General features: G+C 61.1%; 54 protein-coding genes and 1 pseudogene (1 of these 55 only partly in view). 35 read left to right on the top strand and 20 right to left on the bottom strand.

Translation table 11 applies throughout. The annotated features are described in order from the left end of the window. The 6 genes from JQF37_RS29160 to JQF37_RS29135 form a co-directional block, all read left to right on the top strand. A protein-coding gene (locus tag JQF37_RS29160) for a sigma-54-dependent Fis family transcriptional regulator (protein ID WP_130210498.1) crosses the window boundary here: on the top strand, positions 1–509 show its end. The gene continues 1,195 nt to the left of window position 1, outside the view; the window shows 509 of its 1,704 coding nt (coding positions 1,196–1,704); its start codon lies beyond the left edge, outside the window; its stop codon occupies positions 507–509. Beyond that, positions 510–794 (top strand): hypothetical protein, encoded by a 285-nt coding sequence (locus tag JQF37_RS29155; protein WP_130210496.1) that lies wholly within the window; start codon positions 510–512, stop codon positions 792–794. It begins immediately after the preceding gene. 64 nt (positions 795–858) lie between these two features. After that, on the top strand, positions 859–1,521 hold the full coding sequence (locus JQF37_RS29150; protein ID WP_130210494.1) for a glutathione S-transferase family protein: 663 nt from the start codon (positions 859–861) through the stop codon (positions 1,519–1,521). A 74-nt stretch (positions 1,522–1,595) separates the two neighbouring features. Further along, positions 1,596–1,868, top strand: coding sequence for a hypothetical protein (locus JQF37_RS29145; protein WP_130210492.1), 273 nt, complete (start codon positions 1,596–1,598; stop codon positions 1,866–1,868). Between the two features lie 252 nt (positions 1,869–2,120). After that, positions 2,121–3,497, top strand: coding sequence for a pyridoxal-phosphate dependent enzyme (locus JQF37_RS29140; RefSeq protein ID WP_130210490.1), 1,377 nt, complete (start codon positions 2,121–2,123; stop codon positions 3,495–3,497). After that, on the top strand, positions 3,494–4,672 hold the full coding sequence (locus JQF37_RS29135; RefSeq protein WP_130210488.1) for a PLP-dependent aspartate aminotransferase family protein: 1,179 nt from the start codon (positions 3,494–3,496) through the stop codon (positions 4,670–4,672). The genes JQF37_RS29140 and JQF37_RS29135 overlap by 4 nt, the downstream gene beginning before the upstream one ends. Before the next feature lie 57 nt (positions 4,673–4,729). On the opposite strand, the gene JQF37_RS29130 is transcribed toward JQF37_RS29135, so the two are convergent. From JQF37_RS29130 to mqo, 3 genes are all read right to left on the bottom strand, one after another. Beyond that, positions 4,730–5,299 (bottom strand): nucleotidyltransferase family protein, encoded by a 570-nt coding sequence (locus JQF37_RS29130; protein ID WP_130210486.1) that lies wholly within the window; start codon positions 5,297–5,299, stop codon positions 4,730–4,732. Positions 5,300–5,379: 80 nt separating this feature from the next. Then, the gene (locus JQF37_RS29125) at positions 5,380–6,045 is read right to left on the bottom strand and encodes a M24 family metallopeptidase (RefSeq protein ID WP_130210484.1); all 666 of its coding nucleotides are present in this window, start codon (positions 6,043–6,045) and stop codon (positions 5,380–5,382) included. Between the two features lie 763 nt (positions 6,046–6,808). Continuing rightward, positions 6,809–8,452, bottom strand: a complete 1,644-nt coding sequence (mqo, locus tag JQF37_RS29120; protein ID WP_130210480.1) for a malate dehydrogenase (quinone) — start codon at positions 8,450–8,452, stop codon at positions 6,809–6,811. 374 nt (positions 8,453–8,826) lie between these two features. Between mqo and ilvD the strand changes: the two genes are divergently transcribed. Next, positions 8,827–10,509: a dihydroxy-acid dehydratase gene (gene ilvD / locus JQF37_RS29115; RefSeq protein WP_130210478.1), complete on the top strand. Its 1,683-nt coding sequence runs from the start codon at positions 8,827–8,829 to the stop codon at positions 10,507–10,509. A 163-nt stretch (positions 10,510–10,672) separates the two neighbouring features. On the opposite strand, the gene JQF37_RS29110 is transcribed toward ilvD, so the two are convergent. From JQF37_RS29110 to JQF37_RS29095, 4 genes are all read right to left on the bottom strand, one after another. Beyond that, positions 10,673–11,113, bottom strand: a complete 441-nt coding sequence (locus JQF37_RS29110) for a CBS domain-containing protein (protein ID WP_130210476.1) — start codon at positions 11,111–11,113, stop codon at positions 10,673–10,675. Between the two features lie 31 nt (positions 11,114–11,144). After that, positions 11,145–11,519 carry a nitrite reductase small subunit NirD gene (nirD, locus tag JQF37_RS29105; protein ID WP_103404881.1) on the bottom strand — a complete coding sequence of 125 codons (375 nt, stop codon included), beginning with the start codon at positions 11,517–11,519 and terminating at the stop codon, positions 11,145–11,147. Continuing rightward, on the bottom strand, positions 11,519–14,080 hold the full coding sequence (nirB, locus tag JQF37_RS29100; protein ID WP_130210474.1) for a nitrite reductase large subunit NirB: 2,562 nt from the start codon (positions 14,078–14,080) through the stop codon (positions 11,519–11,521). The genes nirD and nirB overlap by 1 nt, the downstream gene beginning before the upstream one ends. Before the next feature lie 522 nt (positions 14,081–14,602). Beyond that, positions 14,603–15,928, bottom strand: coding sequence for an OprD family porin (locus JQF37_RS29095; protein ID WP_130210472.1), 1,326 nt, complete (start codon positions 15,926–15,928; stop codon positions 14,603–14,605). A 627-nt stretch (positions 15,929–16,555) separates the two neighbouring features. On the opposite strand from JQF37_RS29095, the gene JQF37_RS29090 reads away from it, so the two are divergent. The 3 genes from JQF37_RS29090 (at position 16,556) to JQF37_RS29080 (ending at position 17,987) form a co-directional block, all read left to right on the top strand. Then, a complete protein-coding gene (locus tag JQF37_RS29090) occupies positions 16,556–17,161 on the top strand; it encodes an SCO family protein (protein WP_130210470.1) in 606 nt (201 codons plus the stop codon). Further along, positions 17,161–17,652, top strand: coding sequence for a copper chaperone PCu(A)C (locus tag JQF37_RS29085; RefSeq protein ID WP_130210469.1), 492 nt, complete (start codon positions 17,161–17,163; stop codon positions 17,650–17,652). The genes JQF37_RS29090 and JQF37_RS29085 overlap by 1 nt, the downstream gene beginning before the upstream one ends. Before the next feature lie 176 nt (positions 17,653–17,828). Continuing rightward, positions 17,829–17,987, top strand: coding sequence for a hypothetical protein (locus tag JQF37_RS29080; RefSeq protein WP_189340472.1), 159 nt, complete (start codon positions 17,829–17,831; stop codon positions 17,985–17,987). Between the two features lie 159 nt (positions 17,988–18,146). On the opposite strand, the pseudogene JQF37_RS29075 reads toward JQF37_RS29080, so the two are convergent. Further along, positions 18,147–18,662, bottom strand: a pseudogene (locus JQF37_RS29075) (methyltransferase); the annotation flags it as partial. A 466-nt stretch (positions 18,663–19,128) separates the two neighbouring features. Between JQF37_RS29075 and JQF37_RS29070 the strand changes: the two are divergent. The 9 genes from JQF37_RS29070 (at position 19,129) to JQF37_RS29030 (ending at position 26,772) form a co-directional block, all read left to right on the top strand. Then, positions 19,129–19,602 (top strand): hemerythrin domain-containing protein, encoded by a 474-nt coding sequence (locus JQF37_RS29070; RefSeq protein WP_103404886.1) that lies wholly within the window; start codon positions 19,129–19,131, stop codon positions 19,600–19,602. A gap of 305 nt (positions 19,603–19,907) precedes the next feature. Beyond that, positions 19,908–20,498: an amino acid synthesis family protein gene (locus JQF37_RS29065; RefSeq protein WP_130210467.1), complete on the top strand. Its 591-nt coding sequence runs from the start codon at positions 19,908–19,910 to the stop codon at positions 20,496–20,498. A gap of 42 nt (positions 20,499–20,540) precedes the next feature. Next, a complete protein-coding gene (locus tag JQF37_RS29060) occupies positions 20,541–21,374 on the top strand; it encodes an alpha/beta fold hydrolase (RefSeq protein WP_130210465.1) in 834 nt (277 codons plus the stop codon). Further along, positions 21,371–22,852, top strand: a complete 1,482-nt coding sequence (locus JQF37_RS29055) for an aldehyde dehydrogenase (RefSeq protein WP_130210463.1) — start codon at positions 21,371–21,373, stop codon at positions 22,850–22,852. Before JQF37_RS29060 ends, JQF37_RS29055 begins: the two co-directional genes overlap by 4 nt. Positions 22,853–22,864: 12 nt before the next feature. After that, positions 22,865–23,350 (top strand): flavin reductase family protein, encoded by a 486-nt coding sequence (locus JQF37_RS29050; RefSeq protein WP_130210461.1) that lies wholly within the window; start codon positions 22,865–22,867, stop codon positions 23,348–23,350. 136 nt (positions 23,351–23,486) lie between these two features. Beyond that, on the top strand, positions 23,487–24,938 hold the full coding sequence (locus tag JQF37_RS29045; RefSeq protein ID WP_130210459.1) for an NAD-dependent succinate-semialdehyde dehydrogenase: 1,452 nt from the start codon (positions 23,487–23,489) through the stop codon (positions 24,936–24,938). A 37-nt stretch (positions 24,939–24,975) separates the two neighbouring features. Further along, positions 24,976–25,365 carry a carboxymuconolactone decarboxylase family protein gene (locus tag JQF37_RS29040; protein WP_130210457.1) on the top strand — a complete coding sequence of 130 codons (390 nt, stop codon included), beginning with the start codon at positions 24,976–24,978 and terminating at the stop codon, positions 25,363–25,365. Positions 25,366–25,453: 88 nt separating this feature from the next. Then, positions 25,454–26,206 carry a GntR family transcriptional regulator gene (locus JQF37_RS29035; protein ID WP_020800935.1) on the top strand — a complete coding sequence of 251 codons (753 nt, stop codon included), beginning with the start codon at positions 25,454–25,456 and terminating at the stop codon, positions 26,204–26,206. Between the two features lie 2 nt (positions 26,207–26,208). Then, the gene (locus tag JQF37_RS29030; RefSeq protein WP_090319567.1) at positions 26,209–26,772 is read left to right on the top strand and encodes an NUDIX hydrolase; all 564 of its coding nucleotides are present in this window, start codon (positions 26,209–26,211) and stop codon (positions 26,770–26,772) included. 932 nt (positions 26,773–27,704) lie between these two features. On the opposite strand, the gene JQF37_RS29025 is transcribed toward JQF37_RS29030, so the two are convergent. Next, positions 27,705–28,001, bottom strand: coding sequence for a DUF1330 domain-containing protein (locus tag JQF37_RS29025; RefSeq protein ID WP_130210453.1), 297 nt, complete (start codon positions 27,999–28,001; stop codon positions 27,705–27,707). Positions 28,002–28,072: 71 nt separating this feature from the next. Between JQF37_RS29025 and ribBA the strand changes: the two genes are divergently transcribed. The 5 genes from ribBA (at position 28,073) to JQF37_RS29000 (ending at position 33,500) form a co-directional block, all read left to right on the top strand. Beyond that, positions 28,073–29,182: a bifunctional 3,4-dihydroxy-2-butanone-4-phosphate synthase/GTP cyclohydrolase II gene (gene ribBA / locus JQF37_RS29020; RefSeq protein WP_130210451.1), complete on the top strand. Its 1,110-nt coding sequence runs from the start codon at positions 28,073–28,075 to the stop codon at positions 29,180–29,182. Positions 29,183–29,557: 375 nt separating this feature from the next. After that, positions 29,558–30,583: an ABC transporter substrate-binding protein gene (locus JQF37_RS29015; protein WP_103404891.1), complete on the top strand. Its 1,026-nt coding sequence runs from the start codon at positions 29,558–29,560 to the stop codon at positions 30,581–30,583. Then, positions 30,580–31,512: an ABC transporter permease gene (locus JQF37_RS29010; protein ID WP_047527865.1), complete on the top strand. Its 933-nt coding sequence runs from the start codon at positions 30,580–30,582 to the stop codon at positions 31,510–31,512. Before JQF37_RS29015 ends, JQF37_RS29010 begins: the two co-directional genes overlap by 4 nt. Positions 31,513–31,518: 6 nt before the next feature. Beyond that, positions 31,519–32,328 carry an ABC transporter permease gene (locus tag JQF37_RS29005; RefSeq protein ID WP_047527863.1) on the top strand — a complete coding sequence of 270 codons (810 nt, stop codon included), beginning with the start codon at positions 31,519–31,521 and terminating at the stop codon, positions 32,326–32,328. Positions 32,329–32,345: 17 nt separating this feature from the next. After that, on the top strand, positions 32,346–33,500 hold the full coding sequence (locus JQF37_RS29000; RefSeq protein WP_130210449.1) for an ABC transporter ATP-binding protein: 1,155 nt from the start codon (positions 32,346–32,348) through the stop codon (positions 33,498–33,500). A 717-nt stretch (positions 33,501–34,217) separates the two neighbouring features. Here JQF37_RS29000 and JQF37_RS28995 read toward each other — a convergent pair. Next, positions 34,218–35,624 (bottom strand): cytosine permease, encoded by a 1,407-nt coding sequence (locus tag JQF37_RS28995; protein WP_130210443.1) that lies wholly within the window; start codon positions 35,622–35,624, stop codon positions 34,218–34,220. A 323-nt stretch (positions 35,625–35,947) separates the two neighbouring features. Here JQF37_RS28995 and JQF37_RS28990 point away from each other — a divergent pair, with 323 nt between their 5' ends. From JQF37_RS28990 to JQF37_RS28965, 6 genes are all read left to right on the top strand, one after another. Then, positions 35,948–36,433: a flavin reductase family protein gene (locus tag JQF37_RS28990; protein WP_047527859.1), complete on the top strand. Its 486-nt coding sequence runs from the start codon at positions 35,948–35,950 to the stop codon at positions 36,431–36,433. Positions 36,434–37,151: 718 nt separating this feature from the next. Next, positions 37,152–38,195 (top strand): LLM class flavin-dependent oxidoreductase, encoded by a 1,044-nt coding sequence (locus JQF37_RS28985; RefSeq protein ID WP_130211446.1) that lies wholly within the window; start codon positions 37,152–37,154, stop codon positions 38,193–38,195. A 130-nt stretch (positions 38,196–38,325) separates the two neighbouring features. Continuing rightward, positions 38,326–38,478, top strand: coding sequence for a hypothetical protein (locus JQF37_RS28980; RefSeq protein WP_167361809.1), 153 nt, complete (start codon positions 38,326–38,328; stop codon positions 38,476–38,478). Positions 38,479–38,611: 133 nt separating this feature from the next. Continuing rightward, positions 38,612–39,289, top strand: a complete 678-nt coding sequence (locus JQF37_RS28975) for an isochorismatase family cysteine hydrolase (protein ID WP_130211448.1) — start codon at positions 38,612–38,614, stop codon at positions 39,287–39,289. Between the two features lie 5 nt (positions 39,290–39,294). Further along, positions 39,295–40,656 carry a cytosine permease gene (locus JQF37_RS28970; protein WP_130211449.1) on the top strand — a complete coding sequence of 454 codons (1,362 nt, stop codon included), beginning with the start codon at positions 39,295–39,297 and terminating at the stop codon, positions 40,654–40,656. Between the two features lie 144 nt (positions 40,657–40,800). Then, positions 40,801–41,253: a hypothetical protein gene (locus JQF37_RS28965; protein ID WP_130211450.1), complete on the top strand. Its 453-nt coding sequence runs from the start codon at positions 40,801–40,803 to the stop codon at positions 41,251–41,253. 133 nt (positions 41,254–41,386) lie between these two features. Here JQF37_RS28965 and JQF37_RS28960 read toward each other — a convergent pair whose 3' ends face one another. From JQF37_RS28960 to JQF37_RS28940, 5 genes are all read right to left on the bottom strand, one after another. Then, on the bottom strand, positions 41,387–42,052 hold the full coding sequence (locus JQF37_RS28960; RefSeq protein ID WP_130211451.1) for an HAD-IA family hydrolase: 666 nt from the start codon (positions 42,050–42,052) through the stop codon (positions 41,387–41,389). Between the two features lie 53 nt (positions 42,053–42,105). Beyond that, complete coding sequence (locus tag JQF37_RS28955; protein WP_130211452.1) at positions 42,106–42,516, bottom strand: response regulator; 411 nt, start codon at positions 42,514–42,516, stop codon at positions 42,106–42,108. Between the two features lie 294 nt (positions 42,517–42,810). Beyond that, entirely contained in the window at positions 42,811–43,107 is a 297-nt protein-coding gene (locus JQF37_RS28950; RefSeq protein WP_130211453.1) for a pentapeptide MXKDX repeat protein, read from the bottom strand. A 53-nt stretch (positions 43,108–43,160) separates the two neighbouring features. Then, positions 43,161–43,946, bottom strand: a complete 786-nt coding sequence (locus JQF37_RS28945; RefSeq protein WP_130211454.1) for a molybdopterin-dependent oxidoreductase — start codon at positions 43,944–43,946, stop codon at positions 43,161–43,163. Next, on the bottom strand, positions 43,943–44,560 hold the full coding sequence (locus tag JQF37_RS28940; RefSeq protein WP_130211455.1) for a cytochrome b/b6 domain-containing protein: 618 nt from the start codon (positions 44,558–44,560) through the stop codon (positions 43,943–43,945). Before JQF37_RS28940 ends, JQF37_RS28945 begins: the two co-directional genes overlap by 4 nt. Positions 44,561–44,869: 309 nt before the next feature. Here JQF37_RS28940 and JQF37_RS28935 point away from each other — a divergent pair, with 309 nt between their 5' ends. Beyond that, positions 44,870–45,811: a class I SAM-dependent methyltransferase gene (locus JQF37_RS28935; RefSeq protein WP_130211456.1), complete on the top strand. Its 942-nt coding sequence runs from the start codon at positions 44,870–44,872 to the stop codon at positions 45,809–45,811. Positions 45,812–45,854: 43 nt separating this feature from the next. Here the strand turns inward: JQF37_RS28935 and JQF37_RS28930 are convergent, their stop codons facing one another. After that, positions 45,855–46,628, bottom strand: a complete 774-nt coding sequence (locus tag JQF37_RS28930) for a helix-turn-helix transcriptional regulator (RefSeq protein ID WP_130211457.1) — start codon at positions 46,626–46,628, stop codon at positions 45,855–45,857. A 111-nt stretch (positions 46,629–46,739) separates the two neighbouring features. Between JQF37_RS28930 and JQF37_RS28925 the strand changes: the two genes are divergently transcribed. Together JQF37_RS28925 and JQF37_RS28920 are read left to right on the top strand one after the other, a co-directional pair. Next, positions 46,740–47,843, top strand: coding sequence for a polyamine ABC transporter substrate-binding protein (locus JQF37_RS28925; RefSeq protein WP_130211458.1), 1,104 nt, complete (start codon positions 46,740–46,742; stop codon positions 47,841–47,843). Positions 47,844–48,006: 163 nt separating this feature from the next. Further along, entirely contained in the window at positions 48,007–49,137 is a 1,131-nt protein-coding gene (locus JQF37_RS28920) for a P1 family peptidase (RefSeq protein ID WP_130211459.1), read from the top strand. A gap of 1,018 nt (positions 49,138–50,155) precedes the next feature. Here the strand turns inward: JQF37_RS28920 and JQF37_RS28915 are convergent. The 4 genes from JQF37_RS28915 to JQF37_RS28900 form a co-directional block, all read right to left on the bottom strand. Next, a complete protein-coding gene (locus tag JQF37_RS28915; protein WP_130211461.1) occupies positions 50,156–50,878 on the bottom strand; it encodes a GNAT family N-acetyltransferase in 723 nt (240 codons plus the stop codon). 175 nt (positions 50,879–51,053) lie between these two features. Further along, positions 51,054–52,106 (bottom strand): DUF2235 domain-containing protein, encoded by a 1,053-nt coding sequence (locus tag JQF37_RS28910; RefSeq protein ID WP_130211462.1) that lies wholly within the window; start codon positions 52,104–52,106, stop codon positions 51,054–51,056. Positions 52,107–52,108: 2 nt separating this feature from the next. Beyond that, positions 52,109–52,711, bottom strand: a complete 603-nt coding sequence (locus JQF37_RS28905; RefSeq protein ID WP_130211463.1) for a YceI family protein — start codon at positions 52,709–52,711, stop codon at positions 52,109–52,111. A gap of 166 nt (positions 52,712–52,877) precedes the next feature. Further along, positions 52,878–54,239 (bottom strand): MATE family efflux transporter, encoded by a 1,362-nt coding sequence (locus JQF37_RS28900; protein WP_204149908.1) that lies wholly within the window; start codon positions 54,237–54,239, stop codon positions 52,878–52,880. Positions 54,240–54,718: 479 nt separating this feature from the next. On the opposite strand from JQF37_RS28900, the gene JQF37_RS28895 reads away from it, so the two are divergent. Continuing rightward, positions 54,719–55,531 carry a transporter substrate-binding domain-containing protein gene (locus JQF37_RS28895; protein ID WP_130211641.1) on the top strand — a complete coding sequence of 271 codons (813 nt, stop codon included), beginning with the start codon at positions 54,719–54,721 and terminating at the stop codon, positions 55,529–55,531. A gap of 590 nt (positions 55,532–56,121) precedes the next feature. Beyond that, positions 56,122–56,781, top strand: a complete 660-nt coding sequence (locus JQF37_RS28890) for a carbonic anhydrase (RefSeq protein ID WP_204149907.1) — start codon at positions 56,122–56,124, stop codon at positions 56,779–56,781. Positions 56,782–56,919 lie beyond the last annotated feature (138 nt).

The raw sequence follows: 56,919 nt of genomic DNA, 5'->3' as shown, positions 1-56,919 counted from the left end.
TCCCGGTGCGCATTCCGGCCTTGCGCGAACGCCGCGAAGACATCCCGCTGCTGATCGAACACTTCCTCGAAAAACTGCACGCCAGCTACAAGAAAAAAACCCTCGGCCTGTCGGACCGGGCGCTGCAGGTGTGCCTGCACTACGACTGGCCCGGCAATATCCGCGAGCTGGAAAACCTGATGGAGCGCGGCGTGATCATCACCGACGAAAACCAGAGCATCACCGTCGACGCCCTCTTCCCGCATTCACCGCAACTGGCCGAAAGCATTGGCCTGGCCAGCGATGGACGCCTGGTCAAATCGACGCTCGCCAGCGGCCAGGACTGGATCGACAGCATCATCGACAGCGGTATCGGCCTGGATGGCGTGGAAGATGCGTTGATTCAGGCAGCCATGGAACGCAGCCAGCACAACGTCTCGGAGGCGGCTCGCCTGCTGGGCCTGACCCGACCCGCGCTGGCGTACCGCCTGAAAAAATCCCCCTGGACACACAACAGCGACAGCGTCTAGATGACGATGAAGCGGCTCCGATCAACGTCGCGGCCGGCTTCGGTGTTCGACTGGCCATTGCGCAGCGAGAAGCCGACGTTCTTCAACGTGCCCGCCACCCCCTGCCCGATACCCCTGGGGGTGTTCCTGGTGATTTCTTATCGTTATTCGGTTTTTTCGCCGCCAACTTCCGCACGCACGAGTACGCGCCCGATGAATGGCCATGGGTATCAAGGCCGGAAAGTCACGGATTGCGGTGTTGGCGGCTGGCGCTCGGCGAAACGCTTAAAACAATTCGAGGCGTGACAGAAGCGTGTTGTCGGACCCTGGCCAATACTGCAAGGGTCGCCCTGCAAGCCGGAGTTGAAAGATGCCGCTGACTCTTTACTACCATCCGCTGTCGTCGTACTGCCACAAAGTGCTGGTCGCGCTCTATGAACAGGCCATCGAATTCGAGAAGAAGATCATCGACCTCACCAGCGAGGCGGACCGATCAGTGCTCCAGGCGCTCTGGCCGCCGTGCAAGTTCCCGGTCATCCGCGATCACGGGCGCCAGCGCAACCTGGCGGAGTCGAGTGTCATCATCGAGTACCTGGACCACTTCCATGCTGGCCAGCACCCGCTGATTCCCGCTGATTGGGACACCGCGCTGGAGGTGCGCCTGTGGGACCGCTTCTTCGACCTTCATGTGCAGACCCCGATGCAGCAGATCGTTGCCGATCGGATGCGTGCGGCCCATGGCGACCTGACCCGCGAACGCGCCGCGCTGATGACCGCCTATGGCATGCTCGAACGCCAGTTGGCCGGTCGTACCTGGGCGGCCAGCCCGGACTTCAGCCTGGCCGATTGCGCCGCCTGCCCGGCACTTTTCTATGCCAGCACCTTGCTGCCGTTTCCCGAGGACTGCCGGCACCTGCAGGGGTATTTCGAACGGTTGACCCAGCGGCCGTCGTTCCAGCGGGTCATCGACGAAGCCCGGCCTTACTTTTCGCTCTATCCGTTTGCCGAGGTCATCCCGCAGCGGTTTCGCTAGCCGCTGCCCGGCATTGGCCCGCCCCTTGCTTTGGCTGATGGTGCGCATCGGCACAATCGGCAGCGGAGGTAGACATGGGGGCGCAAGCATGGGTGGCAGTATTCATCCTTGCCGTGGCAGGGGTGATCGTCCTGGCGACGTTGTCGGCCACGTCATTGCTGAGCTCGACAACCTCCACGGCCATCGGCATTGCCGAGCAGGTCGCCACGGACATTCAGCTGCTGGCCGCTCTGGCGCTGAATCCGGCGCAGACGATAATCATGATCGCCCTACAGGCCACAGGCCTGGCGACGATCACGCCGTTCATGCAGGCGTTGAACCTGGTCATGATCGCAGCAACCCTGTAGGCGACGAATCCTGGGGTAAAACCAACGCCCGAGCGCTGTTCCCCTCTCCCCCCAAAAACCGCCCAAACACAGGAATCCCCCCCCACAGTCGGGGACCTTTGACACTCGCAGACGACATGACCGACTGGCCGCCTCAGGTTGCGGCTCCGGCATTCCCGGCCTATGGTCCAAACGAAGATTTGCCACAAATGGCGCGATGACGCGCCGCTGGTTTCTGTCTTTCCAGTGCGAATTTCCACAGGAGGTGACGACATGCCAAACGACTCCCGCCCCGCCGTACTCGAACTGATCGGCAACACGCCCCTGGTGCGTGTCAGCCGTTTCGATACCGGCCCGTGCACCCTGTTCCTCAAGCTTGAATCGCAGAACCCCGGTGGGTCGATCAAGGACCGTATCGGGCTGGCGATGATCGATACCGCCGAACGCGATGGCCGCCTGCGGCCCGGTGGCACCATCGTTGAAGCCACCGCCGGCAATACCGGTCTCGGCCTGGCCCTGGTCGGTCGCGCCAAGGGCTATCGGGTGGTGCTGGTGGTGCCGGACAAAATGTCCACGGAAAAAGTCCTGCACCTCAAGGCCATGGGCGCCGAAGTGCACATCACCCGCTCCGACGTCGGCAAGGGCCATCCCGAGTACTACCAAGACGTCGCCGCGCGGCTGGCAAAGGATATTCCCGACGCTTTCTTCGCCGACCAGTTCAACAACCCGGCCAACCCGCTGGCCCACGAGTGCAGCACCGCCCCGGAGATCTGGGCGCAGACCCAGCATGATCTGGACGCCATCGTGGTCGGCGTCGGCTCGGCCGGCACGCTGACCGGGCTGACGCGTTTTTTCAAACGGGTGCAGCCCGACCTGGAGATGGTACTGGCTGACCCGGTCGGCTCAGTGATGGCCCAATACAGCCGCGATGGCACCCTGCCGACGCCCGGGTCCTGGGCGGTGGAAGGCATCGGCGAAGACTTCATTCCCTCGATTGCCGACCTTTCCAGCGTGCGCCACGCCTACTCGATCAGCGACGAGGAAAGCTTCGATCACGCCCGGCAACTGCTGCGCGCCGAAGGCATCCTCGGCGGTTCATCGACCGGTACGTTGCTGGCTGCGGCGCTGCGTTACTGCCGCGAGCAGACCGAGCCGAAACGAGTAGTCAGCTTCGTCTGTGACACCGGCACCCGCTACCTGTCGAAGGTCTACAACGACCAGTGGATGTCCGATCAGGGCCTGCTGCAGAGCAAGCGCTACGGCGACCTGCGCGACGTGATCGCGCGGCGTTTCGAAGATGGCCGGGTGATCAGCGTCGGACCCGATGACACCCTGCTCACCGCCTTCCAGCGCATGCGCCTGGCGGATGTGTCGCAACTGCCGGTGCTGGTCGATGGCCAGCGGCTGATCGGGGTGATCGACGAGTCCGACATTCTGCTGCGGGTGCACCAGGACGCTTCGCAATTTCGCCTGACCGTGGCCGGCGCGATGACCGACAAACTGCAAACCCTGCCGCCCGGCGCCAGCCTGGCCGAGCTGCAGGCAGAGCTCGACCGCGGCCTGGTGGCCATCATCGCCGACGCGTCGGGCTTTCATGGCCTGATTACCCGGTTCGACATGCTCAATCACTTACGGAGATCCCTTGCATGAGCCAGCACGATAAAGACGCCGCGCCACAGGGCTTCGCCACCCGGGTGATCCACGCGGGACAGGCGCCAGACCCTTCCACCGGGGCGCTGATGCCGCCCATTTATGCCAACTCCACCTATTTGCAGCAAAGCCCCGGCGTTCACAAAGGCCTCGACTACGGACGCTCGCACAACCCGACGCGCTGGGCACTGGAGCGTTGCGTGGCCGATCTCGAAGGTGGCACCCAGGCCTTCGCTTTCGCATCCGGGCTGGCAACGATCTCCACCGTGCTGGAGCTGCTCGACGCCGGCTCGCACGTGGTCTCGGGCAATGACTTGTACGGCGGCACCTTCCGCCTGTTCGACAAGGTGCGCCAGCGCAGCGCCGGGCATCGCTTCAGCTTCGTCGACTTGACCGACCTGGCGGCGTTCGAGGCAGCACTGCAAGACGACACCCGGATGGTCATGGTCGAGACGCCGAGCAATCCCCTGCTGCGCCTGTCCGACCTCGCCGCCATCGCCCGCATCTGCCGTGCCCGGGGCATTATCTGCGTGGCCGACAACACCTTTGCCAGCCCGTATATCCAGCGCCCGCTGGAGCTGGGTTTCGACATCGTGCTGCACTCGACGACCAAGTACCTCAACGGCCACTCCGACGTGATCGGCGGCATCGCGGTGGTCGGGCAGAACGCCGAACTGGCCGAGCGCCTGGGCTTCCTGCAAAACGCGGTGGGCGCGATTGCCGGCCCGTTCGACGCCTTCCTCACCCTGCGCGGGGTCAAGACCCTGGCGCTGCGCATGGAGCGTCACTGCAGCAATGCGCTGGCGCTCGCGCAATGGCTGGAGCACCAGCCGCAGGTGGCGCGCGTCTACTATCCGGGCCTGGCATCGCATCCGCAGCACGAGCTGGCGCGGCGACAAATGCGCGGTTACGGCGGGATGATCTCCCTCGACCTCAACACCGACCTGGCCGGTTCCAGGCGTTTCCTCGAAAACGTCCGGATTTTTGCCCTGGCCGAAAGCCTGGGGGGTGTGGAAAGCCTGATCGAGCACCCGGCGATCATGACCCACGCCACCATCCCAGCCGACACCCGTGCGCAGTTGGGTATCGGCGATGCGCTGGTGCGCTTGTCCGTGGGGGTCGAGGATGTCGAGGACCTGCGTGGGGATCTGGCTCAGGCGCTGGCGCGGATCTGAAGTCGCCGGCAGAGGCTCGATGGTGGCTCTGCCAGCGCTTCGCGCCTGCGCAAAGGGTCATGGACTATCAGGTTCAACGATCCTGAGCCAGGGCCAGCGCGCCTGATAACTTTTCGCCTTTTGCGCGAACAGGTCTGGCTTGGGATTCTTGCGATTGATACGCAGCAGACCGTGCTCGGTGTCAGCCAGGCCGTTGGGTGCGTAGAGTTCGCCGGTTTCAACATCCAGACCGATGCAGGTGCCAGCGATCAGGTAGCGATCGATTCCGTCCCTGGCCGACTGAAGCTGAGGATAGGCCCCGCCAAACCGCTGGCCGTACCACAGGTGCACGCGAGCCTGGTTCCTGATTTCGACGTTGGCGTCCAGGTCCCGGAACAGGCGCTGCGCGCACTGAATGACCTCATTCTCGGCTTCCCAGGAGAGATCCTCGTCGAAGTAGAAGACGTCGTAGTCCTTCACGCCCCACGCGGCCGGGCGCTGCGCCTGATGGTTCCAGACAGCCTGGAACAGGCAACCGGCCGTGAGCATGCACTCGGACAAACCCAGTGCAGGCAAACGTGCGGTCAATTCAGCGTTGACTGGATTGATCATTGCGATGCTGACCAGGCTTTCGACAGTCAATGTCATGTGCTTCGTCCCTTGTAAATCGCTCCAGTGCTGGCCAGCGACAATAGCGCAATTTTCCGGGACGCCGCTTCACTCGACGGTCAAATCAGCAAATCCTCATAGAACGCGCCGAAGGGACGCTCGGGATGGGCGATCTGGATTTCCAGAATCCACAGGCCGGTATTCGGGCATTGATCCAGGTCCCCGAGGTCGCCACCCCGGTAGATCGCATGGGGAAAATCGCTGACCCGATGACCCTTGATGTCCAGATTGAGCCTCCAGCCCATGGCCGTTGCCTGAGCGGCGGCATAGTCATAAAGCACCACGCCGGACACCCGCTCGCTGCGCCAAAAGCTTTCGACCCGGTCAAACAGATCCTTGGCCGCCGCCGCACAGGCGATCATTTGCGGATCGGAACCGGTGGTGAATGTCGCGCCGGCATCCCCTTCGTGGCCCTGCCAGACCACGCCCATGTCGATGAAGAAAATGTCCTCTTCGCCCAACTGCGGGTCGCCATCGGAACGCTGCTTGAACGTCTTGAGCGTATTGGCACCGAAGCGCACCAGCAGTGGATGCCAGATTCGATCCATGCCCAGTTCGGACAACACCTGCTTGCCAAGCGACTGCGCCTCGGACTCGCGCATGCCCGGGGTGATGACGCGGGCAATCTGATCGATCGCCTTCCAGGTCATTTGCTGCGCATGGCGCATCGATTCCAGTTGGTAACGTTCGCCTACCGCCTCTTTACCGCTCAGGGCCATGGTCATGAGTCATTCCTTGTTTAAGACCGCGCATGTGATCGCTGTATATCTTTTTATATTGCGATATTCAAGATCAAGGCAGGGAGTCATGACACTGGCTGCGTTAAACCGGTGAAATAGTGGCCAGTACGCCGATCAGGATCGTCAGTATCAGAAAGCCACCGAGAAAAAATGCCATCTTGCCCATAAGTCTTCCTCCAGCTTGAAAGTACGGTGCAATCACGGTGGCGACTGCCGACCGTACCGTTATTGTGGAGCGCCAGCTGAGTACGTTACAGAGGCAGAAAGCGCAGAAAAATACGGATCAGATGAACATCCACCCAGGACAAGGCTTTGCACGCGAGCCCGGCAAACGCACAACCTGTAGGAGCGAGCTTACTCGCGATGAACTCCAGTGCGCCGCGTTTAACCGGGCCACACGCGTTATCGTTAACGACCATCGCTGGCAAGCCAGCTCCCACAGGGGATTTGGGTCGGGCGCAGAGGGTGTGGCACCGTCTTGTAGGAGCCAGCCTGCTGGCGATGGACTCCAGTGCGCCGCGTTTAACCAGGCCACACGCGTTATCGTTAACGACCATCGCTGGCAAGCCAGCTCCCACAATGGATCGGGCGCACCTGCGAGTGATTGGTCGGCTATGAGGCCGCCTTCGCTGGCAAGCCACCTACAGGCGTTAAAAAAATGCCCGCTGACCGTCACCGGTTCAGCGGGCTTTCTTTATCGCGGATCAGCTCATCCGGGCGTCCCGTTCACAACGACGGGACCTGCGGATCACAACGCCATATCCGTCGAGGCGTTCTCCTTTGGCGCCTTCGGCTTTTCAGCCTCGACAGCCGGAGCAGCAACCTGACCGATCACCGGTGGCGGAGTCAGTTCCAGCACCTTGGCGGTGTAGGCCCACTCTTGCGCCACTTTCTCGGGGCTGGCATTGAGCGCAGTGCCGTAGCTCGGCACGATCTGGTGCAGCTTCTCTTGCCAGGCCGGGGTCGCGACCTTGTCCTTGAAGACTTTCTGCAGTACCGACAGCATGATCGGTGCAGCGGTCGAAGCGCCTGGCGATGCGCCCAGCAGGCCGGCGATGGTGCCGTCCTGGGAAGCAACGATCTCGGTGCCCAGTTTCAGCACGCCACCGGCAGCCTCATCACGCTTGATGATCTGCACGCGCTGGCCCGCTTGCCACAGGCGCCAGTCTTCGGCCTTGGCGTTCGGGAAGTACTCCTTCAGGGCATTGAGGCGGTCTTCATCCGACAGCATCAGTTGACCGGCCAGGTACTCGACCAGCGGGTATTCCTTGATGCCGACCTTGGTCATTGGCCACACGTTGTGCGTGGTCGTGGTGGTCAGCAGGTCCAGGTACGAACCTTCCTTGAGGAACTTGGTCGAGAAGGTCGCGAACGGGCCAAACAGGATCACGCGCTTGCCGTCCAGCACGCGGGTGTCCAGGTGTGGGACCGACATCGGCGGTGCGCCCACGGAGGCTTTGCCGTAGGCCTTGGCCAGGTGTTGCTCGGCGATGGCCGGGTTTTCGGTCACCAGGAACGAGCCACCCACCGGGAAGCCTGCGTATTCCCTGGCTTCAGGAATGCCGGACTTCTGCAGCAGGTGCAGGGCACCGCCGCCAGCGCCGATGAACACGAACCTGGCGTCGGTTTCGGATTGGCTGCCGTCTTTGAGGTTCTTGTAGCTGACGCGCCAGCTGCCGTCTGCGTTCTTGGTGATGTCCTGCACTTCGCTGGACAGCTTCAAGTCGAATTTCGGCGTGGTTTGCAGGTGAGCCACGAATTGACGCGTGATTTCGCCGAAGTTCACGTCGGTGCCGATCGGAGACCAGGTGGCCGCGACTTTCTGGTTCGGGTCACGCCCTTCCATCATCAGCGGAACCCACTTCTTGATCACCGCCGGGTCTTCGGAGTACTGCATGCCGGCGAACAGCGGGCTCGCTTGCAGGGCTTCGTAGCGCTTTTTCAGGAACTTGATGTTGTCATCGCCCCACACAAAGCTCATGTGCGGCGTGGAGTTGATGAACGAACGCGGGTTTTTCAGCACGCCTTGCTGAACCTGCCAGGCCCAGAACTGACGGGAGATCTGGAAAGCTTCGTTGATTTCAACGGCTTTCGGGATCGAGACTTTGCCGTTCTCGTCTTCCGGGGTGTAGTTCAATTCGGCCAGGGCGGAGTGACCGGTACCGGCGTTGTTCCAGCCGTTGGAGCTCTCCAGGGCGACGCCATCGAGACGCTCGATCATTTCCATCGAGGTACCGGGTTCCAGCTCATTGAGCCAGACGCCGAGGGTCGCACTCATGATGCCGCCACCAATCAGCAGCACGTCGACTTTCCTGGCTTCTTCGGCCTGGGCCGTCGTCATCCCCAACGACAGGGCCAGCCCCAGCAGGGCCGTGTTCACTTTTTTAAACATCTGTAGCACCTATGATAAAACGCAATCCGCCCTTCCATCTTCACTCACGAGCCTTGATTCACGGCATTCAGGCAGGCTGCCGCAGGTTCTCGCGCATGACATCCGGAGGGTGGGCACACAAGGCCGACTGTATCGACCCCAGTTATATGTCCCTTCTGAACTGACTTTTTATCTTTTTTGGCTTCAGCTACTTGAGCGACAGTGATTCCGTTCGCCCGTCTCAAGGACAGGAAAACCGAATAGGTCAAACCAAGTTGGCGCGAAGAATATCACGACATGGCAAACCCGCGGTTGATGGATCTGCGGGAGCCCGGCTTGCGGTGCAGGGGCGACTATACTCACTGGTCATCCGTTGAGCCTGTGAGGAACCGCCCATGAGCGATAAAGACGATCTGCGCAAATACTCCTCTCAAGTCATCGACGGCGTGGAAGCCGCACCCGCCCGCGCCATGCTCCGTGCAGTGGGCTTCACCGACGAAGACTTCAAGAAACCGCAAATCGGCATTGCTTCCACCTGGGCGATGGTCACACCTTGCAACATGCACATCGACAAACTCGCGATCGAAGCCGAAAAAGGCGCGAATGCCGCCGGTGCCAAGGGCGTGATTTTCAACACCATCACCATTTCCGACGGCATCGCCAACGGCACCGAAGGCATGAAATATTCGCTGGTGTCCCGTGAGGTGATCGCCGACTCCATCGAGGTGGTGGCCGGTTGCGAAGGCTTCGACGGACTGGTGACCCTGGGCGGTTGCGACAAGAACATGCCGGGCTGCCTGATCGGCATGGCGCGGCTGAACCGGCCGTCGATCTTCGTCTATGGCGGCACCATCCGCCCCGGTGCCGGGCACACCGACATCATTTCCGTGTTCGAGGCCGTGGGCCAGCATGCGCGCGGCGATATCAGCGAGATCCAGGTCAAACAGATCGAGGAAGTGGCCATTCCCGGCCCCGGTTCCTGCGGCGGCATGTACACCGCCAACACCATGGCTTCGGCCATCGAGGCCCTGGGCATGAGCCTGCCCGGTTCCAGTTCCCAGGAGGCTATCGGCAGCGACAAGGCTTCGGACAGTTTCCAGGCCGGCCAGCAGGTCATGGAACTGCTCAGGCTTGACCTCAAACCGCGCGACATCATGACCCGCAAGGCCTTCGAAAATGCCATCCGCGTGGTGATCGCCCTCGCTGGCTCGACCAACGCCGTGTTGCACCTGTTGGCCATGGCCCACGCGGTCGATGTCGAACTGACCCTCGATGACTTCGTCGAACTGGGCAAGGTTTCTCCCGTGGTCGCCGACCTGCGCCCCAGCGGCAAATACATGATGAGCGAACTGGTGGCCATCGGCGGCATTCAACCCTTGATGAAACGCATGCTGGCAGCCGGGATGCTGCATGGCGATGTGCTGACCGTCACCGGCAAGACCCTGGCCGAAAACCTCGAGCACGTCCCCGACTACCCCGCCGACCAGGACGTGATCCTGCCCTTCGACCAACCGGTCAAGAAGGACTCGCACCTGGTGATCCTGCGCGGCAATCTCTCCCCCACCGGTGCCGTGGCCAAGATCACCGGCAAGGAAGGCCTGCGCTTTGAAGGCACGGCACGGGTCTACCACGGCGAAGAAGATGCGCTGGCGGGCATCCTCAACGGTGAAGTGCAACCTGGCGAAGTGATCGTGATCCGTTACGAAGGCCCCAAGGGCGGGCCGGGCATGCGCGAAATGCTCTCGCCGACCTCGGCGGTGATGGGCAAGGGATTGGGCAAGGAGGTGGCGCTGATCACCGACGGCCGCTTCTCCGGCGGCTCACACGGTTTTGTCGTGGGGCATATCACGCCCGAGGCGTATGACGGCGGGCCGATTGCGCTGGTCGAAAACGGTGACAACATCACCATCGACGCCGAAACCCGACAGATCACAGTCGATGTGTCCGATGCCGACCTGGCCGAACGCAAGAGCCGTTGGGTGCGGCCAGAGCCGAAGTACAAACGCGGGGTGCTGGCCAAGTACGCGAAGACCGTGTCCAGCGCCTCTGAAGGCGCCGTCACGGACAAAGACCTCTAAAGCCAGTTCCTACAACGGATTCGCTGTGCCCCGGATTTCCGGCTCGACCAATGACCATTGTGGGAACGAGCTTGCTCGCGATGGCGTCGGCTCTGCCAGCATTGATGGTGGATGTGCTGACGCCTTCGCTGCGATGCGGCGACCCGACAAGCCAGCTCCGGTATCAATGCCCGCGGATGTAGTGTTCGAACTGCCGGATCAAGTCGGCCTGCTCGACAATCGCTTCCTTGACCAGATCGCCAATCGACAGCAAACCAATCAGCTCGCCATTCTCGACCACGGGCAAGTGACGCAAATGGCTGTCAGTCATGACCGCCATGCAATGCTCGATGCTCTGTTGGCTATCGGCCGTAATCACCGGGGAACTCATGATCGCCCGGACCGGCGTGCCGACTGACGAACGCCCCAGCAAAACGACCTTGCGCGCATAGTCGCGCTCGCTGATCACCCCGACGACTTCGCCCCTTTCGATCACCGGCAGAGCACCGACGTTCTTTTCGGCCATTTTCTTCACGGCCTCGAGCACCATGGCGTCCGGCGCGATGCTGTGCACCTGCTGGTTTTCCACGACCTTGAGCTTGAGCAACTGTGCGGCTGTCTTCATATCCGACTCCTGGTGTGAATGGCCTGAACCGTCAGGCCACCCCAACCTCCACGACCCCATCGTTCAACCGCACCGGCCAGACCCGCAGACGCTGTTGCGGGTACTCCAGGCAGGTGCCGTCCTCCAGGCGAAAATGCTGCTTGTAGATCGGCGACGCCACCACCAGATCGCCCTTGAGGCTGCCGACCAGGCCGCGACCGATGACATTGGCCCCCGATTGCGGGTCGTGGTTGTCGATGGCGTAGAGGTTTTTGCCTTCAACGCCCGGCAGGTAGAACAGCGCCACTTGCGCGCCGTCCAGCCACACCACCACACCGGAGTCATTCACCAGATCCTGCTGACTGCACACCGATTGCCAGACGGCTGAGGCACCGGTTTCAACGCGTTGGGTATTGGACTGAGTCATCAGACAGTCTCCTCGGTAACAGGGATCAGGTTGAGTTCGGCCGCCATGATCGGCCGGCGTTGACCACGTTCCTGGACAAAGTGAATGTCCGGGTCCGGGCGTTTGTCATTGACGAAGGTGCGGAAGCGCTTGAGCTTTTCCGGGTCCTTGAGGGCGTTGGCCCACTCGCATTCATAGCGGTTGACCACCAGCTGCATCTGCGACTCCAGTTCGGCGCCCAGGCCCAGGCTGTCGTGGATGATCACGTCCTTGAGGTAATCCAGGCCGCCCTCCAGGCTTTCGCGCCAGACCGAGGTGCGTTGCAGTTTGTCGGCGGTGCGGATGTAGAACATCAGGAAGCGGTCGATGTAGCGGATCAGGGTCTCATCGTCGAGGTCGGTGGCGAACAGTTCGGCGTGACGCGGACGCATGCCACCGTTGCCGGCGACGTAGAGGTTCCAGCCTTTCTCGGTGGCGATCACGCCGACGTCCTTGCTTTGCGCCTCGGCGCACTCGCGGGTGCAACCGGACACGGCGAACTTGAGCTTGTGCGGCGAACGCAGGCCCTTGTAGCGATCCTCGATGGTCAGGGCCATTTGCACACTGTCCTGCACGCCGTAGCGGCACCAGGTGCTGCCGACGCAAGATTTCACCGTACGGGTCGATTTGCCGTAGGCGTGGCCGGTTTCGAAACCGGCTTCGATCAACTCGGCCCAGATGTCCGGCAACTCATGCAACTGGGCGCCGAACAGGTCGATGCGCTGGCCACCGGTGATCTTGGTGTAGAGGTCGTATTTCTTCGCGACCACGCCTATGGCAATCAGCTTGTCGGCAGTGATCTCGCCACCGGGAATGCGCGGCACCACCGAATAGGTGCCGTTCTTCTGCATGTTGGCCATGAAGGTGTCGTTGGTGTCCTGCAACGGCACCAGCGACGGGTCCATGATCGGTTGGTTCCAGCACGACGCGAGGATCGAGCCCACAGCCGGCTTGCACACGTCGCAACCGGTGTGACCCCGGCCATGTTTGGCCAGCAGTTCTTCGAAGGTGATCACCCCTTCAACCCGCACCAGCGCATACAGCTCCTGGCGGGTGTAGGCGAAGTGTTCGCACAGGCTCTTGTCGACACTGACGCCCCGGGCGATCAACTCATGCTCGAAGACTTGCTTGAGCAGACCGGCGCAACCGCCGCAGCCGGTACAGGCCTTGGTCTGTGACTTGAGCAGGCCGAGGTCGGTGCAACCGCCGTCGATGGCCGAGCAGATGGCGCCCTTGGTCACGTTGTGGCAGGAGCAGATCGTCGCCGCTTCCGGCAAGGCGCCCGGCCCCAGGGTTGGAGCGCCTTCGGACGACGGCAGAATCAGCGCGGCCGGTTCGGACGGCAAGGCAATCGCGTTCTGCATATATTGCAGCAGCGTGTCGTAGTAGCTGTTGTCACCGATCAGCACCGCACCGAGTACGCGTTTGCCGGTGGCGTCCACCACCAGGCGCCGGTAGCCGGCGCTCGTCTCGTCGATGAACTGGTAGCTGCGGGCGCCCGGCGTATGGGCGTGGGCATCGCCGATGGAGCCGACGTCGACGCCCAGCAGTTTGAGCTTGGTCGACATGTCCGCCCCCTGGAACGGCTCGGCCACGTCATCGCACAGCCGCGCGGCGACGCTGCGCGCCATCTGATAGCCGGGCGCGACCAGGCCGAACAGGCTGCCGTTCCAGGATGCGCACTCGCCGATGGCGTAGATGTTCGGGTCGCAACTCAAGCAGCTGTCGTCGATCACCACGCCACCGCGGGGGCCGATCTCCAGCGCACATTGGCGAGCCAGCGCATCCTGGGCGCGAATACCGGCGGAGAACACCACCAGGTCGGTTTCGAGGAATTCGTCGTTGGCAAAATTCATCCGATAGCGGTAGTCCTCACCGGCGCTGATCGATTGCGTGGCGCGGGACAGGTGCACGCCGACGCCCAGGCGTTCGATTTGTGCCTTGAGCGCCAGGCCACCCAGATCGTCCAGTTGCACCGGCATCAGGCGCGGGGCGAACTCCACGACGTGGGCTTCAAGGCCCAGGCTCTTGAGCGCATTGGCCGCTTCCAGGCCGAGCAGGCCACCGCCGACCACCACGCCGCGCCGGGCATTGGCCGCCGCCGCTCGAATGGCATCGAGGTCGTCGAGGGTGCGATAGACCAGGCGCGAATCGCCTTCAGCGCCTTCAATCGGCGGCACAAAGGGGTAGGAGCCGGTGGCCAGGACCAGTTTGTCGTAGCTGACACACCCTTGCGCGGTGATGACCTGACGACGCTCGCGGTCGATTTCCAGCACCGGCACCCCCAGGTGCAGGGTGACGCCGGGCGTCTGGTACAACGATGCATCGCTCAGCGCCAACGACTCGGCGTCGCGGCCGGAGAAGTATTCGGAAAGGTGCACACGGTCGTAAGCGCGCATCGGCTCTTCGCTGAAGACGTGCAAGCGATAGCGGTCAAGGGCTCCGCGCTCGATCAACTGTTCCACACAATGATGTCCGACCATGCCGTTGCCGATCACGACCAGCGTTTGCAGCTTGTTCAACGTGGCTACATTGGAATTCATAAACGACACCTGCCAAAGCCAATCACGGTAAAAAAAAGCAAAAAAAAACGCCTGAAACCTTGCGGTTCCAGGCGTCTTTGCCTGTTCTTTTGCGGTGTTGAAACCAGACGGCTATGCCTGATCCACCGATGTAGCCCACGACCTGTGCGGCCAGTCGATCGTCGTTGACCGAGAGGGCTGTCCCTCTTGTTCAGATGGACTTGAGGGGATCAATGCAGCCTTTGTGCCAGTTGGTGACGGACGCTTTGCGCGACAGGCGAAACTGGACCATCACGCGATGGAAATGGCCGTGCAAGGGTGGGTTAGAGGCGTTCCCTGCAGGATGAGAGGGTTCTGACGGCGAGTGATACGTGACGCTGGAGCACCCGACAAATCGCCTCGCACTGGTGCACGTCGTCAGCCACGGCGCTTTAAAAGTGCATCCAGGGAAGCGCTTCATCCAAACAAAACGGCCAGCTTCAGCAGGGCTGAAACTGGCCGTCAACGCGGTGCGCCCTTCGGGCCTGGCCGGCGGTCTTGCGCTTAGAAAATCGAGATCGGGTAATCCACGATCAGACGGGTTTCGTTGTAATCCCCTTCCGCCTGATCGGTGTTGCCGCGGTGCCAGGCTTGGCGCAGTCGCAGCGACAAGTCTTTGGCTGGACCGGTCTGCACTACGTATTTGGCTTCGAAGTTGGTTTCGTGGTGCTTGCCGTCAGATCCATAACCATAGGCCTGATAGGCGCTGCCAACCGGCATGTGGGTGCCGTCGATATTGTCGCCGTTCAGGTAGCGCGTCATGAAGCTCAGCCCCGGCACGCCATAGGCCGCCATGTTCAGGTCGTAACGGGCCTGCCAGGATCTTTCGCCAGGGCCGTTAAAGTCAGAGTACTGAACCGAGTTGGCCAGGAAGATGGAGTCGGCCAAATCACCCGACTTGTTATTACCCACGGCCACATAGTCAAACGGGGTGTCGCCGTGAACTTTCTGGAACGCCAGTGTGACGGTATGAGCACTCAGGAAAGAGTACGCCGCCGCCAACGACCAGGTGGTGTTGTCGATGGCACCGGCATTGGACTGACCGGAATCGAGGGTGCGGTAGATATTGAAGTCCAGGTTCAGTGACTGATCGGCAGTGAACGGGATCGTGTAGTTGGCATTGCCATAGTATTGATGCCAGACGTCCTTGAGGTCCGACGCAAACAAGCTCATCGAAAAATTATCGGTCAGCGTGTACTTGCCGCCGAGGTAGTCAATGCTCTTGGCCGCCACGTTTGCATAACCGGCATACAGTTCATGGCTATTGTTGGTTGTGGCCGGACCGTTACTGGCGGTGAAGTGCCCGGCGTCGAGGTTCAAGCCTTCGATTTCACTGCTCAACAGGTTGAAACCGGTCGCCGTTTGAGGCGTGGCGCGAGTACCCGCCGTGGCCAGGACCGGGTTGTTTGGCTGCAAGTTGCCATAGTGCAGTTCAGTCTTGGAGAACCGGGCCTTGATCGACGCGCCTGCGCTGCTGAAATCATCCTTCGGCCGGCCGCTGTTGTCGACCGGCAAGTTGCCCGAGTACGCATCGCCTTTGCCACCGTCCAGCTTCACCCCCCAGTATCCGTACGCATCCACACCAAAGCCGACGGTGCCTTGGGTGAAGCCGGAGCTGAAGTTGCCTTGTGTCACTTGCAGCCAGTCCTGTTTGCGGCCCGCCGAATTCTTACCGTCACGATCATAATAAAAGTTGCGAAGTAGGAGGTTCAAACTGCTGCCTTCAACAAACCCCTTGGCAGTCGCCTGGTCTTCCACACCAGCGGCTGACGCTAGTTGACTAATACCCAGTGAGACACCTAGCGCCACCAAATTCCACTTCAAAGACATTGTTCGTTCCCCTGTTTTTTAATAGAACTGCCTCGTCTCTCAATGCGCAGTCAACAGGGTGCCCCCTGAAGTCAGGCCGTCAAAAGCGAACAGTTGTAAGTCAATGGCAGATAAGAAAAAAAGAGCTCTAGTCGCAATCTTTTGACTGCGCAGAGTGATACACCGTTTTATAACGGTTTATTTTTTATTACATGGCAGGCCCTAAGGCGAAAAACTTATAACACTTTCGCGCCGAAACATTGATCCGGTTTCCCGTGAAAGTAATTATCAATTCCTGCAACAATTCAGGCTTATTACAAGCAGATGCCTTAGTCGCTTTGAGCGGGCTCGTTATATAGCCGAAAACACCCCGGCATTTGAGCTTGACTCAAATGTCCAATACTGTAGGCCCCGCGCCACAGAAGACGACGAACACGCCCAATCCAAGCGCACTCATGTATCCGCACGGTGTCCGCAAAGGCGCGATTAGCCGGGGTGTGAACGGCTGACCGCGACCATTTGGCGCATGACCGGCGGGCGACCGATTGAGCGCCACAGGGCAACAGTTTGTTAACATCCACGCGCTTTTTTTCGCCTGATGCGTCAGGCACTGTGATTTTTCAGTGGTGACACAGGAAGCTTTTTTCCATGAGTACGTTGTATACCCGTCGCACCGTCCTGCACGGCATGGGCCTGCTGAGCCTCGGCCTGCTCGCCGGCTGTGATGACAGCAGCAAGCTGTCGTTCAAGTACGGCAAGGATCTGAGCGACAAGATCATGGGGCGTAACTTCAAGCTCAAGGACGCCCAGGGCGAGACCCGGATGCTCGGCAGCTACCGTGGCCTGATGCCGATGATCTTCTTCGGTTTCACCCAATGCCCTGCGGTGTGCCCGACGACACTGGCCCGCGCCGCCCAGGCCAAGAAGCTGATGGGCCGCGACGGCGAACGTCTGCAAGTGATCTTCATCACCCTGGACCCCGAGCGCGATACCCCGCAAATGCTCGACAAATACGTCAAGGCCTTCGACCCGAGTTTCGAGGCGCTGTACGGCACCCTGGAAGAAACCGCCGCCACCGCCAAGGAGTTCGGCGTGTTTTATGAAAAGGTCCCGAGCGGCGACACCTACACCCTCTCCCACACCGCGACCAGCTACGTCTTCGACTCCAGGGGCAACTTGCGCCTCGGGCTGTCCGCGTCCCTTACCGCAAAAGAGTGCGCAGAAGACCTGCTCACCGTCATGGAGGTCTGCTGATGACTTCGTTGCACGCAAAGCGTTTTAAACAACTGGCCCTGGGCCTGTCCCTGATCGGCATGGCCTGGCAAGCGTCGGCGCAAACCCTGGTCAACGACGCCTGGGTTCGCGCGACGGTGGCTGGCCAGCCTTCGACCGGGGCCTTCATGACCCTGCAGGCGGACACCGACAGCAAACTGCTGAGCGTACAGTCGCCCGTCGCCAGGACCGTGCAAATCCACCAGATGAGCATGAAAGACGACGTGATGAAAATGGGTCAGGTCGAGTCCGTCGAGCTGCCGGCCGGCAAACCGGTGAGCCTCGATCCGGGCGGCTACCACGTCATGTTGATGGACCTGACGGCCCAGGTTCAGGAAGGCAGCAAAGTGCCGCTGACCCTGGTCGTGGAAAACGCCAGGGGCGAGAAAGAAACGATCAACGTCGAAGCTGAAGCCAGGGCGCTGGGCACCATGGATCACAGCAAGATGATGGACCACAGCAAGATGCAATGATGTGCCGGCCGCCTCATCCCCCGAGGCGGCTCATTGACCGGCAGGGGTTGCACTCAGCCAACCCCGATTCCCGCGCAATGCACCACGCCGTGCGACCGGCGCTCCGACCTTCGGAAAAAAACCGAACGCCTGCCATCACCCCTCCTCCAATGTGCAGACACTGGAGGAAAAGCATCATGAACGACGATGACCTGATCAACCCTGCCGAGTCAGATGACGCCAAGCGTCGGGATGAAGCCAATCCGCCGACTCAACCGCTGACCGAGGAGCAAAAGCTTGAGGAGCAGCGGCGCAAGGTGGCCGAAATCGAGCGCAAGGTGGCTGATGGCAATTGAGCGCCGGCGTCAGCCGTGGCTTTCTGGCAACTCCCTCGCCAATGGCCTCGCGACAGGCGCCCGGCAGCTCGGCGCCGGGTTCAGCGAGCATTTGGCGGGTCTTGAAATCGGTGAGGAAATATTCTTCCTCGATGCCAAACCGGGGCGCCAGGCTCATGGTCACGCCTCGCGTCTGCGGGTAACGGTCAGCGCCACGGCCGCAATGCGTTCGGCCCGTTCATAACCGGGCTTGAGCAATTCTTCGCCGAACACATCAGGGTCCAGCTCCCGATAGGTCCAGGCAAAGGTGTCACCGGACAGCATGGGCAGCACGGCCTCCAGAAACGGATCGCTCTCGGCCACCATCGCCACGCCGGTGTACAGCACCAGGCTGCCGCCCAAGTGCAGGCGCGGCAACGCTTCGCGAACGATGCGCAGTGACAGGGCTTCGCCGAGGGCGCCGCCGCCATCGCGATAGGCGCGGTGCTGGCTGTCATTCATATAAGGCGGGTTGGCGATGATCAGATCGAACGCACCTTCGACGCTGCCCAGCACATCGCTGTGATAGACCGTGATGTTGTTGGCGCCGGCCAACTCGGCGTTGACGGCCGACAGTCGCAGCGCCCGAGGGTTGATGTCCACGGCCAGCACCTGGGCGTCGCGTCGGGCACGGGCGACGATCAACGCGCCGACACCACAACACGCCATAGAGGTCGCGGTACTGTTCATGGCTTGAATCAGCCAGTGTCGAGGATGTGCCGGACAAAGCTTTGAACACGGTCATGAGGTCATTCTCCTGGGCATTGCATTTCGCCTGCCCCTGACATCAGGTGGCGATCAAACGAAACGCTGCTCGTTGAACAGGAGATTTGACCGGCCACGGAAAATTCCATCGGCTTTCCCGGCCCATGGACCGGTGGCAATGCCGGGTACTGCGCCAACACCTTCGCCCCTGTGCCCCTGTCCGCGATTTGCAATGCCGGCACGACAGCACTCGGGCAAGCTGCATGAGGCTTTTCGCCACTTCCTCCGCCAAATCATTGATCTCAATGGCGTTTTTCGCGCAACCAGATTGGCACAGCTCATGCTCCTGTCCTGGGGCAACCACAGAGATTGCCGGCAACGACCGGTCCTGACTTCCCGTGACAGCAGAGGCTGAACCATGAACGCCATCGACATTCTGAAAGCCGACCATGAACGAGTAAAAGCCATCCTGACCCAGCTGAACGACTCCACCGAGCGCGCGGTAAAAAAACGCGCCGAGCTGATTGGCAAACTGGAAATGGAGATCACCCTCCACACCAAGCTTGAAGAAGAAATTCTCTACCCGGCCTATAAAAAAGCCGGCGGTAAAGAACAGGAAAAAATGTACTACGAGGCGAAGGAAGAGCACCGCACGGTCGACTCCCTGGTGCTGCCTGACCTGAAGGCCACAGACCCGGCCAGCGTGGAGTTTTCCGGACGCGCCAAGGTGGTCAAGGAGTTGCTTGAGCATCACATCGAAGAAGAAGAAACGGAGATGTTTCCTCAGGCCAAAAAACTGTTGGGCAAAGCGCAACTGGATGAACTGGGGGCACAAATGGAATCGATGAAGGCTTCTTACAAGAAGTCGCTCGGCGACGGCATGGCGGCCTGATCACTGACCGGCCATACATTGAAGCCTGACGCGGGTCCTTCGACGCCGCGCTCAGGTTTCGCCGCATAACGTCACCGTTCACCTCAACGCATTGCCCAACGCAGCGCCGCAATCCCCTGCCACCGCTCGGCGTGTCAGGGATATGGCTGTTCCCCCTTTTTCAACTGTTCAAGACCGGCATCCGATCAATGGCTGGCGGGTTTGCGCACCTTCCGACCAGAAACTCCATTCAGGGTCTTGCGCTACCGGTATTATGGTATACCATCAGACGCACAGACACTTTTCACGCTGAAATGGAGCCGCTCATGAGTTTTGAAATCCGCAAGATCGTCAGCTACATCGAAGAAACCTTTATCGAAGGCGGCAAGGCCAGTGACAAGCCTGTGACCATGGTCGGGCTGGCCGTGGTGATGAAAAACCCTTGGGTGGGCAACGGCTTTGTCGAAGACCTGAAACCACAAATCCGCGCCAACTGCTCCGACCTTGGCACCATGATGGTTGAACGCCTGGTGGGCCTCATCGGCGGTGCCGAGAAGATCGAAGCCTACGGCAAGGCTGCCGTGGTCGGTGCCGATGGCGAAATCGAACACGCCTCGGCCGTGATCCACACCCTGCGCTTCGGCAACCATTACCGCGAAGCGGTGAAAGCCAAGAGCTACCTGAGCTTCACCAACAAACGCGGCGGCCCGGGCACCTCGATCCAGATCCCGATGATGCACAAGGACGATGAAGGCCTGCGTTCGCACTACATCACCCTGGAAATGCAGATCGAAGACGCACCGCGTGCCGACGAAATAGTCGTGGTCCTGGGTTGCGCCGATGGCGGCCGCCTGCACCCACGCATCGGCAATCGCTACATCGACCTGGAAGAACTGGCGGCCGAAAAAGCCCAGTAAGACGGTCGGTCACTACAACAAGAAGGTTTGCAGGAGCGCTCCATGATTCGGCTCACCGCTGAACTCACCCCGGCTGGCACCAGTTACCTGGCGACCGGCCAAGGCCAGCCCGTGGTCTTGATCCACGGCGTGGGCCTGAACAAAGAAATGTGGGGCGGCCAGATCGTTGGCCTGGCCACCCAGTACCGGGTCATCGCCTACGACATGCTCGGTCATGGCGCCAGCCCGCGCCCGGAAAGCGGCACGCCCCTGCTCGGCTATGCCGACCAGTTGCTGGAGCTGCTCGATCACCTGCAATTGCCCAAGGCGGCGGTGATCGGTTTTTCCATGGGCGGGCTGGTGGCGCGGGCCTTCGCCCTGCATTACCCGCAACGCTTGCAAAGCCTGGTGGTGCTCAACAGCGTGTTCAACCGCAGCGCCGAACAGCGCGCCGGTGTGATCGCCCGCACCAGCCAGGCGGCCGAGCATGGACCGGACGCCAACGCCGAGGCGGCGTTGTCGCGCTGGTTCAGCCGCGAATACCAGGCGGCCAATCCGGCGCAGATCGCCGCGATCCGCCAGACGCTGGCAGGCAATGACCCCCAGGGCTACCTGACCACCTATGAGCTGTTTGCAACCCAGGACATGTACCGCGCCGAGGACCTGCCCGGCATCCAGGTGCCGACCCTGATCGCCACCGGAGAACTGGACCCTGGCTCGACGCCGGAAATGGCCCGGCAACTGGCCGAGCGCATTCCCGGCGCGGCAGTTGCCGTACTCGCCGAACAGCGGCATATGATGCCCGTAGAATCGCCGCGCCTGGTCAACCAGCTGTTGCTGGAGTTTCTCGATAAAGCGCACTCCCGACCAAACCAAATCAAGGGGATCGTTGCATGACACTCGCACGCTTCCAGATGTGCATCGGCGGTGAATGGGTCGATGCCCTGTCCGGCAAGACCTTCGAAAGCCTGAACCCGGCCCTGGCCGAACCCTGGGCCGAACTGCCCGATGCCGACGAAGCCGACGTCGAGCGCGCCGTGCAGGCCGCGCAGAGCGCTTTCGACAGCCCGGCCTGGCGTGGCCTGACCGCCACCGCCCGCGGCAAACTGCTGCGGCGCCTGGGCGACTTGATCGCCGAAAACAAGGAACAACTGGCGCAGCTGGAAAGCCGCGACAACGGCAAGCTGATCCGCGAAACCCGCGGTCAGGTCGGCTATCTGCCGGAGTTCTTCCACTACACCGCAGGCCTGGCCGACAAGCTCGAAGGCGGCACCCTGCCGCTGGACAAGCCGGACCTGTTTGCCTACACCGTGCATGAAGCCATGGGCGTGGTCGCCGCGATCATTCCGTGGAACAGCCCGCTGTACCTGACCGCGATCAAACTCGCCCCGGCCCTGGCGGCGGGCAACACCATCGTGATCAAGCCGTCCGAACACGCCTCGGCGACCATTCTGGAGCTGGCGCGCCTGGCGCTGGAAGCCGGGATTCCGCCGGGCGTGGTCAACGTCGTCACCGGCTATGGCCCAAGCACCGGCGCCGCCCTCACCCGCCATCCGCTGATCCGCAAAATCGCCTTCACCGGCGGTGCGGCCACGGCCCGGCATGTGGTGCGCAGCAGCGCCGAAAACTTCGCCAAGCTGTCCCTGGAACTGGGCGGCAAATCACCGAACATCATTTTCGCCGACGCCGACCTCGACAGCGCGATCAACGGCGCCATCGCCGGGATCTATGCCGCCTCCGGGCAGAGCTGCGTATCGGGTTCGCGCCTGCTGGTGCAGGACGAAATCTACGCCGAATTCGTCGGTCGCCTGGTGGAGCGCGCCCAGCGCATCCGCATCGGCAACCCGCAGGAAGACAGCAGCGAAATGGGCCCGATGGCCACTGCGCAGCAACTGGCGGTGGTTGAAGGCCTGGTTGCCGATGCCATTGCCGAAGGTGCGCGCCTGCGCCTGGGCGGCAAGCGTCCGCAGCATCTCGGCGAGGGCTGGTTCTATGAGCCGACCTTGTTCGAATGCGACCGCAACTCGATGAAGATCATGCAGGAAGAAGTCTTTGGCCCGGTGGCTTCGGTCATCCGTTTCAAGGACGAAGCCGAAGCCCTGGCGATTGCCAACGACTCGCAGTTCGGCCTCGCCGCCGGCATCTGGACCCGCGATTTGGGCCGCGCCCATCGCCTGGCCCGCGACGTGCGTTCGGGGATCATCTGGGTCAACACCTACCGCGCGGTTTCGGCCATGGCGCCGATCGGCGGGTTCAAGAACAGTGGCTATGGACGCGAAAGCGGCATCGATTCGGTGCTGGCCTACACCGAGCTGAAAACGGTGTGGATCAACCTTTCCCAGGCACCAATGCCTGACCCGTTCGTGATGCGCTAGGAGTCCAGAGAAATGATCGAACCCGGCATTTACAAAGACGTCATGAGTTCGTTTCCGTCCGGCGTCACGGTGGTCACCACCCTGGACCCCGACGGTGGCATCGTCGGCATTACCGCCAGCGCCTTCAGTGCGCTGTCGATCGATCCGGCGCTGGTGCTGTTCTGCCCCAACTATGCCTCGGACACCTACCCGGTGCTGCGCGACAGCAAGCAATTCGCGATTCACCTGCTGTCCGCCGACCAGACCGCCGAAGCCTATGCCTTCGCCGGCAAGGGCAAGGACAAGGCCAAAGGCATCGACTGGCACCTGAGCGAACTCGGCAACCCGTTGCTGGCCAAAGCCACGGCGATCATCGAGTGCGAACTGTGGCGTGAATACGATGGCGGCGATCACGCCATCATCGTCGGTGCGGTGAAGAACCTGATTCTGCCCGAGCAACCGGTGACGCCGATGGTCTACCACAAAGGCAAGCTGGGTCCCCTGCCCGCGCTGGGCTGACGCATTCACACAATTCCATGTGGGAGCGAGCCTGCTCGCGATGCGGTCTGACATTCAACATCCATGTCGACTGATATGCCGCTTTCGCGAGCAGGCTCGCTCCCACAGGCATCCCACCTTTTACTCAGGAGCCGGCATGAGCCCAGCAGCCTCATCACTGTTCCGCCAGCAGGCGTACATCAACGGCCAATGGCTGGATGCACCCGACGGCGCGCAACAGGACATCTTCAACCCGGCCACCGGTGAACTCATCGGTCGGGTGCCGAACCTCGGTGCCGAGCATGCACGCCTGGCCATCGAAGCCGCCAACAACGCCTGGCCGGCCTGGCGTGCACTGACCGCCAAGGAGCGCAGCAACACGCTCAAGCGCTGGCACGCCCTGATGCTGGAAAACGCCGACGCCCTGGCCGAAATCCTCACCCTCGAACAAGGCAAGCCATTGGCCGAAGCCAAGGGTGAAATTCTCTACGCCGCCAGCTTTATCGAGTGGTTCGCCGAAGAGGCCAAGCGCATCTACGGCGACACCATTCCCAGCCACAAGGGCGATGCACGCATCGTCGTCAGCAAAGAGCCGATTGGCGTGGTCGCGGCCATTACGCCGTGGAACTTCCCGGCGGCAATGATCACCCGCAAGGCCGGCCCGGCACTGGCCGCTGGCTGCCCGTGCATCGTAAAGCCGGCACCGGAAACGCCGTTCTCGGCCCTGGCCATGGCCGCGCTGGCTGAACAGGCCGGCATTCCTGCTGGCATCTTCAACGTGATCACCGGCGACGCCATTGCCATCGGTGGCGAACTGACCGCCAGTCCCCTGGTGCGCAAACTGTCGTTCACCGGCTCCACGGCGATTGGCAAATTGCTCATGGCGCAGTGCGCGCCGACGCTGAAAAAGGTGTCGCTGGAACTGGGCGGCAACGCGCCGTTCATCGTCTTCGACGATGCCGACCTGGAGCGTGCCGTGGAAGGCGCGCTGATTGCCAAGTTCCGCAACGCCGGACAGACCTGCGTCTGCGTCAACCGCTTCCTGGTGCAGGACGGCATTCACGACGCCTTTGTCGCGCGGCTGGCCGAGCGCGTATCGCAGCTCAAGGTCGGCAGCGGTTTCGAGTCGGGCATCACTCAAGGTCCGTTGATCAACGAACGCGCCGTGGCCAAGGTTGAAGACCACGTACAGGACGCACTGGCCCAGGGCGCCCGCCTGCTGTGCGGCGGCGAACGCCATGCGCTGGGCAACGGCTTCTTCCAGCCGACCGTGCTGGCCGGCGTCACCACGCAGATGAAAGTCGCCCGGGAAGAAACCTTCGGCCCGCTGGCGGCGGTGTTCCGCTTCGACAGCGAAGCCGAGGCCGTGCACATGGCCAACGACACCGAATTCGGCCTGGCCGCCTACTGCTACACCCGCGATCTGGGTCGTGCCTGGCGCATGAGCGAAGCGCTGGAGTACGGCATGGTCGGGATCAACGAAGGGCTGATCTCCACCGAAGTCGCGCCGTTTGGCGGGATCAAATCCTCGGGTCTGGGCCGTGAAGGCTCCAGGTACGGCATCGAGGACTACCTTGAACTTAAATACACCCTGATGGGCGGGCTCTGATTCCATACAGGGCTATTGGTCCACGGAGATCATCGCTATGAACAACGAGAAGTACGAGAAAGGCTTGCAGATCCGCACCCAGGTGCTGGGCGAAGCCTATGTCAATCGCTCCATCGAGAACGCCGACGACTTTACCCGCCCCCTGCAGGAAATGGTCACCGAATACTGCTGGGGTCACGTCTGGGGGCGCGAGGGTCTGTCCCTCAAGGAGCGCAGCATGATCAACCTGGCGATGATCTCGGCGCTCAACCGGCCTCACGAACTCAAGCTGCATGTGCGCGGCGCCTTGCGTAACGGCTTGAGTCGTGAGCAAATACGCGAAATTCTGCTTCAGGTCGGCATATATTGTGGTGTTCCCGCCGCCGTCGACAGTTTCCGGCTCGCCCGAGAAGCCTTCGCCGAAGCCGATGCCGAGGCCTCCAGTTAACCCCTTGGCTGTTTGATCTGACGAGCACGGAGATTGCTGCAATCGAAGTGCTTTTTTTGCATGGACAGCCACAATCAGAGCGGACCCCATGAAACGCCTGCCACTCGACGACAGCTTCAAGGTCAATCGCAACCCCGTTACCCTGCGCGAAATCGTGCTGGATAAATTGCGAAGCGCCATCATGAACTTCCAGCTTCTGCCGGGAGACCGTCTGGTCGAACGCGATCTGTGCGATCGCCTGGGCGTCAGCCGTACCTCCGTGCGCGAAGCCCTGCGCCACCTGGAATCCGAAGGCCTGGTGGAATTCGCCGACGCCAAGGGCCCACGCGTGGCGATCATCACCCTGGCCGACGCGGTCGATATCTATGAGCTGCGTTGCGTGCTCGAAGGCCTGATCGTCCAGCTGTTCACCCTGCGTGCCAAGGCCAAGGACATCAAGGCCCTGGAAAAAGCCCTGGAAGAAAACCGCCAGGCCTTGAAGGAAGGTGAACTGCAACAGGTCATCGACTCCGTGCAAGGCTTCTACGACGTGTTGCTCGAAGGCTCCGGCAACCATGTCGCGGCCACCCAGTTGCGCCAGTTGCAGGCGCGCATCAGCTACTTGCGTGCGACCTCGGTGTCTCAGGAAAACCGTCGTGGCGCCAGTAACCAGGAAATGGAACGCATGGTCGAGGCGATCAAGAGCGGTGACCCGCTGGCCGCTCACCAGGCCTGCGTCGACCACGTCCGCGCCGCCGCCACCGTGGCCCTAGACTATCTCAAGCGCAAGCAGGAAGAGACCGGGGCGATCCCCGAGATCACCCAGCCCATCGCCCTCAAAGAACCCCGTATAGGTCGTTGATCATGTTCAGCCCGAGCTTTTGTCCGAAGTGTGGCAGCCCTGACCTGGGTCAACAGCTGCCGCCGGGCGATACGCACGAGCGCCTGATGTGCCGCGGCTGCGGCTACATCCACTACGTCAACCCGAAAATCATCGCCGGCTGCATCATCGAGCAGGACGGCAAGTATTTGCTGTGCCAACGCGCAATCCCGCCGCGTCCGGGCACCTGGACGCTACCGGCGGGCTTCATGGAAGCCGGCGAAACCACCGAACAGGCGGCATTGCGCGAGGTCTGGGAAGAAAGCGGCGTACGCGCGGAAATCCTCTCGCCGTACTCGATCTTCAGCGTGCCGAAGATCAGCGAGGTGTACATCATCTTCCGCGCCATCGCCCTGGAAATCACCGGCCAGTACGGGCCGGAAACCCTCGACTATAAATTCTTCGCGCCCGAGGACATTCCCTGGGACAGCATCTATTACCCGGCAATCCGGCAAATTCTCGAGCGCTATATCGAAGAGCGGCAGGCCGGGGTCTACGGCATCTACATCGGCAACGACGATACCGGCAAGATTCACTTCATCCGCTAGCGCCCTTGCAGGAGCGAGCCTGCTCCGGGCAGCGTTCCGACGATGGACGTCAACGATGACGCGGGGAGTCTGACACCCCGCGGTGTTCTCAAGTCCATCGCGAGCAGGCTCGCTCCCACAGAAAAGCACAGCGGCGTCCCCCCCCGCTCTTCACCACTCATCAGTCCATCACTACATCGGCAACGTCGATACCGGCAAGATTCACTTCATTCGCTAGCACCCCTGTAGGAGCGAGCCTGCTCCGGGCGGCGTTCCGACGATGGTCGTCAACGATAACGCGGGGGAGTCTGACACTCCGCAGTGTTCTCAAGTCCATCGCGAGCAGGCTCGCTCCTACAGAAAAGCAAAGCGGCGTACACCCGCCCCGCTCTTCACCACTCATCAGTCCAACGCCACATCGGCAACGACGATACCGGCAAGATTCACTTCATTCGCTAGCGCACCTGTAGGAGCAAGCTCGCTCCTACAGAAAAAGCAAGACGCACCACCCCGCTCCTCACCACTCATCAGGCCGAGCGTTAGCTCGCCTGCAGCGCTTGATCTTGATCCACCCGCCCCTTCGGGAGGCTGAGTGGAGGTGTGCATCCGGGGAGTGGCGCGTAGCGCCGTTCGACGCAGTCGAACACGCTGCATGTAGGTCGTCGCGAAGCAGACCGGAGGGCAGTGTCCCCGGATGGATACCGTAGCGAAGGAACGCCGAGCCTCAGCGAGGGGCCGGACGCCGGGGCGAGCCTTTTTGGGTACTTTTTTGGCGTTTGAAAAAAGTGCCTCGCCGTAAGGGCGAAACCGCCAGCCGCCATCACCGCAGCAACGGATATGTACTCAACCACCCCAAAGCCTGGCCCGCCCAGAGGCCGCCATCGCTGCGATGCGGCGCCCCGACAAGCCAGCTCCTACAGTAGATCTGGCGATCCCTGAAGGCTGTCCACCCCTCAAACCGGCACCACCCCCTCGACAATAATCACCTCGGCCCGAGCCGCACCCTCGCGGTGCCCCCTGGCCTCCTGATAAAGATCCGACCGGTAACAGGCCATCGCCTGGTCATAGGAATCAAACTCGATCACCACACTGCGTTGCGGTGTCGGCCGCCCTTCCATCGCCTCGCTACGCCCACCGCGCGCCAATATCCGTCCGCCGTACTCGGCAAACGCCTTGGGCGCCCGCTGGGTGTAGTGGCTGTATTGATCGGGGTCGGTGATATCCACGTGAGCAATCCAGTACGCCTTCATAGTGATCTCTCCGGTTGTTTTGTATTATGGTATACCACAATATATTCCCACCAAACACCGAGAATCCTTACATGGCCTTCAACAGCATCGAAGAAATCATCGAAGACTACCGCCAAGGCAAGATGGTGCTCCTGGTTGACGACGAAGACCGGGAAAACGAAGGCGACCTGTTGCTCGCCGCCGACCGTTGCAGCGCCGAGGCCATCAGCTTCATGGCCCGCGAAGCACGCGGGCTGATCTGCCTGACCCTGACCGACGAGCACTGCCAGCGCCTTGGCCTGGAACAGATGGTGCCGAGCAATGGCAGCGTGTTCAGCACGGCGTTCACCGTGTCGATCGAAGCCGCCGTCGGCGTGACCACCGGCATCTCTGCCGCCGATCGGGCGCGTACCGTAGCCGCCGCCGTCGCCCACGGCGCGAGTGCCGCCGATATCGTGCAACCGGGTCACATCTTCCCGTTGCGCGCCCGGGAAGGCGGCGTCCTGACCCGCGCCGGGCATACCGAGGCCGGTTGCGACCTGGCGCGCCTGGCCGGCTTCACCCCTGCCTCGGTGATCGTCGAAGTCATGAACGACGACGGCACCATGGCCCGTCGCCCGGATCTGGAAGTGTTCGCGCGCAAACACGGGATCAAGATCGGCACCATCGCCGATTTGATCCACTATCGTTTAAGTACCGAGCACACGGTCGTACGCATCGGCGAGCGCGAACTGCCCACGGTGCATGGCACCTTCCGTCTGATCACCTTTGAGGATCGCATCGAAGGCGGTGTGCACATGGCAATGGTCATGGGTGACGTGCGTCGCGAACAACCGACGCTGGTGCGCGTGCATGTGATCGACCCGTTGCGCGACCTGGTCGGCGCCGAGTACAGCGGGCCGTCCAACTGGACGTTGTGGGCGGCGTTGCAGCGAGTGGCTGAAGAAGGATGTGGCGTGGTCGTGGTGTTGGCCAATCACGAATCCTCGCAAGCGTTGCTCGAGCGCGTACCGCAATTGACCCAACCGCCACGGCAGTTCAGCCGTTCGCAGTCGCGGATCTATTCGGAAGTCGGCACCGGGGCGCAGATCTTGCAGAACCTTGGCGTGGGCAAGCTGCGGCATCTCGGGCCGCCGTTGAAATACGCCGGTTTGACCGGGTACGACCTGGAGGTGGTGGAGAGTATTGCGTTTACCCAGTGACCCGAGCGGAATTTGCCGCAGTGGGAGCGAGCTTGCTCGCGATAGCGGTATGACAATCGATACTGAAATCGACGGCCCCGCCCTCATCGCGAGCAAGCTCGCTCCCCCATGGGATTGTGCGGATCAGAGACACCGAAGTTTTCCAAAAAAAAACCGGTTCGGCGGATAGCCGGTAAGGCAAAATGCTTGCACAAAGTTTGGAATACCATAATATGATATTCCATAGACCGAACGATTTGGCCAAGTGCGCCCGACAGGGAAAGCACCAATAACAGCCCTTGGCACGGTCGCCTTTAGAGGCCAGATGGACCTACTGCTCCCGATAGGCGGGCAATACAAAGCCCGCTCAAAAACACAACAAATGAGGGCGTGAAAATGGTGTTGAACAAACGTGCAACCGCAGTACTGTTCGCGGGTTTGCTGGCCACGGCCAGTCACGTGGCAATGGCGGCTGAAAGCGTCAACTTCGTCAGCTGGGGCGGCAGCACCCAGGATGCGCAGAAGCAGGCCTGGGCCGACCCGTTCAGCAAGGCCAGCGGCATCACGGTGGTCCAGGATGGCCCGACCGACTACGGCAAGCTCAAAGCCATGGTCGAAAGCGGCAACGTGCAATGGGACGTGGTCGATGTCGAAGCTGACTTCGCCTTGCGCGCCGCCTCTGAAGGCCTGCTCGAACCCCTCGATTTCAAAGTCATCGATCGCACCAAGATCGACCCGCGGTTCGTCTCCGATCACGGTGTCGGGTCGTTCTTCTTCTCCTTCGTCCTCGGCTACAACGAAGGCAAGCTCGGCGCCGCCAAACCCCAGGACTGGTCCGCGCTGTTCGACACCAAGACCTACCCCGGCAAACGCGCCCTCTACAAATGGCCAAGCCCAGGCGTTCTGGAACTGGCGCTGCTGGCCGATGGCGTGCCCGCCGACAAGCTCTACCCGCTGGACCTGGACCGCGCCTTCAAGAAACTCGACACCATCAAGAAAGACATCGTCTGGTGGGGCGGTGGCGCGCAGTCGCAACAGTTGCTGGCCTCCGGTGAAGCGAGCATGGGCCAGTTCTGGAACGGCCGGATCCACGCCTTGCAGGAAGACGGCGCCCCGGTGGGCGTAAGCTGGAAGCAGAACCTGGTCATGGCTGACATCCTGGTCATTCCAAAAGGTTCGAAGAACAAGGACGCGGCGATGAAGTTCCTGGCCAACGCCAGCAGTGCCAAGGGCCAGGCCGACTTTTCCAACCTGACCGCCTACGCCCCGGTCAACGTCGACAGCGTGGCGCGCCTGGACTCGGTGCTCGCCCCTAATCTGCCGACGGCCTACGTTAAGGATCAGATCACTCTTGATTTCGCGTACTGGGCCAAGAACGGTCCGGCCATCGCGACACGGTGGAACGAATGGCTGGTCAAATGAAAATGACGGTAACCGCGTCCCGTCCATCCACGCCCGTCGGGAGCGCCTCCGGCGCTGCCGGCAAGGCCGCTGCGATGACGCAATCCCCAACCCTGGCGCAGCGCTGGCGTGGTGCAAGCAACCTGATCCCGGCGTTGTTGTTCCTTGGCCTGTTCTTTCTCGCGCCGTTGATTGGCCTGCTGTTGCGTGGCGTGCTTGAACCGGTGCCGGGCCTGGGCAATTACGAACAGTTGTTCGCCAACTCGGCGTACGCCCGGGTGTTGCTCAACACCTTCTCGGTGGCCGGCCTGGTCACGCTGTTCAGCCTGCTGCTGGGCTTCCCGCTGGCCTGGGCGATCACCCTGGTGCCGCGCGGCTGGGGTCGCTGGATCCTCAACATCGTGCTGCTGTCGATGTGGACCAGCCTCCTCGCCCGCACCTACTCCTGGCTGGTGCTGCTGCAAGCCTCCGGGGTGATCAACAAGGCGCTGATGGCGATGGGCATCATCGATCAGCCGCTGGAAATGGTGCACAACCTGACCGGCGTGGTGATCGGCATGAGCTACATCATGATCCCGTTCATCGTGCTGCCGCTGCAGGCGACCATGCAGGCCATCGACCCGATGATCCTGCAGGCCGGTTCGATCTGCGGTGCCAGCCCATGGACCAACTTCTTCCGGGTGTTCCTGCCGCTGTGCCGGCCGGGCCTGTTCTCCGGGGGCCTGATGGTGTTCGTGATGTCGCTGGGTTACTACGTCACCCCGGCCCTGCTGGGCGGTGCGCAGAACATGATGCTGCCCGAGTTCATCATTCAGCAGGTGCAGTCGTTCCTCAACTGGGGCCTGGCGAGCGCCGGCGCCGCGTTGCTGATCGTCATTACGCTGGTGCTGTTCTACTTCTACCTGAAGCTTCAGCCGGAATCCCCGGTTGGCGCCAGTAACGCGAGGTAAGCCGTCATGCTCCTGACCCCCAATGCCATGAGCCGCCGGATGCGCTTCGGCCTGTACGCCACCACCGGGCTGATCGGTCTGTTCCTGTTGCTGCCGATCGTGTTCATCGTGCTGCTGTCGTTCGGATCGTCGCAATGGCTGGTGTTCCCGCCACCGGGCTGGACGCTGAAATGGTACGTCCAGTTCTTCTCCAACGCCGACTGGATGAACGCGGCCATGGCCAGCCTCAAGGTCGCGGTGCTGACCACGTTCTTCGCCGTGGCCCTGGGTTTGCCGACGGCGTTCGCCCTGGTGCGCGGCCGCTTCCCTGGCCGGGAAATGCTCTACGGCCTGTTCACCCTGCCGATGATCGTGCCGCTGGTGATCATCGCCGTGGCGGTGTACGCGCTGTTCCTGAAACTGGGCTACACCGGGACGATGTTCGCGTTCGTGGTCAGCCATGTGATCGTCGCGTTGCCGTTTACCATCATCTCGATCATCAACTCGCTGAAGCTGTTCGACCAGTCGATCGAGGATGCGGCGGTAATCTGCGGTGCCTCGCGCCTGCAAGCGGTGTTCAAGGTGACCTTCCCGGCGATTCGTCCCGGCATGGTGGCCGGCGCCCTCTTCGCCTTCCTCGTCTCGTGGGATGAAGTGGTGTTGAGCGTGATGATGGCCAGCCCGACCCTGCAAACCCTCCCCGTGAAAATGTGGACCACCCTGCGCCAGGACCTGACGCCCGTGATCGCCGTCGCTTCGACGCTGCTGATCGGCCTCTCGGTATTGGTCATGGTGATCGCCGCCGCACTGCGCCGGCGCAACGAAATCAGCGCCTGAGCGCGCAGGAGAACGACATGAGTGCAGTGATCAAAGATAGCGCCCAGCAAAACGACCAGCCGCTGGTCAGCCTGCGCAACCTGAACAAGTACTACGGCGACTTCGCCGCCGTGGACAACATCTCGCTGGACATCAAGGACGGTGAGTTCCTGACCTTCCTCGGCTCCAGCGGCTCCGGCAAAAGCACCACCCTGTCGATGCTCGCCGGCTTCGAAACCCCGAGCAGCGGCGAGATCCTGGTCAATGGCCAGTCGCTGGTCAACGTGCCACCGCACAAGCGCGACATCGGCATGGTGTTCCAGCGCTATTCGCTGTTCCCGCATCTGTCGGTGCGCGACAACATCGCCTTCCCGCTGACGATTCGCAAACTGGCCGCGGCCGAACGTGAACGCCGGGTCGATGCCATGCTCAAGCTGGTACAGCTGGAACAATTCGCCCACCGCCGGCCTTCGCAACTGTCCGGCGGCCAGCAGCAACGGGTCGCCATCGCACGGGCACTGGTCTATGAGCCACGCATCCTGCTGATGGACGAACCGCTCGGCGCACTGGACAAAAAACTGCGCGAGGACTTGCAGGATGAACTGCGCCAGCTGCATCGCCGCCTGGGCATCACCATCGTCTACGTGACCCACGACCAGGAAGAAGCCATGCGTTTGTCCCAGCGCATCGCGATCTTCAGCCACGGCAAGATCGTTGGCCTGGGCAGCGGCTACGACCTGTACCAGAACCCGCCGAATGCCTTCGTCGCCTCGTTCCTCGGCAACTCGAACTTCCTCAAGCTCAAGGCCCAGGGCAATGCGGCGGCTTCGTTTGAAGGGCAGTCACTGTCGATCCGCCTGACCGCCGGGCTGCAAACCAACCAGGATGTACTGCTGATGGTGCGTCCGGAAAAGGCGTTAGCCTTGAGTGTTGAGCAAGCGGCCCAAGAGCCACTGGCCGCCGGCTGGAATGAAGTCTCGGCCAAGGTCGTGGAAGTGCTGTTCCTGGGCGAGAGCCAGACCTGCAGCGTGGTGACCTCGGGCGGCACGTCGATGACGGTCAAGGCGCTGTCTGCCGCCGGCATGCCCATGAAGGCGGGGGATCCGGTGCGTGTGCGCTGGGCGACGGCGGATGCTTGCGTTTATACGGAGTGGGCTGAGAGCGATTTGAACAAGGCGGCTGGGGCCCATTGATTTTTTGAGCTCCATGCCAGTGGAGCGGTAGATATTTTTCACCCTCGGGTCACCGCAACGTCGGGTTGTGGTGGCCTTTTTTTTGCTTTTTGATTGGGGACATATCCGTTGTTTCGATGACGGCCACTTATGGTTTCGCTCTTACAGCGAGTCACTTGGAAAAGCCCCAAGTAACCAAGGGCTCTTGCCCCTGGCGTTCGGTGCCTCGCTGTGGCTCGGCATGCCCTCTCTCCAGTCCTGCTCCGTGGGCCTCCACTCGGCCTCTCGATGGGGCAAGAAAATCAAAAGCAAAAGCGAGGCGGCCTGACAGCCGACCTGATTGCAGGCTTGTCCCCGATTCCATTGTAGGAGCGAGCCTGCTCGCGATAAACGTCCAGACAACGCGATCATCCAGACAGCACGCGTTATCGTTAACATCCATCGCGAGCAGGCTCGCTCCCACTGGAGATCAGGTACAGCCGTAAAAGTCAGGTCGGCTGTCAGGCCGCCTCGCTTGCTTTTGATCGTGGGGTACCGCTAAACCACGATGGCCGAACGCAGGCATTGCGCAGTGGCGGGGCAAAGCCTTTTGGTTCCTTTTCTGCGTTTGAAAAAGGGACTCGCTGTAAGAGCGAAACCGCCAGCGACCATTACCGCAGCAACGGATATGCACACAGCCAAAAACAGAAATGCCCGGCAAAAAGCCGGGCATTCCAGACAAACATCGCCAATCAACAATCAGTCAGTAAAACCAAACCGCGCCACCCCGCTCAACCGGGCCTGCCCACGGGTCGCCAGGCAGTAATACAGCGGACACGTCACCACCAACCCCACCAGCCACGACAGATCCGCGCCCTCAACCAGATTGGCATAAGGCCCGACATACAGCGACGTATTGGCGAACGGCAATTGCACAATGATCCCGATGAAATACGCCACGATCGCATGCAGATTGAACCGTCCATAGATCCCGCCATCCGCACGGAAGATCGAGGCAATGTCGTAGCACCCACGCTTGATCACATAGAAATCGATCAGGTTGATCGATGCCCACGGCACCAGTACCAACAGCAGCGCCAGAATCAGCCCGATGAACTGCGAGATGAAGTCCGCCGAAGCGCCCAGCGCCACCACGCAGCAACCGGTCAGCACCACGCTCGACAACACCACGCGCACCTTGATGCTCGGCGTCCACTGACTGGCAAACGTCTGGATCGAGGTGATGATCGACAGCACCGCACCGTACAGATTCAAGGCGTTGTGGCTGATGATGTTGAGCAGGAACAGCACCATCAGGATCGGCCCCAGCCAACCGGTGGATTGCTTGACCGCAGCCATCGCTTCAGTGCCTTCCGGGGTTGCCAGGACCGCCACCGCGCCGAAAGTGAACGAGAGGATCGTGCCCAGGGTCGCGCCCAGGTAGGTGGCGAAGAACGGACGCGTGATGCCGATATCCGCCGGCAGGTAGCGCGAGTAGTCCGACACATAAGGCGAAAAGCTGATCTGCCAGATGATTCCCAGGGACACGGTGGCCAACCAGCCGGACAGGTTGAAACCGCCACGGGTGAAGAAGTCCACCGGCAAGTCATGGGCGAAGATGTAGAGGAAACCGGCGAGCAGCGCGCTGCCCATCACCCAGGTGCCGATGCGGTTGAGGGTATGGATGAAGCGGTAACCGATCACCCCGATGGCGGTAGCGCTGAGGGCGCCGATCAGGATGCTGGCGGGCACCGGGACCGAAGGCACGATGCCGACGATCGACTTGCCGGCCAACACGATGTTGGAAATGAAGAAACCGACGTAGATCAGGGCAGCAAAGAACACGATCAGCAGCGCGCCATAGCGGCCGAACTGACCCCGGCTCTGGACCATTTGCGGGATGCCCATGCGCGGGCCCTGGGCCGACGCCAGGGCAATCACCAGTCCACCGACCATGTGCCCCAGGGCAATCGCCAGCAGCCCCCAGAACAAATTGAGATGGAACACTTGAACCACCATGGCACCGGTGACGATGGGCAGTGGTGCAATGTTGGTGCTGAACCATAGGGTGAAAAGATCGCGGGCCTTCCCGTGGCGCTCTGCGAGTGGAACGTAGTCGACCGTGTGATTCTCGATCAATGGGTCTTGCCGGGACATCTGGGACATATGCATGAACTCGAGTTTGTCTGTTCTTATCTTTGTATGAAGCCAAACCGGGGGGACTCTCTGGCCGCCCCTCAGATGAACACCATATTATGGTATTCCAAACTTTTCACAAGACTGATCCGGTCTTTGCAAGCCCATCTGATCTGCAATCCTGCCGCAAAATCCCGCCCTCTGCCTGGCTGAAAGCCCTGTATTTATTGCCCTCAAGACCAGAGGTGTACGTTTATCGGTCGGTAGAAAAAGCCCTTGCAAACGATGTATTACGGTATACCATCAGACCTACAAACTCATAAAAACCACGCACCACACCCGAGGACAGTCCAATGATCGATGCCGCCATCTACAAACAAGTCATGGGCTCGTTCCCGTCGGGCGTAACCGTGATCACCACGCTCGATGATGACGGGCAAATCGTCGGCCTGACGGCCAGTGCGTTCAGCTCGCTGTCCATGGACCCGGCCCTGGTGCTGTTCTGCCCCAACTACAGCTCCGACTCCTACCCGGTTCTGATCAAGAACAAACGCTTTGCCATTCATGTGCTTTCCGGCGGGCAGCAGAGCGAAGCCTATGCCTTCGCACGCAAGGGCAAAGACAAGGCACAAGGCATCGAGTGGACATTGAGCGAGCTGGGCAATCCGATCCTGGCCAACGCCACGGCGGTCATCGAATGCGAACTGTGGCGCGAATATGAAGGGGGCGACCACGCGATCATGGTCGGCGCCGTGAAGAACCTGATCGTGCCCCGGCAGAATGCCGGCCCCCTGGTGTATTGCCACGGCAAGATGGGCGCCCTGCCCGTTCTCGCCTGACTTCAAACAATTCTGCTATCGCACAATTCATGTGGGAGCGGGCTTGCCCGCGATGGGCGTCAACGATAACGCCGGCTGTCTGATTGCCCGTGTTGTCCGTGCGTTTTTCGCGAGCAGGCTCGCTCCTACAGTCTTGGGTTCCACGCAAATCCTTGTGGGAGCGGGCTTGCCCGCGATGGGCGTCAACGATAACGCCGGCTGTCTGATTGCCCGTGTTGTCCGTGCGTTTTTCGCGAGCAGGCTCGCTCCTACAGGTTTGGGTTCCACGCAAATCCTTGTGGGAGCGGGCCTGCCCGCGATGGGCGTCAACGATAACGCCGGCCGTCTGAATGCCCGTGTTGCCCGCGCGTTTTTCGCGAGCAGGCTCGCTCCTACAGGTTTGGGTTCCACGCAAATCCTTGTGGGAGCGGGCCCCCGATGGGCGTCAACGAAAACGCCGGCTGTCTGAATGCCCGTGTTGTCCGCGCCGGAATACATAACCGCCCTCCTGCGTGCCCAGGGACAGATAGGCATAAGCCGAGTGACTCTTGGTATGTGACCGCCTGAGAGAAATATTTTGCGGATATTCCGTATTATGGTATACCAATAATCAATCAGCCGAACAGCCGTACTCAGGAACGCGCTTTACACTGGCGAGAACACCGGGGAGCCCTGCGCTCATTCCAGGCAACAGGCCCGCAGTCGACAGGCCGACAACAAAAGATCCGAGGTAAGCGTCATGAAATTTTCCCTGTTCGTACACATGGAACGTTGGGACGAAAGCATCAGCCATCGCCAGCTGTTCGAAGATTTGACCGAGCTGACCCTGATGGCCGAGGCCGGTGGTTTCAGCACCGTCTGGATCGGTGAACACCACGCCATGGAATACACCATCTCGCCGAGCCCGATGCCGCTGCTGGCCTACCTGGCTGCCAAGACCACCACCATCCACCTCGGCGCCGGCACCATCATCGCGCCGTTCTGGCACCCCATCCGGGTCGCCGGCGAATGTGCGTTGCTGGACGTGATCAGCAACGGGCGCATGGAAGTGGGCCTGGCCCGTGGCGCTTACCAGGTTGAATTCGACCGCATGGCCGGCGGCATGCCAGCCTCAAGCGGCGGCCAGGCACTGCGGGAAATGGTTCCGGTGGTCCGCGCGCTGTGGCAAGGCGACTACGCCCATGACGGCGACATCTGGAAATTCCCGACCTCCACCAGCGTGCCCAAGCCGGTTCAGAAACCCAACCCGCCGATGTGGATCGCCGCCCGTGACCCGGACTCGCACAACTTCGCCGTGGCCAATGGCTGCAACGTCATGGTGACGCCGCTGATGAAAGGCGACGAAGAAGTACTGGACCTGAAGAACAAGTTCCAGACCGCACTGGACAACAACCCGGACGTGCCGCGCCCGCAACTGATGGTGCTGCGTCACACCCATGTTCACGCAGTCGATGATCCCGAAGGCTGGAAGGTCGGGGCCAAGGCGATCGCCAAGTTCTATCGCACCTTCGATGCCTGGTTCGGCAACAAGGAAACCCCGGTCAACGGCTTCCTGGCGCCAAGCCCGGAAGAGAAATTCGCCGGCCGTCCGGAGTTCGAACTGGACAGCCTGCACAAGACCGCCATGATCGGTACCCCGGAAGAGATCATTCCGCGCATCAAGTACTATCAGGAACTGGGTGTCGACGAGTTCAGCTTCTGGTGCGACAACAGCTTGCCGCACGCCGAGAAGAAGAAGTCCCTGGAGCTGTTTATCAAACACGTGGTCCCGGCGTTCCGCTGAGTCCTCTGAGTTGCTTTATGTAGGAGCGAGCTTGCTCGCGATGGATGTCAGCGATAACGCGTGCATTCTGAATCAACGCGGTGCCTTTAAGTTTCTCGCGAGCAGGCTCGCTCCTACAGGGTCGATTCCCATGTTCAATGGTCGTCTCCAATCACTCGCCCTCCCCTCCGGCGCCGCGCGGGCTTATCTGCGCGGTGAATGGACCGCTTCGCACCTGCATTTCAAGCGTCTGCGCGCCAGTGTTTCGGCCAAGCAGAACGGCTTCTGGCAAATAGTTCACTGAGCACTCCCGAACAGGAATCCACGTACCTCGGCGCCAGGCGATAGCCTCGCGTTTGCGGTGCATTGTGCTTCGGCCCGATGTTTATCGGGCTGGCTGGACGCAACAGTGTCCGGCCCATGATCAGGTTTGCTCCATGAACAATAAAAACGCACTGTTGATCATCGACCTGCAACAGGAGGACGGTTTCGTCCTCGAACACTTCGATTCGGTGCTGGCCAACACCGCCACACTGCTCGAAAGCGCCCGCCAGCAGCGGGTCCCCGTTATCTATACCCGCCATATCAACCAGGCCGACGGCAGTGATCTGCCACCGGGCGAACCCCGCGCCGCCGATGGCGGCCCGAGCGGCTATCGCGCCGGCACGCGGCAAGTGGAGATCATCCAAAGCCTTGCCCCGCAGCCCGATGAAGCCGTCGTCGATAAAGGCCGCTACAGCGCTTTCCACCGTACCGACCTCGATGCCCGGCTCAAGGCACTGGACGTCGACACGCTGATCATCGGCGGCGTACTGACCGATGTCTGCGTGTTGACCACGGTGTTCGATGCCTTTGCCCTCGGCTACCACATTCGCCTGGTCAGCGATGCGTGCACCACGACCACCGAGGCCGGGCACTATTCGGCGCTGTTGATCATGGCCAACTGGGTCTATTCCCTGGAAATCCTCACCACCGGCGAATGCCGCCGCGCCCTGGAAAACCGTGACTACGTGAGCCTGAGTCCCGAACACCCGGACCTGTTCGCCCACCAGCCCCACGAACTGCAAAACACCATCGCCCGCCTGCAAACCCACCTCGTCCGGACTCAGGAGTGATCGCCATGCAAGTTGAAAAAAGAAGCATCGATTTCATCCCCGAAGCCGAACGTCATGGCCGGCCGGGTTCGCTGTTTTTCATCTGGTTCGGCGCCAACATGAACATCACCACCATCGCCTCGGGTGTGCTGCCGGTGGTGATGGGGCTCAACCTGTTCTGGAGCGCCCTGGCGATCATCATCGGCTCGTTGGTCGGGGCGATATTCATGGCCTCCCACTCCGCCCAGGGACCGAAACTGGGCATCCCGCAGATGATCCAGAGCCGGGCTCAGTTCGGCGTGCTCGGGGCGGTGTTGCCGCTGCTGTTCGTGATGCTGATCTACCTGGGATTCTTCGTCAGCAACACCCTGCTCGCCGCCCAGGCGCTGGAGTCGGTCAGCCCGTTGCCCGCCAATGGCAACATCTACCTGATCGGCGCCTTGTGCTTCGTCGTCGCGCTCTACGGCTATCGCTTGATTCACCGCTTGCAGAAGCTGTTGTCGATCCTTTCGCTGCTGGTGTTCGTCGTCGCCACGCTGTTCGCCCTGCAACTGTCGATTCCGCCCGAGCAATGGCTGCCAACCGGGTTCTCGCTGTCGAAATTCCTGGTGGCCGTGAGCATTGCCGTCACCTGGCAACTGTCCTATGCGCCTTATGTCGCCGACTATTCGCGCTACCTGCCCAGCCAAACGCCGACCGCCAAGGTGTTCTGGTACAGCTACGCCGGTACGGTCAGTGGCGGTGCGTGGATGATGATTCTCGGGGCGATCCTGAGCGTCGGCATCGGCGACTTCTCCAGCAACGTCGGCGGCCATGTCGCCGGGCTGTTCGGCAGCGGCGCCCTGCTGCTGTTCGCCTTCATCGTCTATGGCCAGGTGTCGATCAACGTCTTCAACCTGTATGGCGCCTTCATGTCGACCATCACCGTGATCGAACCCTTCGCCCGCCTGAAAGTGACGCCCCGGGTGCGCGGCCTGTTCATGCTGGTGATCAGCCTGGTGGCCACGGCCCTGTGCACCATCAGTCAGGACGACTTCATCACCTTTTTCCTCAACTTCATTTTCTTCATGAGCTACTTCCTGATCCCGTGGACGGCGATCAATCTGGTGGACTACTACTGCCTGCGCAAAGGTCAGTACCGGATCGATGACATTTTCGACGTCAATGGGATCTATGGCCGGGTCAACGGGATCGCCTGCGGCAGTTTTGTGCTGGCGATTGCGTTGGAGATTCCGTTCATGAACACCACGCTCTACGTCGGCCCGGTCGCCACGGCGCTCGACGGCGTCGACCTGGCCTGGCTGGTGGGGTTGCTGGTGCCGGCCTTGAGCTACTTCTGGCTGATGAAACTGGGCAAGCGCACGCCGGTGCTGAAGCAAGCGTCGTAATCATTAATCTGTGGCGAGGGAGCTTGCTTCCTCGCCACAAGTCAGTGTTCGACCTAGAGTGGACTGCATTGCAGTCCCGGACAGCGATTAATGAGCTATACCCCTTAATCACCCATTGCGGTTCTTCTGTGCAGGAGGTTGGCAATGAAATTCAGAAACTCACTTGCCGCGCTCATGGTCATGACCAGCCTGTTCGGCTGCGCCACTTCATCAAACCAGAGCGTGTCCGTTACGTTGGTTGCCACCCGGCAAAACACTGGTCAGATCGGCAATGTCGCCTTGTCCGACTGGGGCAAACAGACCGGCCTCAGCTTCTTCATCAGTGGTGTTCCAACCGGAGCGGTGCTGCCCTTGCGCCTCTATTCGTTCATCAACAAGGGCAGTTGCGCAAAACCCGGGCCCGTCGCCTACGCCATGAACGACAAGGTCAATACCGAACGCCAGGCCGTACGCGGCTGGGCGTTCAGCCGAAGCGCCCCCGTCGAATTGTCCGTGCTGCTGGCCGGTGAGTATTCCATTGTCGTGCGTACTGCGGCGACCGACGGCAATGTCGATATTTTCTGTGGCGACATCAAGCAAGGCGTTGCGCAGAAGTAGCTCAAGGCCAGCACCCGCAACCCGACTGGCGAGGCGACGCCGGCAGCGGCGCGAACGCCCCTCTGAACGCTCACCTGACGGCCCTTCAGCAGAACCTGCTGGCGGGCTTTTCTTCATTGGAAGGCGCTATCGCTCACAAAATCTGCAGCCGGATCAGGTCGTCGTTCAGTCTGGCCACAATCCGGTCATAACCGGCCAGGGTCGCGTGCGCCGTCTGAATCGGCTGATCATGGGTGGCCGTGACGATCAGCAAATCCGCCCCCGCCGCTTCGGCCGCGAGAATGCCAACGGTGGCGTCTTCGAACACCAGGCACTCGGTGATCTCGACACCCAGTCGCCGGGCCGCCAATCGATAACCGGCCGGATCAGGTTTGCCGGCGCTGACGTCTTCGGCCGTGACCATCACCTGCGGCTCGGGAATCCCGGCGGCGGCCATGCGGCGCAACGCCAACGCTCTGGGGGCCGAGGTGACGATGGCCCATCGATGGGCCGGCAATGACTTGAGAAACCCCGCCGCGCCCACCACCTCAGCCACCCCGTCGACATCCTCGAGTTCCGCCTGGGTGATCCATGCCGCTTCGGCTTCGGCATCGACGCCGGGTAACGCCAGACGGCTGATCGTGTCGATGGCACGGGCACCGTGGATGGTCGGCAGGAATGTCTCGACATCGACGCCGTGACGCATGGCCCAGGTCGCCCAGACGCGCTCGGCGGCCGCAATGGACGTCAGTACGGTGCCGTCCATATCGAACAGGAAGGCGCGGTACGGGTTATGGAAAACGGAGGTTTGAGCGGACAAGGCGGACCTTCCTGTCTAATGGATCTGGCGGGTGTGACGGCCAATGTACAGGATCAATGCGGCGGAGGATCAGCCTGCAATGCGTTTTGTACGCAGTCGAGCAACTGCCCGAGGGCCCAGGGTTTCTTGATGAACGAAACCGCATGCCGCACGCCTGAACTTTCGGGGGGTTCATAGCCGGACATGATCATGATCGGCTTGTCCGGCCAGCGATCACCGAACAGGTTGGCCAGGTCCGCACCATTGAGCTTGCCCGGCATGGTGATGTCGGTCAGCAGCATCCGCACCTCCTGCGCATGCTGCTCCAGATACTGCGCTGCAGCGTCCGCACTGGTCTGCGGCTGCACCACAAAGCCTTCGTCCTGCAGGATTTCACAGAGAAACTCCAGAATCAGCGGGTCATCCTCAACCACCAGGATCAACCCGCCGGGAAGGTGTGCGCCCGCCGTCGGTACTTGACTCATGACCGTGCCGCTCCCTGATTGCTTCAATGAATTCGCGGGCTCAACGCCGCTGCCTACAGGTAGGAGCAGCGGAGTGGGCGGAAATTCATTTTTGATACAGGCAAAGGGGAAAACCAGGCAATGGCATGGGGCATGACTTCAAGTCATAGGGTGATAAACCTGTAGGAGCGAGCAGGCTCCGGGCGGCGTTCCGACGATGGACTTGAGAACACCGCGGGGTATCAGACTCCCCGCGTTTTCGTTGACGTCCATCGCGAGCAGGCTCGCTCCTACAGGGATTACAGCTGTACGGGCTTACTGGGACATGGCGTCCTTTTTCATCGCGTCCTTGCTCATGCTGTCCTTGGACATGGCGTCTTTCTTCATCGCATCTTTGGACATGGCATCTTTTTTCATCGTGTCCTTGGACATGGCGTCCTTGGACATCGAATCCTTGGTCATCGCGTCTTTTTTCATCGTGTCCTTGGACATGGCGTCCTTGGACATCGAGTCTTTGCTCATGCTGTCATTGCTCATCGTATCGGCGGCAAACACGCTGGCGGCGCCGACGGCCAGGCACATGGACAGAACAACGGTGGTCAGCTTCTTCATGATGAAACTCCTTGATGCGTGGGGTGTGTACAAAGGAAAAGGCCGGGCGCCCGTCAGCTGCCACCGAACCAGTTGTAGCCCTGGTCTTCCCAGTAGCCACCGCTGTAGGTGTTGCTGACGAAAATCGCCTGGATGTGTTTCGGGTTCTTGTAGCCGAGCTTGGTGGGCATGCGCAGCTTCATCGGGAAGCCGTATTCGCGTGGCAACACCGCGCCGTCGTAGGTCAGCGTCAGCAACGTTTGCGCATGCAGCGCCGTGGCCATGTCGATGCTGGTGTAGTAGTCGTCGGCGCATTTGAAGCCGACGTATTTGGCATCGGTGTCGGCGCCCACGCGCTTGAGGAAATCGCTGAAGCGCACACCCCCCCAGCGGCCGATCGCGCTCCAGCCTTCGACGCATATGTGCCGGGTAATCTGGTCGGTCTGCGCCATCGCACGCAGCTCTTCAAGGCGCCAGCTTCGCTTGTCGGCGACCAGGCCGGTCACTTCCAGGCGATAACTCTCCTCGTCCACCGTCGGTGCCTCGTCGATGCCGTAGAAGGCGTTGAAAGGAAACGGCCGGGTGATCATCGATTCCGGATAGGTCGGCGCCATGGCGTTGGGGTTGAACAGCCAGCCCTGCACCCGATCGTTGAAGCGCGACATCGACGACAACGCGGTGTCGACGCTTTCGTTGTCGGTGAGGTTGCAGCCGGACAACATGGCCACGCCACCGAGGGTCAGGCCGCGCAGCAGGAACGAACGGCGCGAGCGGTCTTCGATCTGCGGGGCGAGGATTTTCCGGGCGTCGGTCAGGATGGACGACTCATCCAGTCCCGATCCTTGAATGCGCTTTTTCATACGTGCTCCTTACGGCCAACGATCATGGCCACCAGCGTTTTTGGCACCAGTGCGACCATCACCAGATGCACCGCCACGAACGCGACCAACAGCGCCATGGCGAAGAAGTGCACACGTCGTGCGCCTTCGTAGCCCCACAACAGTTCACGCAACAGCGGGAACTGCACGGACTTCCACAGCACCAGCCCGGAGAGCACCAGCAGCGTGATGTCGACCATTACGAACAGGTAGGCCACGCGCTGCACCTGGTTGTAATGGCTGAGGTCGGCGTGACCGAGTTTGCCCCGCAACGCGGCCCACAGGTCATGCATCACGCCTTTGGGCGAGACCGGGAAAAACCGTCGTTTCAGGCGCCCGCTGAACAGGTTGAACGCCAGATAGACAAGACCGTTGATCGCCAGGAACCAAATGGCCGCGAAGTGCCATTGCAGCGCACCACCGAGCCAGCCGCCGAGGGTGATCGACTTGGGAAAGCTGAAATCGAAGATCGGCGAGGCGTTGTAGATGCGCCAACCGCTGGTGACCATGACCAGCACCGCCAGGGCGTTGAGCCAGTGGGTCAGCCTTAGCCATCGTGGATGGCTGGCTCTGGGTGAGGCAGGTAGCGGCGACATGACGGGCTCCCGGCTGTTGTTGTTCGTTGGGGCCGAGTATGGGAGGCACAAGGTCGCCAAATCCTCACGTAAAGTTAAATAAATCGTGATAACTGCCCACCCGGTCCCTTGTAGGAGCGAGCCGGCTCCGGGCGGCGTTCCGACGATGGACTTGAGAACGCCGCAGGGGTGTCAGACTCCCCGCGTTTTCGTTAACGACCATCGTCGGAACGCCGCCCGGAGCAGGCTCGCTCCTACAGGGTTTGGGTGATCCATCCCAGAGGCAACTATGGTTAAATGCCGCCCCCTTCAAATGACCGACCCGACCCGATGAATCCTGAAGCCCTCGCCACCCTCCGCGAACATTTGCTGACCGCCCTGGCGGCCGCCCCCGCCGAAACCCGCCGCCTGTTCCATGGCCGTGGCCGCTGCTGGCCGGGGCTGGAGCAATTGACCGTGGACTGGCTGCAGGGCGTGGTGCTGGTGGCGTTGTTCAAGGAGCCGGAAGCGGCGCAATTGGAGGCGTTGAAACAGCTACTGCTGGAACTCACGCAGTCAGGTGCCTGGGCGCAATCCGGCGCGCACACCCTGCTGCTGCAACATCGCTACCTGCTGCAAAGCACCACCGAATGGTTGCTCGGGGAAGAAGTCGACGAGCTGACGATTGTCGAGGGCGGTCTGAAGTACCGGGTGGACCTGGGGCGCAAACAGAACACCGGCCTGTTCTTGGACATGCGCTACGGCCGCGACTGGGTAAGGGCCAACGCCGAGGGCAAACGGGTACTGAACCTGTTCGCCTACACCTGCGGCTTCTCTGTCGCCGCCATCGAGGGCGGCGCGACCCACGTGGTCAACCTCGACATGTCCAGCCCGGCCCTGAGCCGTGGTCGCGACAATCATCGGCTCAACGGCCATGACCTGGGCAAGGTGACGTTTCTCGGCCACGACCTGTTCAAGTCCTGGGGCAAAGTCATCGGCAAAGGCCCGTACGACCTGGTGATCATCGACCCGCCGTCGTTCCAGAAAGGCAGCTTCCTGCTGACCAAGGACTACCAGCGCGTGTTGCGCCGCTTGCCGGAATTGCTCGCTGAAAACGGCACTGTCTTGGCGTGTATGAACGACCCGGCCTTCGGTGCCGACTTCCTGATCGACGGCGTCACCCGCGAAGCGCCGAGCCTGCAATTCATAGAGCGGCTGGAGAACCCGCCGGAGTTTCCGGATGCCGACATCGAATGCGGGTTGAAGGCGCTGGTGTTCAAACTGAAGAGCTGAAAACACCTTCGCCGGCAAGCCGGCTCCTGCAAAAGCGAAAGCGTCAGTGCGGCCGCAACACCAGCGCGAACAGCTCGCCATGCCCGTTCACGTTGAGCTTGTGATAGAGGTTGCGCCGATGCACTTTCACCGTCTCCGGCGAGATGCCCATTTGCTGGGCGATGGCCTTGCTGGAGAAGCCCTGGAGAATCAGGCGCGCGGTTTCGATTTCCCGTGCCGACAAGCGTGCGTCGAAGCGGTCCAGCAAGGTCGCCAGATCACCGGCCACCGCCTCGGCGGCCGGCCCTTGCAGCGGCAGCAGTTGCGTGTGTCGACGCATCGCGGCCAGCACCCAATCGCGCACGCACAGCAGGCGCCCCTGCTCTTCGAGGCTGAAGCGTGTCGAACGCCCCAGTGACAAACCGAGCACGGCGCCGTCGACGTTGAGCATGAACTGCAATTCGTCGCCGCCGACCACCGAGCAGAAGTAACTCAGGTAGTACTCGCTCTGCTGGAACTGGTCGGGCGCCACCGAGTCGAGGCTGTGCAAGCCATCGGCGATGCCCGCGCACACCGCCAGGTAAAACGGATCGAGCAGGTACATGCCGGCGCGGTAATCCGCCAGTTCTTCATGCTCGTCGGCACCGCCCCGCGAGTCGAAATCGATCAGCAGGCTGGGCACCCTTCCCGCCTGCATCACCGCGACCAGCGCGTTGTCCAGCGGCACCAGCAAACGCAGGGTGTCGACCAGCGCCCGCCAGAATCCTTGCTGGCCCACGGTGCCAAATACCCGCGCCAGGCCCTGGTGCAGCGGTAACTCTTTCAACAACGCGTCCACGCACTACCCCTTTCGAGTAACCCATGATGGGAATGGGTAACGGCCACCCCGGTCGATACGCTGCAGACTCCTGATTATCACCGGCCTGCAGCAGGCCAGGAGTGCCGCATCATGAGAGGTCACCGCTCGTATTTCAATCTGGGGCTTGGCGCCTGTCTGGCGATCTCGTTGTCGGCGGTCGCCGCCGATGGCGAGACCGTGCACGTGTACAACTGGTACGACTACATCGGCCCGAACACCCTGCATGACTTCAAGCGTGACACCGGTATCCAGCCGGTCTACGACACCTTCGACAGCGCCGAAGTCCTGGAAGGAAAACTGCTGACCAGCCGCAGCGGCTACGACGTGGTGGTGGCCAGTAACTTCAGCCTGCCGACCCTGATCAAGGCCGGCGCCCTCGCCCCGCTGCCTCACGCCCGGATGCCGGATTTCACCAACATGGACGCCGATCTGATGGCGAAACTGGCCAACAACGATCCGGGCAACCAGTACGCCGTGCCGTACCTGTGGGGCACCAACGGCATCGGCTACAACGTCGACAAGGTCCGTGCTGTCCTGGGTGACAAGGCGCCGGTGGATTCCTGGGACCTGGTGTTCAAGGAAGAGAACCTGGCCAAGCTCGGCCAGTGCGGCGTGGCGATGCTCGATTCGCCCTCGGAAATGCTGCCGGTCGCCCTGCACTACCTGGGCCTGCCGCCCAACAGCACCAACCCCGAGGACTACAAGAAGGCCGAAGCGCTGCTGCTCAAGCTGCGTCCGCACATCGCCTACTTCAATTCGTCGAAATTCATCAGCGATCTGTCCAACGGCAACATCTGCGTCGCGGTGGGCTGGTCCGGCGCGATGCTGGAGGCCAAGGCCACCGCCGAACAGGCGGGCAATGGCGTGAAGATCGCCTACAGCCTGCCCAAGGAAGGTGCGCCGGTGTGGTTCGACACCCTGGTGTTGCTCAAGGATGCCCCGCATCCGCAACAAGGGCTGGCCTTCATCGACTACCTGATGCGTGCCGACGTCATTGCCCCGGTCAGCAATCACCTCAACTACCCCAACGGCAACCGCAACGCGACGGCCCTGGTGGCCGAGGCGACCCGCAACAACCCTGCGGTCTACCCGTCGGCCGAGGCCCTGGCCACCCTGTTCACCCTGCAACCCTTGCCGCCGGCTACCGAACGGGTGCGGACGCGGATCTGGAGCAAGGTCAAGAACGGCCAGTAACCAATCACTAATCCTGTGGGAGCGAGCCTGCTCGCGAAGGCGTCGGGTCAGACGACATCACCTTGCCTGATACACCGCATTCGCGAGCAGGCTCGCTCCCACAAGTGGATCACCGCTGTTAGTCAGACATTTTTAACCCACGAATTCGAAGATGAGTAAACCGATGAAACCACGTGCCCGCGACCTCAATATCCAGTTTGGCCACCTGCAACCCGGCCCGTTCAATGCCATCACCGACGTCCCCGGTGTGCGCGTCGGCCACAGCGATGTGCGCGGCCGCAGTGCCAAGGGTCGTGACATCCTCACCGGTGTCACCGTGATCGAACCGCGCGCCGGTTCTACCAGCCTGCAACCGTGCTTTGCCGGCGTCCATGTGCTCAATGGCAATGGCGACGCGACCGGTCTGGAATGGATACGCGAAGCGGGTCTGCTGACCAGTCCGATCGCCTTCACCAACACCCATAGCCTGGGCGTGGTGCGTGATGCGCTGATCGTGCTGGACCGCGAGCAGCAACCGGACGACGGCCGGCTCTACTGGAGCATGCCGGTGGTGCTGGAAACCTTCGACGGTCTGCTCAATGACATCAACGGTTTCCATGTGCAGGTCGAGCACGTGGCCCAGGCCCTGCGCACGGCAGAAAGCGGCCCGGTGGCCGAGGGCAATGTCGGTGGTGGCAGCGGCATGATTTGCCATGAATTCAAGGGCGGTATCGGCACCGCTTCGCGACGGCTGAACAGTGCCCAGGGCGGCTGGACGGTTGGCGCCATCGTCCAGGCCAACCACGGCATTCGCGGGGAGTTGCGCGTCGATGGCTACCCGGTCGGGCGCTACATGGAACAGGTGGATTCGCCGTTCCTCAAGGCGTCGCTGCCGCACCCGGGCATGGGGTCGATCGTGGTGTGCCTGGCCACCGATGCACCGTTGCTGCCGCACCAATGCACACGCCTGGCCCAGCGTGCCAGCCTCGGCCTGGCTCGCACCGGCGGTGGCAACGAAGACCACAGCGGTGACATCTTCATCGCCTTTTCCACCGGCAACCCGCACGTGCCGCCCGCCGCCTACGAGAGCAAACGCGCGCCCACCACGGGCAACCTGAGCATGGTCAACAACGATCACATCAGCGAATTGTTCCTGGCGGCCACCGAAGCGGTGGAAGAAGCCATCATCAACGCCCTGCTGGCCGCCGACAGCGCCGAAGGCAATGGGCATGCCGTACCGGGACTGGATGCCCGGACGCTGCTCGACGCTTTGCAGCAGGCCGGTTGGCCAGGCGCCCGGCAGGGGAAAAGCTGACAATTATGGGGGTGACTCGACTAGCGGTACTTGAGGCCGAACCCCCAACTTTCTACGATGATTCTGCGCAGCCGCTTGCTTGCCCAAGCCGTTGCGCAGGTGGTGAGTGTACTGACCCCCTATCAAGCTCACCGCCTGCTTCACGCGCATATTGAGCCTCAATGGCTCCACTTCCTCCCCATCAAAGAGCTTTGAGGCTCTTTTTTAACTGCGCGACTTCCAGACCAGAAAAAGCCCGGCAAATGGCCGGCAAATGGCCGGGCTTTGTGCCGTCTGAAATCCGCCCCTTGTGGGAGCGGGCCTGCCCGCGATGGGCGTCAACGATAACGCCGGCCGTCTGAATGCCCGTGTTGTCTGTGCGTTTTTCGCGAGCAGGCTCGCTCCTACAGTTTTGGGTTCCACGCAAATCCTTGTGGGAGCGGGCTTGCCCGCGATGGGCGTCAATGATAACGCTGGCTGTCTGAATGCCCGTGTTGTCTGCGCGCTTTTCGCGAGCAGGCTCGCTCCTACAGGTTTGGGTTCCACGCAAATCCTTGTGGGAGCGGGCTTGCCCGCGATGGGCGTCAACGATAACGCTGGCTGTCTGAATGCCCGTGTTGTCCGCGCGTTTTTCGCGAGCAGGCTCGCTCCTACAGGTTTGGGTTCCACGCAAATCCTTGTGGGAGCGGGCCTGCCCGCGATGGGCGTCAACGAAAACGCCGACCGTCTGAATGCCCGTGTTGCCCGCGCGTTTTTCGCGAGCAGGCTCGCTCCTACAGTTTTGGGTTCCACGCAAATCCTTGTGGGAGCGGGCCTGCCCGCGATGGACGTCAACGATAACGCCGGTCGTCTGAATGCCCGTGTTGCCCGCGCGCTTTTCGCGAGCAGGCTCGCTCCTACAGGTTTGGGTTCCACGCAAATCCTTGTGGGAGCGGGCTTGCCCGCGATGGGCGTCAACGATAACGCTGGCTGTCTGAATGCCCGTGTTGTCTGCGCGCTTTTCGCGAGCAGGCTCGCTCCTACAGTTTTGATCGGGTTGTCAGACCAGGCGCAAGCGTGGGCCAATGGCCGGCACCGCGTCTTCCCCCAAGCGTTCGCGCACAAACTCGTTGGCCTTGCGCGTCAATTGGTCCAGATGCCGGTCACGCTGTTTTTCCGCGTCGAGCATGGCGCGCTTGCCGTGCTTTTGCAGCAGGTAGGTATGAATCTGCCGCACCTCCAGGGAGCTGTAGATCGACGCCACATCCAGCAACGCCATCAGGCCGTCGCTGCCGTGGTCGCGGGTGTTCATCAGCACCTGGGTAGCGCGCACACCCACGACCTGAAAGCCCATCGCTTCGAAGTACGGCACCTTGGCCACCGCGCAGGTCAGCTCGGCATGGGGATAACGACCGACCATCTCGCGCAGCATCTTGCGCGCAACGCCCTGGCGCCGATGGCCGGCATCCACCGCCATATAAGCCACGCCGCATGCCTCGGGATCATCCTTGACCGGCAAGTACAGCAAAAAGCCGATGACCTTGTCCGGGTCGTCCAGATCGGTGGCGACCAGCAACTCCACATCAATTCCTTTCGCCCCGTTCAACGCCTCCAGATACAGGTGCACCTCATAGCCGATCGCATACTGGTAGACGTTGTACAACAGGTTGCTGGGCGGGATCGCGACCATGCTGATGTCGGTCAGGTTATCGACCACCATCTGCAGGATCTGGCTGTTGATGTGCTCGGGGCACGGGGTTTTGAAGTGGCTGATCTGGGGCATTGCGCGGGCTGACTCCGGGGGCTGGGGTGAAGCGTTGATCGCGGGGCTGCCTATCATAACGTGCCCGGGCGCATTACTGGCCTGCGTTGAACGATCGGCTGGAGGCGTTGCGGTATCGGGGCTGACATGCTCAATCAGCCGCACGCCGCCCCCCCGCTTCCATCGCCCCCCTGAATCAACTGATCTTGTTCACCGGCCGGTAATCACCCGATAAAAACACTCCTACCGGATTCTTGGGCCGATACGTGGCCTCGGTCGTTACGCGCTGCTGCACGCTGTCATCGATGCATTCCTCGCCGAACGTTTTAGTGCCGACGGGCCGAAAATACCGGGCGTTGAGCAAGCGGTAGGTTCCACCGAGGAAATCACTGTAGGAGTCGGTGATATCAGGCAGGGTTTTGGGCTGCCGGGGAATTTTCATCGGGTCCAGCTCCAACCCGCAGTCCATGGCCTTGTTGGCCATCCAGCGCAGCGGGATATCCGACAGCGTATTGTCGGTATAGCCGCCGCCCACGTTGGCATGGGCCCCACAGAACCACAGCTGCTCCATGACCTGATTGGGCTTGGCGATCGGGTCCCACAGTGTGCATTCGTAATTTTCCCGATGCTCATCGATGGCCACGGCATGGAAGGCATTGCGCACAATCCCGCTGAGCTCCGTGTCGTGAAATTCGTAATATTTGTGGTTGAACCACTCGGCCGATTTGAACGGAACACCCAACGCCCCGACCGTGTCCCAGACGCCCAGGAAGTGGATCTCGATTTCCCGCGAGTAACTTTGTCGAAAGTACTGGGCGTTTTCGGTGTCGGCACTGGAGTCGCGGGTGCGGTACAGGCTGTAGGCCTCATCGATACGATTGAGGTGTCGTTTGGTCAGCAACCCGACGTTTCGAATCAGCCCCACCAGGCTTCGCGCCGAATAAGCGCCGCGACTGAAGCCGATGATGTACACCTGATCACCGTCTTCGTAACTCTTGGCCAGGGCCAGGTAACCCTCCTTGATCTTCTTCGACAGGCCCACCCCGAATGCGCCGCCTTCAAGCTTGTCGTACCAATCGGTGCCCACACCGGCGATGTACACCGCATGCTGGACCGTGCCGTCCTTGTGCGCGGGCAGGATCGCATCATGCAATTTAACGACGTTGGTGCTGGAGTCGCCGTCGATTTCCGGCGCCTGATCCGGCAGGTTCCAGGTACCGTCAAAGGCGATGATGATTTTTTTTGGCATGACTATCTCCCTTCAGTAACGGGCATTGCTTGATCGCTGCGTTGCGGCGCAACCATGCGAAACCGGATGTTGATGTCGTCGGAAACCACACCGCTGGCGAACTCCCCTTCGCCGATGTTGAAGTCACTGCGTTTAAGCGTTAACTGACCGTCGAAGATGCCGATGGCGTTCTCCGCCTTCAGCAGAACCGGCACCACCACCTCCCGTGTTTGCCCACGGAGCGTGAGATGACCGGTGATCTGATAGCGGTTGTTGCCCAGGCCTTTGGCGCCGTTCGACTCAAACATCGCCTGCGGATAAACCGCCGTATCGAACCAGGCGGTTTTCTTCAATTCGCTGTTGGCGTCGCTGCTGCCGGCATCGATGCTGTCGAGCTCGATGATCAACCTGGCATGGGCCGATTCGGGCCTGTCCGTGTCGAAATAGAGGGTGCCTTCAAACCTGGCAAAGGTGCCATACACGCTCGACCCCATCTGGTCATAGGTAAAGCTGATGGTACTGGCCGTGGTGTTGACATCGGCGTACTCCGCCGCCTCGGCGACGGACTGCACGCCCGCCGCAAAGATGGCCGCCAGGAGGGTGAAACGAGGCAATCGAAAGTTCATGGAACGCTCCGGGCCAGAGCCTCCTCAGGGGTTGAGGTGGCCAGCGCACGCCAGCCGGCAACAGAAGGACTAAAGCAAAGAACGGCGCTTTATTCCACCTCATACCCGCTGTGGCGGATCGCCAGCATTCGCGATGCGCCAGACGTCAGGCGTATTCCTGACATACCTACACCAACCGCTCAATCTTCTGATGCTTCCACACCTGTTTGTAGTACAGCGTCTGCAACGCCAGCATCCCCAGGTACGCCAGCGGAAACGCCATCCACACCCCCGGCAGCCCGAACCGCGCATCCAGCACGTACGCCGCCGGCAACTGCACGCCGACCACGCACACAATGGAAATCCCCACCGGCACCATCACCGTGCCACTGGCGCGCATGATGCCGCCGATGACCGCCTGGAAGCCGAACACCAGCAGGCTCCAGAGCATGATGTGCAACAGGTGTTCGGCCATGGTTCGCGTCGCCTCTTCGGTGAGGAACAGGCCCAGCAACCAGTGCGACAGCACATAACTCAACACCACCAGGCCGCCGGTCAGGCACAGGCTGATCATCAGCCCCGTGCGCAAAATCGAGCCGATGCGTTCGATGCGCCCTGCCCCAATCGCCTGCGCGCCGAGGATCGACGCCGCGATCGCAATCGACAGCGCCGGGAACTGCACGTAATTGACGATCTGCGTCACCGCGCCATACGCCGCCGTCGCCTGGGAACCGTGCTGGTTCACCAGCGCCAGGATCACCAGCTCCGACAGCGACAACACCACCATCTGCAACCCGGTCGGCAAGCCGATGCGCAGCACCTTGCCGAGGATCGCCCAGTCCAGCTTCATCGCCGCGAAGAACTCCCGGTCCGGCGCCAACGGATGCCCCCTGCGAATCAGGCGCCACGCCAGCCAGCCCATCGCCGCCAGGTTACTGACCAATCCGGCAAACGCCGCACTCTGAATCCCCATCGGCGGCAACCCCACCCAGCCGCGAATCAACGCCGGCGTCAGCGCCAACCCGATACAGGTCGAGACCACCAGCGCCAGCAGCGGCGACAAGGTATCGCTCACCCCGCGCAGCAACTGGGTGAACAGCACGAACACCAGCAGCGTCGGCATGAACCACAACATCACATGGGCATACGCCACCGCATCGTCCAGCACATCCGCCGGCGTCCCCAACCCCACCAGCGACGCCCGCGCAAACACACTCCCCACCACCGCCGCGACCAGACCGATCAACAAGCCCAACGACAAGGTCGACCCGGCAATGGCCTTCACCAAATGCTTCTCCCGCGCGCCCCAGGCCTGCCCGATCAACACCCCCGCCCCCGCGCCGAGGCCGATGATCAGGGCGATGAAGAAAAACACGATGGGGAACATGCCGGACACGGCGGCCAGGGCCTGGGTGCCGAGCATTTGGCCAATGTAAATGCTGTTGACGGTGCCGGACATGGCCTGAAGGAAATTCGACAGGACCATGGGGGCGAGAAACAGGAGGTAGGTTTTCCAGAGGGGGCGTTGGGGTTGGGTGGGGGTTTGCATGGGGTGGAGGTCCATCTCGACGGCGTGAGGATTGATAGGGATAGCTTCGGTGAGTTACGCGTAAGGGGCAACGAACATTTCGGGGTTGGGTTTGGATTTCTGGCACTGGGGGGAAAAGTCTGAGGTTTTGTCGTCGAGGGTCCTACAAAAAGCTCGGAATGGCTCACCTCCCGCGCGGATACCATGCCGCTTATAGTCTGCGCCGTCGCCCACATGGCGATTCGGGTTTGGCGACCTGACAGCAGACGGGCGTTGGTTTCGTTTTATCTGGGCCAAAAAAGCAGGCCGTCGTTGCGGGTCGCCAGGGTGAAAATGCCCCCGGTTCTTGAACAAGGCCAAGTATCTGCATAGTCTTGCCGGGCGTTTCCATCGATAGCCATTAGCGGCTATTGATCGTCGACTGGGAAGTGGGGCTGCGATCGACCTGTGCTCGAGGTATCGACCTACTGTTATGAGGGACGACCGTTCAATGAGGAAACATGCATTCAGCAAAGATGAACTCAAGCAAGTGGCAGTCCAGACCGATGCTGCTGATGTGCCTTCTTTATCTGCTGGCTCCGAGCACCGTCGCTGCGCTGGAAACGCGTGAGACGATGACGATCCTGGCAGAGGATGCAGCCCCGCCATGGTCGAAGCATGACGGCACGGGTTACGCCAATGACGTAGTGGTCGCCGCCTTCAAGGAAATGGCGGTCGACGTTCAGCTCAAAGTCGTACCCTACGCCCGTTGCAAGTACATGGTGCTCAATGGCACGAACATGGCTTGCTTCAACATGAGTTGGTCGCCCGAATTCGAGGGCAAGGTCAAACTGGCCGCGCAACCCATCTATACGGTTAACAATGACATTTTCGAACAGGTGAACGCGCCCTTGCCCAAGCCAAGCAAAGGCACATGCACCTTGCCGCCCGGCACGGTAGTGGGCTCAGTCAGAGACTACGAGTACTCGACCCAAGCCACAGCGCTACGGTCCTCGGGAATAGTGTTTGAGAGCGCCGAATCTGATGGGCAGAACCTTCAGAAGCTCGCTGCTCGCCGCCTGTCTGCCGCCTTGATAGTGACCAGTGACCTGGAAGCAAAAGAGCAGAAGGCCAAACTGGCGGGCACAGAAGACGCGGTTCGGTTTGCCTTCAGTTGTGGGGTGGTGACCGCGACCATAGGCTTTAGCCTGACTCACCCTGACGGATTGCGGGCATTGAAGATCTATGAGGAAGGCTATCGGCGTATACAGGCTAACGGCGTGCTCGAGCAAATCCATATCCGCAGGTTCCCCTCGCAACCTGTCGTTGATTGATGACGGGAAAATGAATGCCCGTCGTGATGGGCAGCAATCGGACCCGTACTGGACTCACAGAGCGCAAGCGCTCTCGTCATCTACGCTATTCCAGCAAACACGAAGTTGAGAGCGAGGATAGGGAATGACCGTTGGCCGTAAAGATGATCTTGCCTATTCAATCCTGCTAAATCACGTCCGTTCTCCTTTACGCAAGCATGGGCGCCGAAGGGTAGCTTGTGCTTGGGCACCTATTTTTCATGCCCGGCATATTGGTGGGCACAGGAGTGTCAGCTTGGCTATTGAGGTACCGCGTGAAAGCAAGCTTGTCATGGCTTCGTTTTCTGCCTGTGGCGACCGGCTGAAACGGCCAGAAGCGCTTATGGGATGCCTATAAAATCCAGGCCATTCACGCGCCTTTACAGGCCAGCGAAAGATCAATGGCAGCTGCCAGCGGGCATCGGACATCCGCCGCGCTGGTCGTGTCTCGAAGAGCATCGTTGATCGAGTAAAGCCAACGCGCGTGAGGTCTGCGATAATGACGACCACTGCGGCGCGATGGCATATCGAGTGCTCGTGCCACCATCCGCTATTCGGGTTTGGAGGACTCCATGCGTGACATTATTGACGGCTTTCTGCGCTTTCAGCGCGAGGTTTATCCGCAACGCGTCGAGCTTTTCAAGCAGCTCGCGACGACACAAAATCCGAAGGCGTTATTCGTCACCTGCTCAGACAGTCGTGTTGTGCCCGAACTCCTTACACAGCGCGAACCGGGCGAACTGTTCGTGATTCGCAACGCCGGCAACATTGTGCCGTCGTATGGTCCAGAACCCGGCGGCGTCTCGGCCACCGTCGAATATGCGGTCGCAGTACTCGGCGTACAGGACATCGTGATCTGCGGTCACTCAGACTGCGGAGCGATGGGCGCGATTTCACGTTGCACGTGTCTGGATCATCTTCCGGCGGTTGCTAACTGGCTACGTCACTCGGACGCCGCGAAAGCGATTAACGCGGCGCATGAGTTCGACACGCCCCGCGCGAAACTCGATGGCCTCGTGCGCGAAAACGTGATCGCGCAACTGGCGAATCTGCGTACGCATCCATCGGTGGCTCTCGCGCTCGAGCAGGGGCGCATGAATCTGCACGGCTGGGTCTACGACATCGAGGCGGGGTGGATCGATGCGCTGGATGGCGCGACACGACAGTTCGTTTCACTTGCTGACTCGCCGACCACCGTGGCGATCGCTGCGCGCAACGGCAGACAGATGTAATGGCGACAGACAAGTGAGGGTGGCCGCATTACTTCCGGTCCTTCGTGAATGTCTGTTTTAAACCGATTCTGTTGAAAAAGTATCTCTCCTGTTTGGCCTGCGGCAAAATACGCTTATCGGCAGGCGGGAGGGTACGCA

This window comes from Pseudomonas sp. MIL9 (genome assembly GCF_016887925.1).
GTDB classification, from domain to species: Bacteria; Pseudomonadota; Gammaproteobacteria; order Pseudomonadales; family Pseudomonadaceae; genus Aquipseudomonas; species Aquipseudomonas mohnii.
The sequence above is the reverse complement of the archived record's forward strand: the minus strand, read 5'-3'. Positions and strand labels throughout refer to the sequence as shown.

Bases quoted from the DNA above. Each gene is read 5' to 3' on its own strand.
- JQF37_RS29155 (WP_130210496.1), top strand. From the start codon at position 510: ATGACGATGAAGCGGCTCCGATCAACGTCGCGGCCGGCTTCGGTGTTC.
- JQF37_RS29150 (WP_130210494.1), top strand. From the start codon at position 859: ATGCCGCTGACTCTTTACTACCATCCGCTGTCGTCGTACTGCCACAAA.
- JQF37_RS29145 (WP_130210492.1), top strand. From the start codon at position 1,596: ATGGGGGCGCAAGCATGGGTGGCAGTATTCATCCTTGCCGTGGCAGGG.
- JQF37_RS29140 (WP_130210490.1), top strand. From the start codon at position 2,121: ATGCCAAACGACTCCCGCCCCGCCGTACTCGAACTGATCGGCAACACG.
- JQF37_RS29135 (WP_130210488.1), top strand. From the start codon at position 3,494: ATGAGCCAGCACGATAAAGACGCCGCGCCACAGGGCTTCGCCACCCGG.
- JQF37_RS29130 (WP_130210486.1), bottom strand. From the start codon at position 5,299: ATGACATTGACTGTCGAAAGCCTGGTCAGCATCGCAATGATCAATCCA.
- JQF37_RS29125 (WP_130210484.1), bottom strand. From the start codon at position 6,045: ATGACCATGGCCCTGAGCGGTAAAGAGGCGGTAGGCGAACGTTACCAA.
- mqo (WP_130210480.1), bottom strand. From the start codon at position 8,452: ATGTTTAAAAAAGTGAACACGGCCCTGCTGGGGCTGGCCCTGTCGTTG.
- ilvD (WP_130210478.1), top strand. From the start codon at position 8,827: ATGAGCGATAAAGACGATCTGCGCAAATACTCCTCTCAAGTCATCGAC.
- JQF37_RS29110 (WP_130210476.1), bottom strand. From the start codon at position 11,113: ATGAAGACAGCCGCACAGTTGCTCAAGCTCAAGGTCGTGGAAAACCAG.
- nirD (WP_103404881.1), bottom strand. From the start codon at position 11,519: ATGACTCAGTCCAATACCCAACGCGTTGAAACCGGTGCCTCAGCCGTC.
- nirB (WP_130210474.1), bottom strand. From the start codon at position 14,080: ATGAATTCCAATGTAGCCACGTTGAACAAGCTGCAAACGCTGGTCGTG.
- JQF37_RS29095 (WP_130210472.1), bottom strand. From the start codon at position 15,928: ATGTCTTTGAAGTGGAATTTGGTGGCGCTAGGTGTCTCACTGGGTATT.
- JQF37_RS29090 (WP_130210470.1), top strand. From the start codon at position 16,556: ATGAGTACGTTGTATACCCGTCGCACCGTCCTGCACGGCATGGGCCTG.
- JQF37_RS29085 (WP_130210469.1), top strand. From the start codon at position 17,161: ATGACTTCGTTGCACGCAAAGCGTTTTAAACAACTGGCCCTGGGCCTG.
- JQF37_RS29080 (WP_189340472.1), top strand. From the start codon at position 17,829: ATGAACGACGATGACCTGATCAACCCTGCCGAGTCAGATGACGCCAAG.
- JQF37_RS29070 (WP_103404886.1), top strand. From the start codon at position 19,129: ATGAACGCCATCGACATTCTGAAAGCCGACCATGAACGAGTAAAAGCC.
- JQF37_RS29065 (WP_130210467.1), top strand. From the start codon at position 19,908: ATGAGTTTTGAAATCCGCAAGATCGTCAGCTACATCGAAGAAACCTTT.
- JQF37_RS29060 (WP_130210465.1), top strand. From the start codon at position 20,541: ATGATTCGGCTCACCGCTGAACTCACCCCGGCTGGCACCAGTTACCTG.
- JQF37_RS29055 (WP_130210463.1), top strand. From the start codon at position 21,371: ATGACACTCGCACGCTTCCAGATGTGCATCGGCGGTGAATGGGTCGAT.
- JQF37_RS29050 (WP_130210461.1), top strand. From the start codon at position 22,865: ATGATCGAACCCGGCATTTACAAAGACGTCATGAGTTCGTTTCCGTCC.
- JQF37_RS29045 (WP_130210459.1), top strand. From the start codon at position 23,487: ATGAGCCCAGCAGCCTCATCACTGTTCCGCCAGCAGGCGTACATCAAC.
- JQF37_RS29040 (WP_130210457.1), top strand. From the start codon at position 24,976: ATGAACAACGAGAAGTACGAGAAAGGCTTGCAGATCCGCACCCAGGTG.
- JQF37_RS29035 (WP_020800935.1), top strand. From the start codon at position 25,454: ATGAAACGCCTGCCACTCGACGACAGCTTCAAGGTCAATCGCAACCCC.
- JQF37_RS29030 (WP_090319567.1), top strand. From the start codon at position 26,209: ATGTTCAGCCCGAGCTTTTGTCCGAAGTGTGGCAGCCCTGACCTGGGT.
- JQF37_RS29025 (WP_130210453.1), bottom strand. From the start codon at position 28,001: ATGAAGGCGTACTGGATTGCTCACGTGGATATCACCGACCCCGATCAA.
- ribBA (WP_130210451.1), top strand. From the start codon at position 28,073: ATGGCCTTCAACAGCATCGAAGAAATCATCGAAGACTACCGCCAAGGC.
- JQF37_RS29015 (WP_103404891.1), top strand. From the start codon at position 29,558: ATGGTGTTGAACAAACGTGCAACCGCAGTACTGTTCGCGGGTTTGCTG.
- JQF37_RS29010 (WP_047527865.1), top strand. From the start codon at position 30,580: ATGAAAATGACGGTAACCGCGTCCCGTCCATCCACGCCCGTCGGGAGC.
- JQF37_RS29005 (WP_047527863.1), top strand. From the start codon at position 31,519: ATGCTCCTGACCCCCAATGCCATGAGCCGCCGGATGCGCTTCGGCCTG.
- JQF37_RS29000 (WP_130210449.1), top strand. From the start codon at position 32,346: ATGAGTGCAGTGATCAAAGATAGCGCCCAGCAAAACGACCAGCCGCTG.
- JQF37_RS28995 (WP_130210443.1), bottom strand. From the start codon at position 35,624: ATGTCCCAGATGTCCCGGCAAGACCCATTGATCGAGAATCACACGGTC.
- JQF37_RS28990 (WP_047527859.1), top strand. From the start codon at position 35,948: ATGATCGATGCCGCCATCTACAAACAAGTCATGGGCTCGTTCCCGTCG.
- JQF37_RS28985 (WP_130211446.1), top strand. From the start codon at position 37,152: ATGAAATTTTCCCTGTTCGTACACATGGAACGTTGGGACGAAAGCATC.
- JQF37_RS28980 (WP_167361809.1), top strand. From the start codon at position 38,326: ATGTTCAATGGTCGTCTCCAATCACTCGCCCTCCCCTCCGGCGCCGCG.
- JQF37_RS28975 (WP_130211448.1), top strand. From the start codon at position 38,612: ATGAACAATAAAAACGCACTGTTGATCATCGACCTGCAACAGGAGGAC.
- JQF37_RS28970 (WP_130211449.1), top strand. From the start codon at position 39,295: ATGCAAGTTGAAAAAAGAAGCATCGATTTCATCCCCGAAGCCGAACGT.
- JQF37_RS28965 (WP_130211450.1), top strand. From the start codon at position 40,801: ATGAAATTCAGAAACTCACTTGCCGCGCTCATGGTCATGACCAGCCTG.
- JQF37_RS28955 (WP_130211452.1), bottom strand. From the start codon at position 42,516: ATGAGTCAAGTACCGACGGCGGGCGCACACCTTCCCGGCGGGTTGATC.
- JQF37_RS28950 (WP_130211453.1), bottom strand. From the start codon at position 43,107: ATGAAGAAGCTGACCACCGTTGTTCTGTCCATGTGCCTGGCCGTCGGC.
- JQF37_RS28945 (WP_130211454.1), bottom strand. From the start codon at position 43,946: ATGAAAAAGCGCATTCAAGGATCGGGACTGGATGAGTCGTCCATCCTG.
- JQF37_RS28940 (WP_130211455.1), bottom strand. From the start codon at position 44,560: ATGTCGCCGCTACCTGCCTCACCCAGAGCCAGCCATCCACGATGGCTA.
- JQF37_RS28935 (WP_130211456.1), top strand. From the start codon at position 44,870: ATGAATCCTGAAGCCCTCGCCACCCTCCGCGAACATTTGCTGACCGCC.
- JQF37_RS28925 (WP_130211458.1), top strand. From the start codon at position 46,740: ATGAGAGGTCACCGCTCGTATTTCAATCTGGGGCTTGGCGCCTGTCTG.
- JQF37_RS28920 (WP_130211459.1), top strand. From the start codon at position 48,007: ATGAAACCACGTGCCCGCGACCTCAATATCCAGTTTGGCCACCTGCAA.
- JQF37_RS28915 (WP_130211461.1), bottom strand. From the start codon at position 50,878: ATGCCCCAGATCAGCCACTTCAAAACCCCGTGCCCCGAGCACATCAAC.
- JQF37_RS28910 (WP_130211462.1), bottom strand. From the start codon at position 52,106: ATGCCAAAAAAAATCATCATCGCCTTTGACGGTACCTGGAACCTGCCG.
- JQF37_RS28905 (WP_130211463.1), bottom strand. From the start codon at position 52,711: ATGAACTTTCGATTGCCTCGTTTCACCCTCCTGGCGGCCATCTTTGCG.
- JQF37_RS28900 (WP_204149908.1), bottom strand. From the start codon at position 54,239: ATGCAAACCCCCACCCAACCCCAACGCCCCCTCTGGAAAACCTACCTC.
- JQF37_RS28895 (WP_130211641.1), top strand. From the start codon at position 54,719: ATGCATTCAGCAAAGATGAACTCAAGCAAGTGGCAGTCCAGACCGATG.
- JQF37_RS28890 (WP_204149907.1), top strand. From the start codon at position 56,122: ATGCGTGACATTATTGACGGCTTTCTGCGCTTTCAGCGCGAGGTTTAT.